Below are 50309 nucleotides of genomic sequence, written 5' to 3'. Positions count from 1 at the left end.
GGCCACCCTGCGGCGGAACCGAAGCCACGGTGCCTTCCATGATCTTCAGCAGCGCCTGCTGGACGCCCTCGCCCGACACGTCGCGCGTGATCGAGGGGTTTTCGGCCTTGCGGCTGATCTTGTCGATTTCGTCGATGTAAACGATGCCGCGCTGCGCCCGTTCGACATTGTAATCCGACGCCTGAAGCAGCTTCAGGATGATGTTCTCGACATCCTCGCCGACATAGCCGGCTTCGGTCAGCGTGGTCGCGTCCGCCATGGTGAACGGCACGTCGAGGATGCGGGCCAGCGTCTGCGCGAGCAGCGTCTTGCCGCAACCGGTCGGGCCGATCAGCAGGATGTTGGACTTCGCCAGTTCGACGTCGTTGCTCTTGGCTGCGTGGGCGAGCCGCTTGTAATGGTTGTGCACGGCGACGGAGAGCACCTTCTTGGCGAAGGACTGCCCGATCACGTAGTCGTCGAGAACCGCGATGATTTCCTGCGGGGTGGGGACACCCTCCCGCGACTTCACCATGGAGGATTTGTTTTCCTCCCTGATGATATCCATGCACAGCTCGACGCACTCGTCGCAGATAAAGACCGTCGGCCCGGCGATCAGCTTACGGACTTCGTGCTGGCTCTTCCCGCAGAAAGAGCAGTAGAGCGTGTTCTTGGAGTCGCCGCCGCTCGTTTTGCTCATGCGTCTTTCCTTCCGATCCGGTCCCCTCCAGGGATCCGTTTCTCGTTTGGTCTACCGAACCTAGTGCCCCCGGCCCCGTTCGGCAAAGCGACTCTCACCCGAAAGCCACGACCCGATACCATCGGCCACTCTTGCACATCGTCCAGCGTAGCGTCGATTGCTTGAGCGGCGCTTAACGCACGCGCCGCCATGATCGCGATGCAAGTGTGGCCGTGGCGTGACGACGCAGCCCTACTTGGTGCCTTCGGCCTCGAGGGCGTCGCGCGACGAATAGACCTTGTCGATCAGACCGAACTCGCGCGCCTCCTGGGCGGTCATGAAGTGGTCACGATCGAGCGTGCGTTCAACCGTCTCGTAGTCCTGGCCGGTGTGCTCGACATAGACCTCGTTCAGGCGGCGCTTCAGCTTGATGATGTCCTGGGCGTGACGCTCGATGTCGGACGCCTGACCCGAGAAGCCGCCGGACGGCTGATGCACCATGATGCGGGCGTTCGGCGTGGCGAAGCGCATGTCCTTGTGACCGGCGCACAGCAGCAGCGAGCCCATCGAGGCCGCCTGGCCGATGCACAGGGTCGAGACCGCCGGCTTGATGAACTGCATGGTGTCGTAGATCGCCATGCCGCTGGTCACCACGCCGCCGGGCGAGTTGATGTAGAGGGCGATCTCCTTCTTCGGATTCTCGGCCTCGAGGAACAGCAGCTGGGCGCAGACCAGCGTGGCCATCGAGTCTTCGATCGGGCCGGTGATGAAGATCACCCGCTCCTTCAGAAGCCGCGAGAAGATGTCGTAGGCGCGCTCGCCCCGGTTGGTCTGCTCGACCACCATGGGAACGAGGTTCATCGCGGTTTCCACGGGATGTGTCATCGGTCGTCGTCTCGCTGCTTGGTCTGATGAGCGGCACCACCGGGTGCCGCGGGAATAGCGAAGGGATTCGTCTGGTTCAGTAGATAGGACTTGGCCAAGCGCCTATGCAAGGCGTTCCCCCGCGCCGAATGCCATGAGGCCCAAGGGATTGGCCCCTGTGCCCCATATGGTCGTGCGCGGGCCGTTGCGCAATCAGCCCCTGCCCTCGCCGGCGCTGTCGATGTCGCCGCCGCCCGGCGGTATCGGCTTGCGGTCCGCGTCGTGGGTGCCGTAGTCGCCGCCCTCGGTCGACTGGCCGCTCGCCTCGATCGCCGGATGCGCCGTGTCGGCCTCGAGGTTCTGGCGCACCCGCACCGGGGGCGCCTTGCCGTTCCGGTCCTCGCCGAACCACAGCGTCATGTGCGGGAACGGGATCTCGATGCCGCGCTCGTCGGACATCCGCTTGATGATCTCGCGATAGGCCCGGCCGACGCCCCACTGGGTCGACGGCTTGGTCATCACCCGGCCGCGCACGACGACGGCCGAATCACCGAGTTCGTTGACCCCCCACATGTCGAGCTCGCTCAGGAGGTTCTCCCCGACGGCGGTGGCCTTCAGCTCGTCGAAGGCGTCGAACATCATCTGCTTCACGTCGTCGACGTTCTCGCGATAGGCGACGCCGATATCGGCGACGTAATAGGCGAAGTCCTTGGAGAAGTTCGCCACCTGGTCGACCGAGGAAAACGGGATCAGGTACCAGGTGCCTTCCAGCGTGCGCAGACCGACGGACCGCACGGTCAGTTCCTCGACCGTGCCGGAGATGCCGTTCAGCTCGACGATGTCGCCCTCGTTCATGGCGTTCTGGATCTGGATGAAGGCGCCGGTGATGATGTCCTGGACGAATTTCTGGGCGCCGAAACCGATGGCCAGGCCGACGACACCGGCACCGGCGAGGAGCGGCGCGATGTCGATGCCGATCTGCGACAGAACCAGCATCGCCACCAGCACGATCATTGTGATCGTGAAGGCATTGCGGAACAGCGACAGCAGCGTGCGCTCGCGCGCCGTCGGCACCGTGCCGTAATTCGGGTTGAGGCGGTACTCCACCCAGGACGACACGCCGATATAGATCGCCACGCCGACCGCCAGGATGATGCCCGCGCCGACGAGCCCGCCGGCGAAGCGCTGGCCCAGCGGGCTGGCCAGCCAGTCGCTGAACGACAACAGGTTCCAGGCCTCCAGGATCACCGCCAGGACGACGACGATGACGACGCCGCGCAGGACGGTGAGCGCGTTGGGGATGAAGGAGTTCACCCGGCGCTCCAGGAGCGGCAGCCGGTCCTTGAGGTTCTGCGGGATCGGGATGCCCCGGGCGATGACCCGCGACAGGATCGACACGATCAGCCCGCCGACGGCCATGGCCGCGATCGACTTCAGTGTCGCGGTGGTCATGAAGGCGAGGCCGGATTCGGGGCTGCGGACCCATACGATGAACAGCGCGAGCGCGAAGCCGATCGCCAGCACCCACCAGATCTGGCCGACAAAGGCATAGACCCAGGCGCTGACCGAACGGTCGCCTTGGTGCTTGGCCCGCTTCAGCCGCTCGCGCACGACGCCGCGATTCTTCAGGATCAGCCCGATGGTCAGGAGCAGGCAGAGGACCACGACGATAAAGCGCACCGCCTCGGCCGCCGCGATGCTCGACGATTGCTGCACGATCGGCGCGACGAACATGAAGGTGTAGCCGAGGATCGAGATCAGCCGCGAGATCCAGAAATACCAGTAGCTCGCCTGCCGGTTCGAGAACGGCGTCAGGCGCAATTGCGGGTAGGACGGCGACACGAAGCTGGCAAGGCCCACCTTGACCATCTCGATCAGCAGGAAGGCGTTCAGGAACAGGGCCTGGTTGATGCCCGGTTCGCCGCCGAAGAAGATCACCGCGGCGAGATAGCCGGCCGCCCAGCCGACCACCACCGACAAAGCGTCGACGATCGACGAGATGACCAGCAGCAGGAGCTTGTTGATCGGGCCGGTGCGCTCGGCGGCATCGGCCAGCCGCCGGAAGATCGGATATTTGATGACCCGGCTGGCGAACAGCACGCCGAAGGCGACGAGGGCCACCAGCCCCACCGGCAGGATCGCCGAGATCAGCATCGGCAGGTCGATGCGGCTGGCCCCCGACAGCATCTGCGACGCCGAGACGAGACTGGCCGCGACCTGATCCCAGGTGTCCAGCAGGCCCCCTGCCATGGAGCGGGTCCACTGCGCGATCTCGCCGGGCAGCGTGCGCGGCGCGGCCTCCGTACCGGCCTCGGCCGCGTCAGCGGCGTCCGGCGCCTTGTAGGCGGCGGCTTTCAGCGATTCGATCAGCTTGGCGCGGGTGTCGTCGTTCTCGAGAATACCGATCAGATCGTCCAGCGAGGGATCGGACGACGCGCTGGCCTCGGTCTCGCCCGACCCGCCGATCGACAATCCCGGCATCTGGGCGTGACTTGCGCCGGTGAGGACGAAGAGCACGATGAGGAAGGCGAGGATGGCGGTCGTCGGAAATCGCTGCATGCCGCGGGGAAGCCTGTTCTGTGATCGGTCCGGGTGGCGGGGGCGCAGAGCCGACGGATCGGCGCTGCCACTATCTGCCGACGCGGGGGGTCCGCGCGGCGCACGCCTCTATCGGCGATAGTGATGACCAGACTTGGGCGGGCGCGAGCCCCGCACTGCCGGCCAGATATGCGAAAGGGCCGACTCGCGCCGGCCCTCCCGAAATTCTCGACGATGGTCGCTTGCGCGACGCCCCGCCTTACGACGCGAGGGCGGTTTCCTTGTCGTCCTCGTCCTCGGCCATCAGCTCTTCCTTGCTGACGGTCTTGTCGGTGACGTCCACCTCGGCGAGCAGATGGTCGACGACCTTCTCCTCGTAGAGCGGCGCGCGCAGGCTGGCGACGGCGTCCGGGTTCTTCTGGAAGTACTCGTAGACTTCCTTCTCCTGGCCCGGATAGCGGCGCAGCTGCTCGAACATCGCGCGCTGCAGCTCCTCGTCGGTGATCTGCACGCCGGCCTTCTCGCCGATCTCGGACAGGACCAGACCCAGACGGACCCGACGCTCGGCGAGGCGGCGATATTCGGCGCGCGCCTTCTCCTCGGTGGTGTCCTCGTCCTCGAAGGTCTTGCCGCTGTTGGTCAGCTCGCCCTGCACCTGGTTCCAGATGTTGGTGAACTCGGCCTCGACCAGCTTCTCCGGCAGCTCGAAATCATACGCCGCGTCGAGGGCATCGAGCAGCTGGCGCTTGACCTTCTGGCGCGTCGCCTGGCCGTACTGGCTCTCGATCTGCTCGCGCACGACCGTCTTCAGGCGATCCAGCGATTCGACACCGAGCTTGGCGGCGAACTCGTCGTCGATCGTGGTCTCTTCGGGAGCGGCGACTTCCTTGACGGTGACGTCGAAGGTCGCGGGCTTGCCGGCCAGATGCGCGGCGCCGTAATCCTCGGGGAAGGTCAGCTCGACGGTCTTCTCGTCGCCGGCCTTCACGCCGATCAGCTGGTCCTCGAAGCCCGGGATGAACTGACCCGAGCCGATCACCAGGTTGCTGTCGGTGGCGGTGCCGCCATCGAAGGGCTCGCCGTCGATCTTGCCGACGAAGTCCATGGTGACGCGATCGCCCTTGTCCGCAGCGCCATCCTTGGCGGCGTAGGTCCGGGCGTTCTCGGCGATGCGCTCGACCTGCTCGTCGATCTCAGCGTCAGCAACCTCGACGACGGGACGCTCGATCTTGATGCCCTCGGTGCCCTTGAGCTCGAACGCCGGCAGCGTCTCGTAGGTCAGGGTGAACTTGAAGTCGGCGCCGCCGTTGAGAACCTTCTCGGCCTCGGCCTCGTCCTCAGACATGCCGATTTCCGGCTGCATGGCGGAGCGCTCGTTGCGCTCGGCAATGACGTTGCGCGGGGTCTCGGTCAGGATCTGGTTGACGATCTCCGCCATCAGCGACTTGCCGTACATCTTGCGCAGATGGCCAACCGGCACCTTGCCCGGCCGGAAACCCTTCAGCTGCACCCGGTCCTTGGCTTCATAGAGCCGGGTCTGGAGCCGCGCTTCAAGATCCGAGGCCGGCACGACGATCTCGATCTCGCGCTTCAGGCCCTCGGCCTTGGTTTCCGTTACCTGCATTCTGGATACCTTCTTGTGTGCTCGAGACGACCGATCATTCAGGCCGACCCGCAATGAATTCCGTGAAAGCGGCCGCTGGTGCGGGTGGAGGGACTTGAACCCCCATGCCTCTCGGCGCTTGGACCTAAACCAAGTGCGTCTGCCAATTCCGCCACACCCGCATAGTGCGCCGTACGGTGGGCGACGCGAGACGCGCGCTTCTATATCACCGGCCTCGCGGCCACGAAAGGCCCATATGGGGGCCAATCCGCATGATTCCATGGCTTTTTCACACGGGACCGGCGCTTTCGGCGTGATCCGGCGTCGAACCCGCGCGCGTCCCTTCAGAGAACGGCAAGCGGCTCGACCAGGCTCCTACCGTCAAGAGGGTAGAGTGAGATGCCCCGGAGATCGCGCCCACGACCCGTGCACCGATGTCAATTGTTGCGATGCACAAATCGCAAGGCTGCCATGCATCGAAGCCTCTAGCGGGTCCGACATGCACCGCCTACCTTCCAGTCAACGAAGCGACGCAGACGAAACAATCAGCCGCTTCAATCGATTTAAGACCGCAGGATAGACCAATGAACCTCGTTCGCTCCTACAACAACTGGCGCCGCTACCGCGAGACGGTCAACGAACTGAACCGTCTCTCCCAGCGCGAACTCGCCGATCTCGGCATCTCGCGCGGCGACATCAACTCGGTCGCCCGCCGCGCCATCGGCTGATTATCAGCCAAGACTTTCGCAAGGGTCCACTCCTCCTCCCAGGACCCAAGCGGATCGGAAACTGCCACTCCTCCTCCCAGGCAGTTTCCACCCAGACGCCCGCCGGGTCCTCCCCCCGGCGGGCGCCCAGAGATTACAGAGCTTCGCCGAGGGCTACTCCTCCTCCCAAGCCCAAGGCGGATAAAGTGCCTGCGCATCCTCCTCCCAGCGTAGGTACCTCTCAGTCGCCCGTCGGGTCCTCCCCCCGACGGGCGATCAGAGACCTTCTAGAGTTTCGCGTAGGGCCCACCTCCTCCCGGGCCTGAAGCGGATATGACCTGCGCATCCTCCTCCCAGCGCAGGTCCCAATGCGACACCCGTCGGGTCCTCCCCCCGGCGGGTGTTGTCGTTTGGAGGCCGCAAACTTGCCCGATCATGCGCGCGGATCGCCACGCGGCCTTTTGATCGCCACGCGCGACTGCTAAATTGCCCCCATGTCGAAACAACCCATTCACGTCGTCGGCGGCGGGCTCGCCGGATCCGAAGCTGCCTGGCAGATCGCCGAACGCGGTCTGCCCGTGGTGCTGCACGAGATGCGGCCCGTCCGCGGCACCGAAGCCCACAAGACCGACCGGCTGGCCGAGCTGGTCTGCTCCAACTCCTTCCGGTCGGACGACAGCCAGACCAATGCGGTCGGCGTCCTCCATGCCGAGATGCGGCTGGCCAATTCGCTGATCATGCGCTGCGCCGACGCGCACCAGGTGCCCGCCGGCAGCGCGCTCGCGGTCGATCGCGAGGGCTTTTCCGGCGCCGTCTCCGAGGCGATTGCCGCACACCCGCTGATCACCGTCGAGCGCGGCGAGGTCAAGGGCCTGCCGCCGGAGGAATGGGGCCCCAGCATCGTCGCCACCGGGCCGCTGACGGCACCGGCGTTGGCCGAGTCGATCAGCGCCGCCACCGGCACCGACGCCCTCGCCTTCTTCGACGCCATCGCGCCGATCGTGCATTTCGATTCCATCGACATGGACAAGGCCTGGTTCCAGTCGCGCTACGACAAGGTCGGCCCCGGCGGCACCGGCAAGGACTACATCAACTGTCCGCTCGACAAGGACACCTACGAGCGCTTCGTCGCCGCCCTCGTCGAGGGTGACCGCGCCGAGTTCAAGGAATGGGAAGGCACGCCCTATTTCGACGGCTGCCTGCCGATCGAGATCATGGCCGAGCGCGGTCCGGAGACCCTGCGCCACGGCCCGATGAAGCCGATGGGCCTGACCAACGCCCACCAGCCGGACATCAAGGCCTATGCGGTCGTGCAGCTGCGCCAGGACAATGCGCTGGGCACGCTCTACAACATCGTCGGCTTCCAGACGAAGCTGAAATACGGCGCGCAGGCAGCCGTGCTGCGGATGATTCCCGGCCTCGAAAACGCCGAGTTCGCACGGCTCGGCGGCCTGCACCGCAACACCTATCTGAACTCGCCAACCCTGCTCGACCCGACATTGCGGCTGAAGGTGCGGCCGCATATCCGCTTCGCCGGCCAGATCACCGGCTGCGAAGGTTATGTGGAATCGGCCGCCGTCGGGCTGATGACCGGCCGTTTCGCCGCCGCCGAGCGTCTGGGCGAAGCCGCGACCCCGCCGCCGCAGACGACCGCCATGGGCGCGCTCGCCGCGCATATTACCGGGGGCCACCTCGCCCATCAGGAAGAGAGCGGCAAGCGTTCCTTCCAGCCGATGAACATCAATTTCGGCCTGTTCCCGCCGCTGGAGCCGGGGGCCATCCAGAAGCCGGAGGGCGTCACGCGCTTCCGGGGCAAGGACAAGGCGATCGCCAAGAAGAAGGCCCTGTCGGCCCGCGCCCTCGCCGATTTCGCCGGCTGGCTCGGCCAGACACCGATTGCGGAAGCTGCCGAATAGTATCCGCGGCCTGATCGAAGACCCAGGGACCGGGCTCAGTCGCCCGGCCGCGCCTGCCATTCGCCGGACCGGTAGTAAACGGTGAGCAGCGCCGACAGGATCGCCCCGTCGTCACCGTCCCGCACGATCTGGCGCAGCGCCAGGCGGACATTGCGCCCGTTTGTGCCGGTCAGATCGACGACCGGCATCGGCAATCGGTCCGGCACCGTCGCGTAGACTGCGTCCGGCAAGGCGTCGATCGCGGGCCCGAGATCGAAGCGGTCTTCGGCCCCTCCGATCCGCAGCAGTAACTCCCCACCCGCAAGCTCCAGCACCGCTCCTTCGGATGACGGGGCGACGGTGCTGCTCGTCTCGCCGTCTGCCGGCTCCTGACGCAGGTCGCGCTCCGGGACGACGCGATCGAACCCGGCGATGTCGATCACCATCGGCGCATTGGCGGTGAAGCTGCGCAATTCGCGCACGCCGACCGGACCCGACAGATCGAGCGCCGCGAAGATGCGCTCGCGCCGGTCCGATCCCTCGCCCTCCATCACATCCGACGGCAGCAGCGGCGCCAACCGGTCGAGCTGGCTCACATCTTCGAGAACGTAGAGGCGCGAGCGCAGTTCGGCAGCCTCGCGATCCGGCCGCTCGGTCGCGGCCAGCCGGCGCCCGCCGGCGCCGTCATCCACCACGAAGCGCTCGACGATGCGGGCCGTCTGACTGCGACCGACCGTGTCATAGGCGCCCCATGGGCCGAAGGCTGACAGCGCCAGCAGCAACACCGGCACCGCCGCCATCCAGCGAATGTCGCCCCGCGTGCGTCCCGGAAGCTGCAGGGCGAGGACCAGCCCCGCCGCCAGCGCCCCGAGGGCGAGGTAGTAGCGCTCCAGCGTGAACCCCTGGGCGCCGATCCGCAGCCAGATCGCATAGGCGAGCAGCGACAGGGGCACCAGAAGCGCCAGGGCGAAATAGCGTGTGAAAAGCCGCGTGGCCGCCGCGGCGCCGGCACGGAACGGATCGACCGCGATGCGCAGCATGAGGACGAACAGCGCGAAGAAGGTGACGATCCAGCCGATCTCGCCCCTCGGCACGTCGCCCGTGACGAGGATCTTGGCGGCATAGAGATGCAGGACCAGCGCCGTTGCCAGCACCAGCGGCACGGCGACCCAGTCGAACAGGATGCGCAGGCCCGAGATCAGCCGCTCGTCCTGCCCCGCCGGCATGCGCTCGTCGAAATGATGCGGAATCCGGCCCAGCGCAAAGAGCGGTCCGACCAGCGCGAAGGCCGTGGCGAAGATATGCTCATAGGCGTCGCCCGGCAGCCCGACCTCGAACAGGTAGCGGATCATCTCCAGGATCGCCGACAGGCCGAGGACGAAGAGCAGCACCGACAGGAAGGCGAGGCTGACGCCGACCACGGTCCAGAAGGTGAAGACCCAGAACCTTTCCGCGTCGCGCAGGCCCAGATACCCCGCCAATGGGACGGCGAAGGTCGCGGCAACGATCAGCGGCGGCGGAAATACCGCCAGCGCCGGCCCGACCCAGATCGCCGAGCCGACGACAAGCGCGACGAGAGAAGACGCGCCCTGCCGCACCGCCGCCGACGCGCCCCGCGCCTCCATCGCCAGCACCATGCCGACCGAAATGGCCGCCGCGCCATAGAACGCCGCCAGCAGCCAGGCCAGATCGTCCTCGGCCACCGGATAGATATCCCGCAGGGCGAGGTTGGACAGGATCGCGATGGCGACGATCAGCAGGCTCGCCAGCGGAAAGCGGAAGGCCGCGACACCGGCTCCCGCCGCCAGCGAGCGCCAGAACTGCCCGACATGCCGGGGCGCGGACCTCATCGTGCGCAATGCCATGGTGGGGTCGGCTTTCGGATCGGTTGGAAATTCGGTGTGCTGGCCCGGATGCACGGGCAACTGCGGCGATGTAAGCGCGGATCGCTCCGGCGGTCGATCCCCGCCGTCAGCGCCGCATCGTGCGCCAGTTGATGTAGGCCTTGCGCAGCGGGCCGATCTCGACCGGCTGGTCGAGTGTCGCCGCCCCGTCCCGTTCGATGAGGTCGAGGTACCGCCCCGCCAGCGCCGCTGGCAGGAAGGCCGGTCGCAGCGGCTTGGGAATGTCGCCGAGTGTGGCCGTCCAGGCGCGCACGTGCTGGCGCCCGAAAGCGGTCATCGCCGCGATGGCGCGGCCTGCCGGTTCCCGCTCGCCGCGGATCAGCTCTTCGCTCGAACAGCCGGCAGCGGCGAGGATGTCGGCCGGCACGAAGACCTGCCGCCGGGCCCGATGCTGCGGCAACAGGCGCAGGACGCCAGCGACCGTCTGGGCGACGCCGGCATGTCCCGCCGCATCGGCCTGCGTCTCCGCCGCATCGCGCGCCAGCACCATCGCCGCCAGCATGATCAGCGTCGAGGCGGTCTCGCCGGCATAGGCCTCCAGTTCCTCGCTCGACGGCATCGGATCGTCATAGAGGTCGAAGATGCGCGCTTCGAGGAAGCGGTCGAACGCGGCACGCGGCAGGTCGTGGCGGGCAATCGTATCGGCGACCGCGGCCGCGACCGGATGCCCGGCCGCGCCCTGGTCGGGCGCCGCCAGCGCGTCGCGCCACCATTGCAGCCGGATCTCCCCCGGCATCGGCTCGCTCACCGAATCGCGCACCCGCGCGGTCTCGATGTTGAAGGCGTAGAGGGCGGCGACGTCGTTGCGCTTGTCCGCCGGAACGAAGGCTAGCGAGATGGCCCGGTCGCGATCGGCCGTCTCCACCAGACGCAGGCACTCGGCGTAATTCTCGCTCAGATCCGTCATGGCCGTGTCTCAGCGCCTCGGCTTGGTTCGGGCTTCGGGCCCGCGGATGAAAGATGGTGTAGCGCGGCGCATGGGGCCAGTCGTCTGCCGGCGTCAGACCGCCGCGGAGGTCACCCGGGCTGGCTCAGTCGACCGCGACGAGCGCCGCCGCCACGGGCCGGCCTTCCGAGAGCATGATGTTGAAGGTGCGGACCGCCGCGCCCGTCGACATCGGATCGCAGGAGATGCCGACCTGGCGCATGCGGTCGGCCAGCGCCGGCGGCAGCCGGCGAATGTCCTTGCCGGTACCGAACAACAGGAAGCCGATCTCCTCGGCTTCCTCGAACACCTTGCCGAGACGTTCGCCTGTGAACGGCGCCTCGGCGGTGCCGTCCCAGCCGTAGATGCCGGAGGGCAGGCACAGGATCGAGCCGCGATGCGACATGGAGGCGAAACGGAAGCCGCCATTGCCATAGGCCTCGATCGGGGCCCGGCCCGGGAAGTGGGCCTCGCGGATCTCGATACCTTTCGCCATGTCAGGCCTCGCGCGCCGTCGAGCCGCCCTCGCGCGCCGCCTCTTCCTCTTCCTTCTTGGCTGCGAAGTCCGAAGCCCGCAGCTTGAAGAAGATCAGCGCCGGCGCGGCGACGAAGATCGACGAGAAGGTGCCGATCGCCACACCGAACAGCATCGAGGCCACGAAGGAACGGATCACCTCGCCGCCGAAGACGAACAGGGCCGCCAGCGCCAGAAGCGTCGTGGCCGAGGTCATGGTGGTGCGCGCCAGCATCTCGTTGTCGGAGAGGTCGAGAAGCTGGCCGATCGGCATCTTCTTGAAGCGCCGCAGATTCTCGCGGACCTTGTCGTAGATGACCACCGTGTCGTTCAGCGAGTAGCCGACGATGGTCAGGATCGCCGCGACACTGGCGAGGCTGAATTCGAGCTGCGTCACGACCAGGAAGCCGAGCGTCAGGAAGACGTCGTTGACCGTCGCGATGATCGCGCCCAGCGCGAACTGCCACTCGAAGCGGATCCAGACATAGATCAGGATCGCAAAGAGCGCCGCCAGAACGCCGACGATCGCCGCGAAGGCCAGTTCGCCCGACACGGTCGGGCCGACCACTTCGGTGCGGCGGAAGTCGTAGTCGGCCGCCAGGGCCTCCTGCGCCGATTCCACGATCGCCACCTGCGAGGCGTCGCCGCCCTGCGAGCCGATGCGGATCAGCGCCTCGGTCGGGGTGCCGAACTCCTGCACCTGCGCGTCCGGCACGCCGATCGCGCCGAGACGCTCGCGGATGTCGCCGATATCGGCCTCGCCATTCTTGGCCTGCACCTCGATGAGCGTGCCGCCGGTGAAGTCGATGCCGAGATTGAGCCCCACCGCGAACAGGCCGCCGACCGACGCAACGCACAGAAGCATCGACAGGGCAAAGGCTTGCAGGCGGACCTTCATGAACGGAATGCGCGTGACTTCCGGCACCAGCCGGATGAAGCCGCGCGGCAGTTCCTTCGGCCGGCTGCGGCGCACCCAGGCGGCGACGAGCCAGCGGGTGAGCGTGAAGGCGGTGAAGACGGTGGTGATGATGCCGATGGCCAGCGTCACGGCGAAGCCGCGTACCGGTCCCGATCCCAGGAAGAACAGCACGACCGCCGCGATCAGCGTGGTGATGTTGGCGTCGAGAATCGTCGCCAGCGCCTTCTGGAAGCCGATGTCGATCGCCTGCACCACCGAGCGCCCCTGTCGGCGCTCGTCGCGGATGCGCTCGTAGATCAGGACGTTGGAATCCACCGCCATGCCGAGCGTCAGGACGATGCCGGCGATGCCCGGAAGGGTCAGCGTCGCGCCGATGACGGTCAGCACCGAGAACAGCAGCACCAGGTTCACGATCAGCGCGATATTGGCGATGATGCCGAGGAAGCCGTAGGCGGCGAGCATGAAGACGACGACAAGGAGAGCGCCGATCACGCCGGCGGTCTCGCCGGCGGCGATCGAATCGGCGCCGAGGCCCGGTCCGACCGTGCGCTCCTCGATGATGTTCAGGGTCGCCGGCAGCGCGCCGGCGCGCAGCAGCACGGCGAGATCGTTGGCGCTCTGGACGGTGAAGCTGCCGCTGATCTGCGCCTGGCCGCCGAGGATCGCCTCGCGGATGTTCGGTGCCGACAGAACCTTCTCGTCGAGGACGATGGCGAAGGGACGCCCGACATTCTGCTGGGTGACCGAGCCGAAGCGCTGGGCGCCCTGGGTGTCGAAGCGGATGTTGACGACCGGCTCGTTGCTCTGGCTGTCGAAACCGGCCTGGGCGTCGGTCAGGTTTTCACCCGACACCATGATCTGGCGCTGCACGAGAACCGGCGCCGGGGTCGGGTCGTTGGTGTAGAGAAGCTCGGAGCCCGCCGGCGGGCGGCTGCCGCGGGCGACGTCCTCGGCTGAAGCGGTCACGTCGACGAGGCGGAAGGTCAGCTTGGCGGTCTGGTTGAGCAGCGCCTTCAGCCGCTGCGGGTCGCCGAGACCGGGCACCTGCACCATGATGCGGTCGTCGCCCTGGCGCTGGATCACCGGCTCGGTGGTGCCGAGCTCGTCGACGCGGCGGCGCACCACCTCGATCGACTGGGTCACCGCCGCCGACGTGCGATAGGCAACGCCCTCGTCGGTGAGCGACAGGGTCAGGACGCCGGGCTGCGGCTCGGCGATCGCCACTTCCGTCACCGCACCGCCGCCCAGCACGCTGCCGCTGGAGATCGGGTCGGTCATCGGCGACAGCGCCTCGCGGGCGGCCGCTACCTGTTCTGGGTCGCGCAGACGGATCGTCACGGTGCGATCGTTGTCCGACAGGCCGGCATAGCCGATGCGCTCGGTGCGCAGCGCCTGCCGCGCGTCGTCGCGCAGGGTCTGCACCCGGTCGGCGACCAGCGACTGCGAATCCACCTCGAGAAGAATGTAGGAGCCGCCCTGCAGATCGAGGCCGAGCGTCACGGACTGCTGCGGGAACCAGGACGGCAGCTTGTCCAGCGCCTGCTGCGGCAGGACGTTGGGCGACGCATAGAGGACGCCGATGGCGACCGTCAGCCAGATCAGAAACGTCTTCCAGCGCGAGAAATAGAGCATGGGTGTCCCGACAGGGTCGACGGCCGCGCCGGTATTGCGCGCCGTTGGCAAGCGTTAAAACCGCCGCCACCGACCCTTGTGGCAGGGCCGGCAGCGACGCGATCTCAGTCCAGTGGCGCTGTGTGCCGCGCCAACACGGCTATTTGGTGTTGGCGGCGGTCGGCTCGCCCTTCACCCGGACGTCGGCGATGGTGCCCTGCATGACGCGCACGCGGGTCTGCTCGGAGATCTGCACTTCCAGCTCGCCGCTCTCGTGCACCTTGGTGACCTTGCCGACGATGCCGCCACCGGTGACCACGGTGTCGCCGCGGCGGATGTTCTTCAGCATCTCCTCGCGCTTCTTCATGGCGGTGCGCTGCGGCCGGATGATGAGGAAATACATGATCGCGAACACGGCCACGAACGGCAGAACGCTGATCAACAGATCGCTCCCCCCCGCTGCGGAACCCGTCTGGGCGAAAGCCTCGGTCACGAACATGGAAAAAACCTCTCAGAAAATCGGCACAGGGTCATGCCTTGCGCGACGCAGCGCCGACAGCAGGGCCTTTACGATGTGCGCGGAATATACGATCGGTCGCCCCGAATGCAACAAGCGTCCGCCGGGCCGACGATCCGGCAAAGCTTCGAGACGAAAGAGCCGCCATGGATGCCGCAGAACTCGCCAGCCTGAAGCACACGATGGACCGGATCGCGGGGGCGCTGGAACGGCTTGCGCCGCCCCCTGCCCCGGCGCCTGACTTTACGGCGGCGGACTGTTTCGTCTTCGACCCGCCGGCTGGGCTCGTGCCGGTCCCCTCGGTCAACCGCGTGCCGATCGCGCTGCTGAAGGGCATCGAGCGTTCGCGCGACATCCTGCTGGAGAACACCGACCGCTTCGCCCGGGGCCTGCCGGCCAACAACGCGCTTCTGTGGGGCGCCCGCGGCATGGGCAAGTCGTCACTGGTGAAGGCCGCGCATGGCGCGGTCAATGCCGGGCTCGACGCGGGCGCGGCGCCGGTGAAGCTGATCGAGATCCACCGCGAGGACATCGACCATCTGCCGCGGCTGATGGGGATCGTGCGGGCCGCGCCCTACCCGTTCCTTCTGTTCTGCGACGACCTGTCCTTCGACATGGGCGATTCGGCCTACAAGTCGCTGAAGGCGGCGCTGGAGGGTGGCGTCGAGGGACGGCCGGAGAACGTGCTGTTCTACGCGACCTCGAACCGGCGCCATCTCCTGCCGCGCGACATGATCGAGAACGAGCGCTCGACGGCGATCAATCCCGGCGAAGCGGTGGAGGAGAAGGTGTCGCTGTCCGACAGGTTCGGCCTGTGGCTCGGCTTCCACCGCTGCAGCCAGGACGATTATCTGGCGATGATCGACGGCTATCTGGCGGCCTACGACCTCGACGTCGATCCCGATCGCGTCCGCCACGAGGCGCTGGAATGGGCGACGACCCGGGGCAGCCGCTCGGGCCGCGTGGCCTTCCAGTTCGTCCAGGATCTGGCGGGCCGCCTCGGCCGGACGCTGTCGCCGGTCGCCGGCAGCTGATTCCCGCGTCCCGAACGCAAATGGCCCGACCCCGCTGCTGTCCGCGGGGCCGGGCCTGTCACGCCTGGAGGTCGGCGTCTACTGGAGGTACTTGGTCGGATCGACCGGGGCCGAATCCTTGCGCACCTCGAAGTGCAGAAGCGGAATGTCGGTGTCTCCCGACATGCCGGACTTGGCGATCTGCTGACCGCGCTTGACCTTGGCGCCCCGCTCCACGTCGATCTGGTCGGCGTGGCCGTAGACGGTGACGAGGCCGTTGTCGTGCTTGACGAGAACGGTGTTGCCGAACTCCTTCAGGCCGTCGCCGGCATAGATCACGACGCCGTTCTCGGCGGCCTTGATGGGCGTGCCGCGCGGCACCGACAGGTTCAGGCCGTCATTGCGGCGCGAGCCGACCTTCTCGCCGAAGCGATTGACGACGCGGCCCTGCACCGGCCAGCGCAGCTGGCTGATGCCCGTGGAGTTCGGCGCGACGGCCGCCACCTCGGTCTCGACTTCCTTGCTGACGGTCGTCGAAGGGCTGGCCGCCTTCGGCGTCTCGCTGGCCGACGGACGGCCGGACTTCTCGGCGGTCTTGGGCGGCGAGTAGGATTTCGGCGCCGCGCTGTCGGCCTCGACCTTCTGCGGTTCCGCCGGACGCTGTGGCTCCGGCGCGGCCTTCGGCTCGGCAGCCGCGACACGGGTCGGTGCCGATGCGCCAGCCGGCAGGGTCAGCGTCTGGCCGATGCGGATCGTGTCGTCGCTCATGCCGTTGGCGCGCTTGATGTCGGCAACGGAGACGCCGGTGCGGCGCGCGATGCCCAGCAGCGAATCGCCGCTCTCGACCTTCACGCTGCCGCTGGCGGCTGCCGATCGCGTTGGCTGCGAGGCCGACGACTGCATCGGCCGGCTCTGCGGCGAGACGACACGGGCCGCCTGCTCACCGAGCGTCGAGGGCGGTGCGCCGCGGGTGGCGGGCACCGAGGACGAGGTCGGCGCGGCGGAAGCCTGCGGCTGCGGCGCGGTGGCGTAGCTCGGCGGCGGCGGCGGCGGCAGCTGGCTGGTCTGCACGTCGCCCGAAGTGGCGACGCCGCCCTGCGGATAGCTGTTCGCGGCCGTCTGGTAGGAGCCCTGGTTCTGCGCCGGGTAGCCCGATGCCGCCTGGGCGCCGTTGCCATAGGCCGGCATGCCGCGGGAGACGCTGCCGGTGTTCATGGCATCGACATCGCCCGGATAGGGCTGGCTGGCCGCCATCTGGTTGCTGGCCGGCGCCTGCGGCACGGCTCCGGTGTAGAAGCCATCGTCGAAACGCACGACGTCGGAGCTGCAACCCGCCGCGAGGCCGGCCAATCCCACCATCGCGACGGAGCGCACCATTCTGAGCCGCACGGATTTCAGCACATTGATACGCATCGCCGTCCCTTGAGCACGCTAGTTTACTCTTGGACCTATTGAAGCGCGTTAATCTTACTGCCCGGTTAAGTCGCGGGGCAAAAACGACATTTCTTGGACGTCGACGCCATGTTTGACGGCCAGTCGACGCCCTGTCATGCCCCGATCAGAGGACGTCGGCCGTGCCGAAGGCCAGCGGCTGATAGCGCACCGTGCCCAACGGCTCGCGCTCGAAGCGGCTGCCCACCTTGCGCAGGCGCAGGAGTTCCTGCGGCCCGTCGCCCGGCCCAAGTGCGCAGATCATCGCGGCGTTGGAGCCGAGCTGGTCGAGGAACTGCCGCGGGACGGCGGGGAACGCCGCATGGACGATCACCCGGTCGAACGGCGCCCCGCCGGCAAAGCCGTCGCGCCCGTCTTCCAGGAACAGCGAGATGTTGGTGATGCCGATGTCGCGCAGCCGCCGACCCGCCGGCTCCACCAGCCCGCGATAGCGGTCGAAGGAGCTGACATGGGTGCCGAGCCGGGCCAGAAGCGCGGTGATGTAGCCGCTGCCGGTTCCGATCTCCAGAATCCGGTGCGCCGGCTGCACGTCCAGCGCCGCCACCAGCCGCACCGCGGCCAGCGCCCCGTGCATGGTCTCGCCGCAGGCGATGGGAGCCGAGCGGTTCTCATAGGCATTGGCGATGCCCTCGGGCAGGAACAGCCGCCGCGGCACCGATTCGACCGCTTCCAGAAGCCGTGCATCGGTGATGCGCTCCGACCGGAGCGACAGCAGGAAAGCCGCCAGATCCTCGCGGTCGCGCCCCATACCTTCGCCGGTCGGCGCCATCAACCGAGCAGCGTGCGCAGCTCGTCGCGCAGCGCATGGGCGGTCAGGTCGAGATGCAGCGGCGTGACCGAGATCCGCCCGGCCGTCAGGGCGGCAACGTCCGACTGTTCCACTTCGGCGCCGGCCTGCCGCCCGAACTTCAGCCAGAAATACGGGAAGCCGCGGCCGTCGCGGCGCTCTTCCATTCCCAGCGAATAGTCGAGCTTGCCCTGGCGCGTGACCTCGATGCCCTCGACCGCGTCGGCTTCGACCGCCGGGAAATTGACGTTGATGAGATGCCCGGGCGGCGTGTCGAAATTCATCAGGCGCTCGATCAGCGCCGGCGCATGGGTCTCGGCCGTCTTCCACAGCGCTTCGCGGTGGCTGCCGGGCTTGAACGCTTGGCTGAGCGCGATCGAACGCAGGCCCAGCATGGTGCCTTCCATGGCGCCGGCGACCGTGCCCGAATAGGTGACGTCGTCGCAGATATTCTGCCCGGCATTGACGCCCGACAGCACGAGATCCGGCGGCGAATCCATCAGTTGCTTGACCGCCATGATGACGCAGTCGGTCGGCGTGCCGGACAAGGCGAAGCGGCGCTCGTCGATCTTGCGCAGGCGCAGCGGTGAGGACAGCGTCAGCGAATGCGACAGCCCGCTCTGGTCGGTCTCTGGCGCCACCACCCAGACGTCATCTGTCAGCTCGCGCGCGATCCGCTCCAGCACGGCGAGGCCTTCGGCGTGGATACCGTCGTCATTGGTCAGCAGCAAGCGCATCAGGCCGTCCTCTCGATCCGTTCGAGCCCGCCCATATAGGGCCGCAGGGCCTCCGGAACGGTGATCGAGCCGTCTTCGTTCTGGTAATTCTCCATGACCGCGATCAGCGCCCGTCCGACGGCGACGCCGGAGCCGTTCAGCGTGTGAACGTAGCGCGCGGCCTTCTCGCCCTCGACGCGGTAGCGCGTGCCCATGCGGCGCGCCTGGAAGTCGCCGCAGACCGAACAGCTGGAGATTTCGCGGAACGCGTCCTGCCCCGGCAGCCAGACCTCGATGTCGTAGGTCTTGCGCGCACCGAAGCCCATGTCGCCGGCGCAAAGGGTTACGACCCGGTAGGACAGGCCGAGGCGCTTCAGCACCTCTTCGGCCGCCGCGGTCATGCGCTCGTGCTCGGCAATCGAGGATTCCTCGTCGGTCACCGACACCAGCTCGACCTTGTAGAACTGGTGCTGGCGCAGCATGCCGCGGGTGTCGCGTCCGGCCGAGCCGGCCTCCGAGCGGAAGCACGGGGTCAGCGCGGTGAAGCGCAGCGGCAGGTCGCCCGCCCCCAGCACCTGCTCGCGCACCATGTTGGTCAGCGGCACCTCGGCGGTCGGGATCAGCCAGCGGCCTTCGCTCGTGTGGAACAGGTCCTCGCTGAACTTCGGCAACTGGCCGGTGCCGAACAACGCCTCGTCGCGCACCAAGAGCGGCGCCGCGGTTTCCTGATAGCCGTGTTCGCCGGTGTGCAGGTCGAGCATGAACTGGCCGAGCGCGCGCTCCAGCCGGGCGAGCTGGCCCTTCAGGATGGTGAAGCGCGAGCCGGAAATCTTCGCCGCCTGCTCGAAATCCATCAGGCCAAGGCCTTCGCCGAGCTCGTAATGCTCCTTCGGCGCGAAACCGAAGTTCGGTGCCTCGCCGTGACGGCGGATCTCGACATTGTCGGCTTCGTCCGCGCCCTCGGGCACGTCGTCGAGCGGGATGTTCGGGATACGGGCGAGCGCGTCCTCGAGCGACTTGTCGATGCGCCGCTCGGTCTCCTCGCCGTCCTGGATGGCTTCCTTGATCTCGCCGATCTCGCGGATCAGCTCCTCGGCGCCGGCTTCGTCACCGGTGCCCTTGGCCTTGCCGATCGCCTTGGACGCCTCGTTGCGCCGACCCTGCAATGTCTGCAGGCGGGTCAGATGCGCCCGGCGCTCTTCGTCGAGTTTGAGAAGCTGATCGGCCAGGGGCGCGGCGCCGCGTCGTGCGAGGGCCGCATCCAGCTTGTCCGGATTGTCACGTATCCACTTGATGTCGAGCATTGATTCCCGTTTCCCGACCGACGAGCGGCGGGATCCGGGTCATGCCGTCAGCTATCGGCTTGCGCCTCGCTTTCGCGCTGCCGCTGGGCCCGCTTGCGTTCGATCATCCGTGCCGCAAAGATCGACACCTCGTAGAGAAGGATCGTCGGCAGGGCAAGACCGATCTGCGACATCGGGTCGGGCGGCGTCAGGATCGCCGCGGCAACGAAGGCCAGCACGATGGCGTATTTGCGCTTGTCGGCCAGCCCCTGCGAGGAGGTGATGCCGGCCCGCACCAGAAGCGTCGCCACCACCGGAAGCTGGAACACCAGGCCGAAGGCGAAGATCAGCGTCATGATCAGCGACAGATATTCGGAGACCCGCGGCAGCAGCTGAATCGCGGCCTGTCCGCCGGTCCCCGTCTGCTCCATCGACAGGAAGAACCACATCACCATCGGCGTGAAGAAGTAATAGACCAGCGCCGCGCCGAGCAGGAATAAAAGCGGCGTGGCGACGAGGAACGGCAGGAACGCACCGCGCTCCTCGCGGTAGAGGCCGGGGGCCACGAATTTGTAGATCTGCGAGGCGATCAGCGGAAAGGCGAGGAAGAAGCCGCCGAAGGCCGCGATCTTCACCTGGGTGAAGAAGAATTCCTGCGGCGCCGTGTAGATCAGCTCGACCTGTTTGTTGTGCACGCCGGCCCATTCCGTCGCCGTCTGATACGGAACGACGAGGAAATTAAAGATCGGCTTGGCGAAGAAGAAGCAGAGGATGAAGGCCACGAGAAAGCCGCCGAGGCTCCACATCAGCCGCGTGCGCAGCTCGATGAGGTGCTCGATGAGCGGCGCCGAGGAGGCCTCGATATCGGTATCGTTCCGACTCACGCCGCGTCCTCGCTCTTCTTCTGGGGCGCGGCATCCGCGCTCTCGGCAGGCTTGTCCGCCGGCTGCGGGCTGTTGGTCGCCCCCGCCTTGTCGGGTTCGGCCGCCACCGCCGCGCCGGAGGCGCCGGGCACCTTCGGTTCGGGCGCCTTGGTCGCGGCCTTCAGCGACGAGCGAATCTCGTCGCCCACCGCCTTCATCGGGTTCATCGCCGCACGCACGTCCTTGGTCGGATCGAGATCGCGCACCTTGCTGACGGTGTCCCTGACATCGTCGAGCTCAGCCTCGCGCAACGCATCGTCGAACTGGCGGCGGAAATCGCCGGCCATGGACCGCAACTGCTTGCTGGTGCGCCCGAACGTGCGCAGCATGCGCGGCAAATCCTTTGGCCCCACGACGACCACCAGGATCACCGCAACGACCATGAGTTCGGACCAGCCGATATCGAACATTTCAGCGTCTCGGAAACAGCGAACTGACCTGATGACGACGGCGCACCGTCGTCATCGATGACCTCATGTGCAGGCGATCAGTTGACCGTCTTCTCCCGCTTGACGTCGCGGGCCACCACGTCGGCCTCGTTGTGGTCGAGCGACCGGCGCTCCTGAGCAGCCGCCTCGGTCTCGTCCTCCGACATGCCCTTCTTGAAGCTCTTGATGCCCTTGGCAACGTCACCCATCAGTTCCGGGATCTTGCCGCGACCGAAGAGCAGCAGCACGACCGCAAGGACGATGAGCCAATGCCAGATGCTGAAGCTACCCATTATAAAATCTCCCTGGAACGCGTAAGGCGTTCGATCTTCCCAAGCTAGCGATCGTCCGCGGACTTTTCAAACACGATAACGTCTTGCGGATCAACGGAAACAACGACGTCGCGCCGCCCCTGCTCGACAATTCCCGCCCGCATGCGCGAGCGCAGCGGATAATCGAGCCCCTCGATGGCTACGGTCATCAGATCGACGCTGCCCAGAAACCGCCGTGCGACGATCCGTCCGAAGACGCCGTCCTCCCGCTCCTGCAGGCGCAGGCCCGTCAAACGCAGGGCCACGGTCATCGCCGTGCCGTCAGGCAGGGCCGTGTCGGCGACCGGTCCGAGCGCCGTCACCACGCGCCCGCCCCGCACCTCGCCGTCGATGACGTTGAGCTCGGAAAAGAAACCTGCGGCAAAGAGACTGGCCGGGCGGCTGTAGAGTTCGGCCGCCGTGCCGAGCTGCACGAGGCGCCCGTCGCGCAGAAGCGCGATTCGGTCGCCCATGCGCATCGCCTCCTCGGCGTCGTGGGTGACGATGATCGCGGTTGCCCGGCTTTCGCGCAGGATCTGCAGCGTGTCGGTGCGCACCACGTCCTTCAGCCGGCTGTCCAGGCCGGAGAACGGCTCGTCCATCAACAGCACCGAGGGGCGCGGCGACATCGCCCGCGCCAGCGCCACGCGCTGCTGCTCGCCGCCCGACAGGGTATGCGGATAAAGCCCGGCGGAGCCGCTCAGCCCGACCCGCTCCAGCGCGGCCATCGCCTCCTTGCGGGCCGCGTCGCCGGACATGGCGGTCAGGCCGAAGCGGACATTCTCGGCGATGGTCATGTGCGGAAACAGCGCGAAGTCCTGGAACATCAGGCCGATGCCGCGCTTTTCCGGCGGCACGAACGCCGTCTCGCCAGCGATCTCGCGACCATTCAGAACCAGCCGCCCGGCGGTCTGCCGCTCGATCCCGGCGGCGATCCGCAGGAGCGTCGTCTTGCCCGATCCGGACGGACCGAGCAGGCACAGGATCTCGCCGGGCTCGGCCGCCAGGTTGATGTCGTTGAGGATCTGGGTGTGGCCGACCGCGTGCGAGACGTTCTCAAAGGCGAGACGGGCGGCAAAGCTGACGCCGGCGCTCGTCCTGCTCGCGGATTTCTGGGATGGCGCGACGGCGTCGCGGGTCCGGTCATGCACGTTGGACAGCCCGTCACTCTGGTCGGCCGGCGCGCGCGCCCAGCCTTCTGCGCTCTGGCTAACCCTTCGCCGCGGCGACGGCAACCGGTTCAGGCGACGCGGGCGACGAGTTCGCGATATTCCGCGCGCAGCGCGGCCTCGTCGGCCGGCACGATCGGCGCGATGCAGGCCTCGGCGGCGGCGGCCCGGCGCTCGCCCTCTCCTGCCAGCGGCTGCGCGGCGTCAGCGACCTTGCGCATCTCCGCCATGTCGCCATTGCAGTGGAGGACGACGTCGCAGCCGGCATCGAGGCATTCGCGGCTGAGGTCGCCGAGATCGCCCTGCAGCGCCTTCATCGATATGTCGTCGCTCATCAGGAGACCGTCGAAACCGATCTCGCCGCGAATGACCTCCTCGATCACCACGGGCGACAGCGTCGCCGGGCGCCGGGCATCGATATCGGTATAGAGAATATGCGCGGTCATCGCCGCGGGCACCGTGTTCAGGGCCCTGAACGGGGCGAAATCGGTCCGGGACAGCTCGGCGCGGGGCGTTGCGACCACCGGCAGGCGGTAATGGCTGTCGGCATTGCCGCGACCATGGCCGGGAATGTGCTTCATCACCGGCAGGCCGCCGCCTGCCACAAACCCGTCCGCCACGGCCTGGCCAAGGGCGGCGACTGTGTCGGGGTCAAGGCCGTAGGCACGATCCCCGATGACCGAATCCGCCCCCTGCACCGGCACGTCGAGGCACGGTACGCAGTCGGCATTGATGCCATAGACCATGATGTCGGCGGCCAGGAGCCGGCCCTGCAGCCAGGCGGCGCGCACGCCCGCCTCGGCATCGGCGGCATGCAGGCGACCGAGATCGGCCGGCGTCGGATAGGCCGGCGCCATCGGCGGCTTGAGACGATTGATCCGCCCGCCTTCCTGGTCGATGAAGATCGGGGTCGCGGCGCGTCCGCCGATCTCGCGCAATTCGGCCGTCAGATCGGCCAGTTGCGAGGCGTCGGAGATGTTGCGGCCGAAGACGATGAAGCCCCAGGGCCGCTCGTCGGCGAAGAAGGCGCGTTCGTCCGCCGTCAGGCGAAGCCCGGCCGGCGCGGCAATCCACGCCTTCGATCCGCTCATTCCCGTCTCCTGTGCGTGCACGGATGGTCCCGCGTCAGCGCCGGGACGTGTGTCTGTGTGAGGAATGGAGGGAGCCGTCCCGCGCGAGGAACGGCCCGTCAGTGCGACGCCGGCGAGGCCGGCGACGCTCAGCGCGCCACGAAGCAGCTGCCGCCGGCTGATTTGAGCTGGGAACACAGGCTCGTCGCCTCGTCCTTGGAGCCGGTCGCCACGCGCACCCTGTAATAGGTGCCCTTGCCCGGAATGTCGGCCGACTGGATGACGAGATTGCGCCCGCCGATCACGCCGGCATAGCGCTGGCCGAGCGCCTGGGACGATTCCCGCGCCGCCGTCTCGCTCGGTTGCGAGGAGATCTGGACGTAATAACCGTCACCGGCAGGGGCCGTCACGGCGGCCGGCGCCGCTGCGGGCTGCGCCGCGATGCTGGCGGTTTCCGTGGCCGAATCGACGGCCGGCTCCGGCGCGACCGGGGTCGGCGCGGGGGAGACGGCGGCCGGCGACACCTGCGGCTCGGGCTCTGCCGTGGCGAGCGCCGCCACGCGGGTCGCGGCCGAGGCCGGTCGCGTCGGCTTCATCGCCGGGACGGGCATGCCCGGAGCGGGCTGTCCGGCCGATGCGGTGTCGTCCACCGTCTCGGTCGTCGCGACATCGGCCGCATCCGTTGCCAGTTCCACCGGACGCGAGGCGGCCGGGATCATAGCAGGGTTCTCGCCGCGCAGATCGGCCATCGACGTCTCGGGCACGGTGTCCTCGGTTACCAGCGTGCCATCCGGCCGCACGGTCAGCGTGCGCACGCGCCGCGGCGTCAGCACCGCGATCGGTTCGGCCGAGGCGGATGCGTCGGCGACCCGCACGGAGCCGTCGCCGATCCCGTTCGACGCAGCACGCGCCGTGCCGATCGGGCTGAGATCGACGCCCGGCAGATCATTGGCGACCTGCGAGGGCAGTTCCAGCGGCTCTTCGGCTGCCGACAGGAGGGTGGTCTGCGACGGCTTGATGTCGGCGTCGGCGCTCTGGACGCGCTCGTAAACCGCCTTGTTCTGATTCGGCACGGCGCGGCCGCCCGGGTCCTTCGGCGCGACCTTCACCGGCTCGGGATCGGCGCGCACGATGAGCACTTCGTCAGAGCCCGCAACGCCGCCGCTTCCGGATGCGTAATAGGCGCCGACGCCGCCGAGCAGCGCGATGACCAGCACACTGGCGCCGAAGCCAAGGGAACGGGGCGAGAAACGTCCCTGCCCGGCCGCCAGCATGGCGCCTGCGGCGCGATGGGACGCACCGCGAACACCGCGGCCATCATCGAACCGATCGTCGAGCGATTCGACACCGAAGGCATTGCTGTCGTCCTGGGCGAGACCGGCATGGCCGTGCTGCGGCGCGGACGGTCCGGTCGCCGCCATGCGCGTATCGGCGCCGTCCCATGCCTCGTTGACGCGCTGTACCTGCGGCGTCGTGGTCATCGCCGCGAGTTCGCTGGCGATCAGTTCGTCGAAATCGTCGAGCGGCTTGGTGCTGGCCTGCGGCATCGGCGCGGGCTCGACCCTTGCCGGCGCAAAGGCCTCGCTGTGATGCAGCGGCGTGCCGCGCGGATTGGCCGGAGCCGACAGGCCACGCAGCGCGACCTCCAGCTCGTCGTCGATCGCGGCGTCGAGCTGGGCCTCGGGAGCGGCCGGCGGCGTCGCGGAGCGCGACTGGCTGGCAAAACCCGTCGACGCAGCAGAGGCGCCGCGCGGCGACACCCAGTTCGCATAGGAATTGGTGATGGTCTCGTCGTCGCGGGACGGCGCGTCAGCAGCCATCGCGGGCGCTGCGAAATCGTCCATCGATTCGAAGCTGCGGTTGAATTCTTCGTCAAGGACGCCGGCCAGGGCCTCCTCGTCGAAACCGGTCGCATCGCCGGTCGGCGCGGCAGCGGTGTCGCGCTCGGCGCGCATCGCAGGCTCCGCGCCCCAGGGCTGATCGATCAGTTTCGCCAGATCCGCGAACGGATCTTCGTCAGGCGTCGCCGTCAGCCGGTCCGTCTTCGAACCCGCGCCGTTCATGTCCCCCGTCGACATTCACACCCCCGCCTATCTTCGTGCTCCGGAGGCGTCCGGCCCCTTCTCGTGGGCTAGGGGACGAACTTGACCAAAGCGTGATCGGTCAGCGCATTTCTTCCGGAGCGTCGACCCCGATCAGGCCGAGTCCCGTAGCCAGAACCAGCGCCACGGCCTTCACCAGAGCCAGTCGGGCCAAGGTGATCTTGACCTCATCAGCGTTAACAAACCGTAATTCCGGCAGGTCCTTGCCGCGATTGTACTGCGCGTGGAAGGACGATGCGAGGTCGTAGAGATAGAAGGCCAGCCGGTGCGGCTCCTTTGCATCGGCCGCCGATTTGATCAGCCGCGGGAACTCCGCGAGCTTGCGGATCAGGCCGATCTCACCCTCGTCGTTCAGGAGATCCAGCGTCTCGCGGTCGAGCGACGCGAAGTCGGGCAGCGTCAGCCCGGCCTCGACGGCCTGGCGGAAGATCGCGGCCGAACGGGCATGGGCGTACTGCACGTAGAAGACCGGATTGTCCTTCGACTGCTCGGTGACCTTCTGGAAGTCGAAGTCGAGCGGCGCGTCGCTCTTGCGAAACAGCATCATGAAGCGGACGGGATCGCGGCCGACCTCCTCCACCACGTCCGCCAGAGTGACGAAATTGCCGGAGCGCTTCGACATCGTCACCGGCTCGCCGTTCCGGTAGAGCTTCACGAGCTGGCACAACAGCACGTCCGCCGTCGCGGTGCCGCCGGACACCGCCCGCGCCACGGCTTCCAGCCGCTTCACATAGCCGCCGTGATCGGCGCCGAGGACGTAGACCATCTCCTGGAAACCGCGCTCGAACTTGTCGCGGAAATAGGCGACGTCGGCGGCGAAATAGGTGTAGCGGCCGTCGGACTTCACCAGCGGCCGGTCCTGGTCGTCGCCGACCTCGGTCGAGCGCAAGAGGGTCTGCTCGCGATCTTCCCAATCCTCGGGCAACTGGCCCTTGGGCGGCGGCAGCGAGCCCTGATAGACGAAGCCCCGCTCCCGCAGATCGGCGATAGCGGCGGCGATCTTGCCGCCATTGTCGTCATGCAGGGTGCGCTCGGAGAAGAACACGTCCTGCTCGATGCCCAGCAGCTTCAGATCGGCGCGGATCATCGCCATCATCGCGTCGATGGCCCGCTCGCGCACCAGCGGCAGCCATTCCGCCTCGTCCATCGCCAGGAGCCGGTCGCCGAACTCGCTCGCCAGCTTTTCGCCCACGGGCTTGAGGTACTCGCCGGGATAGAGACCGGCCGGGATCTCGTCGATCGTCTCGCCCAGCGCCTCGCGGTAGCGCAGCAGGGCCGAGCGCGCGAGAACGTTCACCTGCTCGCCGGCATCGTTGATGTAGTATTCGGTGGTGACCTCGTCGCCGCCGAAGGCCATCAGGCTCGCCACGGCATCGCCCACGACAGCGCCGCGGCAATGGCCGACATGCATCGGCCCTGTCGGGTTGGCCGAGACATATTCGACATTCACCCGGCGGCCGGTGGCCGGCGCCCGGCCGAAATTGCCGCCGGCGGCGAGAATGCCCGCCAGATGCGCGATCCAGAAGGGCTGGCGGAGTTTCAGATTGATGAAGCCGGGCCCGGCGATCTCGGCCGTCTCGACATCGGGATCGCGGGCAAGATGCGCGGCGATGCGGGTGGCCAGATCGCGCGGCTTCAGGCCGAGCGGCTTGGCCAGCACCATCGCGGCGTTGGTCGCAAGATCGCCATGGGCGGCATCGCGCGGCGGCTCGACCGTGACGCGTGCCAGGTCCGGCACGCCATTTTCACTATCGGAAAGAACGGCTTCGACCGCAGCCTTCACGCGCGATTCGAAATCGGCGAAGATGTTCATCCTGGACCTCGACTGGTTCCGGCGGCCGCCGTCGCGGCGCGGCCCGGACGTTCTGGCGACCGGGCGTCACGCATCTGCGTGCCTTAAAGAAGGAAAGGCCGGCTAGCGCAATTGCGGAGTAACGTCAAACAGCCGGCGATGCTCGGCCATGGCGAAGGTATCGGTCATGCCCGAGAGGTAATCGGAGACGCGCCGCGCCAGCTTGTCCGCCGGCAGCCTGTCCGCATCGCGGCTCCAGTCGCCCGGCATCAGGTCGGGCCGCGCCATCAGCCGCTCGAACAGCGCATCCACGATGCCTTCGGCGGTGCGCATCACCTGCATGATGCTCTCGTTGCGATAGACCCGTTCGAACAGGAAACGCCGCGTCTCGTCCACCGCCTCGCGCATGGCCGGCGAGAACACCACGATTGCGCGGTCGGCGGAGCGGATGTCCCCTGCACTCTTCGGCTCGATCGCGGCGATGCCGGAGAGCGCCGTACCGATCACGTCCTCCACCATGCGGGTGATGTGGCGCCGCAGGATCTCGTGGCCGGTGCGGGTGCGGTCGAGACCGGGATAAGCCTCCTCGACCTCCTTCAGGATCGCGCCGGCCAGCCGCAGCTCGCGCAGATCCTCGACGTCGATCAGGCCGGCCCTGAGCCCGTCGTCGAGATCGTGGGTGTTGTAGGCGATGTCGTCCGAGATCGCCGCGGCCTGCGCTTCGAGGCTGGCGAAGCCATCGAGATCCAGCGGGAACAGTGCGTCGAAATCCGCCACGGGCCTCGGCAACAGCGTGCCCGGCTCGGCCCGCGGCCCGACCAGCGGACCATTGTGCTTGACCAGCCCCTCCAGCGTTTCCCAGGCAAGGTTCAGCCCGTCGAACTCGGCGTAGCGATGCTCCAGCGCCGTGACGATCCGCAGCGACTGGGCGTTGTGATCGAAGCCGCCATAGGCCGCCATCTGCCTATCGAGGGCCCGCTCGCCGGCGTGGCCGAAGGGCGTGTGGCCGAAATCATGGACCAGTGCGATGGCCTCGGTGAGGTCCTCGTCGAGCCGCAAAGCCCGGGCGAAGGCGCGGGCAATCTGGGATACCTCGATCGTGTGGGTCAGGCGGGTGCGAAAGTGATCGCCCTCGTCGGCAACGAAGACCTGGGTCTTGTGCTTCAGCCGGCGAAAGGCGGTGGAATGGACGATCCGGTCGCGATCGCGCTGGAACGGCGTGCGGGTGCGGCTGGCAGGTTCGGGATAGAGGCGGCCGCGGGATTCCTCGGGCTGCACGGCGTAAGGGGCGCGGGCGATGCCGCCCATCCCGATCCGCGCGAATGCCGCGTCGCGTGTTCCCTGGGATTCATCCATCGCGAAACGATCCGTCCCGATTGACCGGCCAACCCGGCGTCCATACTTAAGTGTCAGCCCTCGAACAAGGAGCGGCGCGCCCGCCAACGACGCGCCGAACGGCAAGATGAGCGACACCACCGATCACACCGTCACCGTTTCCGAAGCCGCAGCCCGGCGGATCGCGGCGATCCTGTCGAAAAGCGACGACGCCGATTCGCTGCGCATTTCCGTCGAAGGCGGCGGATGCTCGGGCTTTTCCTACAAATACGACCTGACCAGCGGCCGCGAGGAGGACGACATCATCCTCGAGCGCGACGGCGCGCGGGTCGTCATCGACCCCGTCTCCATCGTCTACATGGAAGGCTCGGTGGTCGATTTCGTCGACGACCTGATGGGTCAGTCCTTCCAGATCCGCAATCCCAACGCCGTCGCCTCCTGCGGCTGCGGCACGTCCTTCTCGGTCTGACGCCCCCGTGCTGATCGCGACCTGGAACATCAACGGCGTCAAGGCCCGCCTCGACGCCCTCCTCGCCTGGCTGCAGGAACGCTCGCCCGACATCGCCTGCCTGCAGGAGATCAAGAATGTCGACGAGACCTTCCCGCGCGAGGCGATCGAGGCGCTCGGCTACCATGTCGAGACGCACGGCCAGAAGGGCTTCAACGGCGTTGCGCTCCTGTCGAAGGAGAAGCCGGTCTCGATCGAGCCGCGGCTGCCGGGCGACAGCAGCGACGAGCATGCCCGCTTCATCGAGGGCGTCTGGGATTTCCACGGCCGCCCCTTGCGGGTCGCCTCGCTTTACCTGCCCAACGGCAATCCGCTGGGCACCGAGAAATTCACCTACAAGCTCGCCTGGATGCAGCGTCTCCACGCCCATGCCCGCGACAGCATGGCCCGCGAGGAACTGCTGGTGCTGGCCGGCGACTACAACATCATCCCCGAGCGCGGCGACGCGGCGCGGCCCGACAACTGGACGGGCGACGCCCTCTTCCAGCCGGAGAGCCGCGCGGCCTATCGCCGGCTGATCAATCTGGGGCTGAGCGACGCGATCCGCGCCACGACAGATGCCGACGGCACCTACAGTTTCTGGGATTATCAGGCCGGGGCCTGGCAGAAGAACAACGGCATCCGCATCGACCATCTGCTGCTGTCGCCGGAAGCGCAGGACCGGATGGCATCGGCGGGGATCGACCGGCATGTGCGCGGCTGGGAAAAGCCGTCGGACCACGTCCCGGTGCTGGTCGAACTGGCAGCCTGAGCCGCTCGACCGCGTTCCGTCGGAGCGCAGACGCGACCGTCGCAAACTATCCGCAAATGATCAGTTCTTGGTGCTGACCATGCCGGTCGCGGACGCGATCTGCTGCTCGGCATAGGCGAGCGCGGTGCGCCGTTCGTTTTCCGAGGCGATCGCGAAGATCTCTTCCTGCAGCGGACGGATCCACTTTTCGTCGCGCGGCGAGGCCTGCTTCAGCGCCATGGTCAGCATGCCGAGCCCGCGCACCGGCTGGGCCGGCAGCGAGATGCGGTCACCGTCGAACAGCAGATAGCCGAGCAGCGCCGCGGCGCCGACATTGCCCTTCTCGGCGGCGAGATTCAGCCAGCGCGCCGCCTGCCGGGGATTGGCCTTGCCGCCTTCCCCGTTCAGCGTCATGCGGCCCAGTTCGAACTGCGCCTTGGCGTCGCCGAAATAGGACGCGGCGTGGAAGTAGAACTGCCGCGCACGCTGCAGGTCCACCGCCACCGGGCTGCCGGAAATCCCAACGCGCAGATAGTCGGCCAGTGCGACGACCGCGCTGGAGACATAGGCGGCGTTGGTGAAGTTGCCTTCCTCCTCGCCCTGATCGCGTACGATCTGTTCGAAGATCTTGAAGGCCTCGTAGTCGTTCTCCGGCACGCCGTCGCCCTCGGCATACATCCGGCCGAGCTTCCAGCGCGCGCCCGGATGTCCCTTGTCGGCGGCGTAGCGCAGCGCCTCGAAGGCTTCCACCTTCTCGCCGCGCTGATAGGCCTTGAAGCCGAAGGAGAAGAGTTCCAGCGGTCCTGCGTCGGGATTGACCCTGGCCGCCGGGTCGAGCGCAAGCGCCGACCCGCCGACGCTGCCAAGCAGCGTCAACGCCAGGATCGAGACCGACAGGAACGAACTAGAGGTCCGCATAACAGTGCTTTTCCGCCGCTCCGCCCGGATGTGTCACTGCGCCGAGGCGCGCCGTGCCGACCTGCTGGGCGTATTTCCAGATGGCACCGGACTGGTAGTCGGTTTCGCGGGGCTTCCAGTCTTCGGCCCGCTTCTTCATGTCGTCATCCGACACGTCCACGTCCAGTGTCCCGGCGACGGCATCGATGGTGATGATGTCGCCATCGCGCAGCAGGCCGATCGGACCGCCGAGCGCCGCTTCCGGGCCGACATGGCCGATGCAGAAGCCGCGGGTCGCGCCGGAGAACCGGCCGTCGGTGATCAGCGCGACCTTGTCGCCCATGCCCTGGCCGTACAGCGCCGCCGTGGTCGACAGCATCTCGCGCATGCCGGGTCCGCCGCGCGGGCCCTCGTAGCGGATGACGAGAACCTCGCCTTCCTTGTACTGGCGCTTGGAGACAGCCTCGTAGCATTCCTCTTCCGAATCGAAGCAGCGCGCCGGGCCGGAGAACCGCAGGTTCTTCATGCCCGCCACCTTCACGATGGCGCCGTCCTGGGCGAGGTTGCCCTTCAGGCCGACGACGCCGCCGGTCTCGGTGATCGGCGTGTTGGCCGGATGGATCACGTCCTGGTTCGGGTTCCAGGTCACCTTCGCCATGTTCTCGGCAATGGTGCGGCCGGTGACGGTCATGCAATCGCCGTGCAGATAGCCATGGTCCAGCATGGTCTTCATAAGCATCGGGATGCCGCCGGCCTCGAACATGTCCTTGGCGACGTATTTGCCGCCCGGCTTCAGGTTGGCGATGTAGGGCGTCTTGCGGAAGATCTCCGCAACGTCGAACAGGTCGAACTCGATGCCGCATTCATGTGCGATCGCCGGCAGATGCAGGGCACCGTTGGTCGAACCGCCGGTTGCCGCGACGACGGCGGCGGCGTTCTCCAGCGCCTTGCGGGTGACGATGTCGCGCGGCCGGATGTTGCGGGCCAGGAGTTCCATGACGATCTCGCCCGACGCGTAGCAGAACTTGTCGCGGATCTCGTAGGGCGCCGGCGCACCGCAGGAATAGGGCAGCGCCAGGCCGATGGCCTCGGCCACGGTCGCCATGGTGTTGGCGGTGAACTGCGCGCCGCAGGAACCGGCCGACGGACAGGCAACCTGCTCGATCTCGTCGAGATCGGCGTCGTTCATCTCGCCGACCGAATGCTTGCCGACGGCCTCGAAGATGTCCTGGACGGTGACCTGCTGGCCGCGGAAATTGCCCGGCAGGATCGACCCGCCATAGATGAAGACCGACGGCACGTTCAGGCGAACCATCGCCATCATCATGCCCGGAAGCGACTTGTCGCAGCCGGCCAGACCCACCAGCGCGTCATAGGCATGGCCGCGCATGGTCAGCTCAACCGAATCGGCGATGAGGTCGCGCGAGACGAGCGAAGCCTTCATGCCCTGGTGGCCCATGGCGATGCCGTCGGTGACGGTGATGGTGCAGAATTCGCGCGGCGTACCGCGGGCTGCGGCGACGCCCTTCTTGACGACCTGTGCCTGGCGCATCAGCGAGATGTTGCACGGCGCGGCCTCGTTCCAGCAGGAGGCGACGCCGACCAGCGGCTGATGGATCTCTTCCTTGGTGAGACCCATGGCGTAGAGATACGAGCGGTGCGGCGCGCGCGACGGCCCCTCGGTCACATGCCGGCTGGGCAGGTTCTTCTTGTCGATCGAATGCGCGTCCATCGGTCCCCCTCGTACACAACGCTGTTCATGGCCCGCCTCGACGCCGCGCCCGATCAGCACCTCTGGGGTGAGCGGGTTTTGTGGCGGCAACGGGGCATGGCTCCCCGCGGCGGACTATAGGCGATGCTCCGCTGCAATAGTGTTGCAGCGATCCCACAAGCAGCGAATTCGCCTCGATGCCCGCGAGAGGGTCCCGGCCAGCAAAAAGGCGCGCCCTGCGGACGCGCCTTCCTTGTGCTTCAAAGAGTTGGTCGTGAGACCGGACTCAGAAAGTGAACTTCATCGAGGCATTGACCGCATAGACGAAGTCGTCGCCGACCGTGGCATTGAAGTACGCACCGTCGCTGGTCGACTGCTCGCCATCGGTCCAGTAGCCGACGAGACCGCCGAAGCGCAGCTCGCTCCACTCATTGGCCTTGAACGAGACGCCGCCGGCCAGGGTGTAGAGATCGGTGTAGGTCGTCTCCGAACCGGTCGACACGCCGCGATCGTAGCCGACCGAGACGGCCGCCGAGATCTCGTCGGTGAACGCCCGGCCGAGGCCGATCGACGCCGTGTAGCCGTCACGCCAGTTGTAGGGCGACAGGCTCGAGCTCGTGCCACGTGCGGTCGTGATCGAACTGACGGCGGTGCCGTTAGTGCTCCAGTCCGTCCAGCGGAAGGAGGCCAGCAGCAGCGTGCCCGGCGCAATGCCGGTCTGGGCGTTGATGTACAGGCTCTGCGGGCTGACGACTTCCGAAAAGTCGGAAGTTCCGGGTGCAACGACCGATCCCAACGCGGGCCCAGGCAGTACTACCTGCGCGCCACTGGGTCCGATAGCGTAAGCATTGCCATTCGCTACGACTTGACCTGTGCCAGTGAAATTGTCGTGCGTGGCTTCCGAACGATACATGATCTGGGCACGCAGAGCGATTTCCGGCTTTTCGAATGCCGCGCCGACGCGATAACCGATGGCGTAGTCGCTTTTGGTTTCCACCGTCGTCCGTACCGGCAAGAACACTGGGACAGTGCCGAACGGCAACGTCGCCGTGGTTATTGGCGTGTTCGAAACGCTGGTTCCGTCGAAGGTGAAGTCTTCGGCGAAGACGCCGCCGAGAACGCTGAAGCGGCCGATGTCATTGGTGTAGGACAGGCGGCAGGTCAGGCCGAACTCGTTCGACTCGAACTCGCTCGTCTCGGTCCGCGAACCAGCCGTCGGACCAGCCGGAAGCGCCCCGCCCGGCGCGCCGGTGTAGTCGGATTCCGCCGCGAAGGAGATCACGTAGGTGCCTGCGCAGCCGGCCATCTCGCTGTTGATGCCGAAGGCCAGCGACGGGATGAGGTAATTCTGCGTGTAGGTGCCGAAATTGCCGCTCTGGCCGTTGATCGACTCGAAGCCGCGCTGCGGATTGACGTAGGTGACGCCGGTCCGCATCACGGCGGTGCCCTGCTCGAACAGAATGTCCGTGTCAGCCGTGCCGCGCTGGAAGCCACCGGCGAGGGCCGACGTGCTGAGCGCCGCCGAAGCCAGGGACGCGCCGAGAATCGTTGTCAGAAAAGTTCGCAATGGAATCCCCCCACTCTTGTTGAACTTCCGCGGGAACCCAGCCGCTGAAAGTTGACGCAAACGTAAACGATAAATTCGCGGTCCGGAACTCCCCGGTTGCAACACCGGGGCAATTGCGACGCTTCCGCCACAGCGGCGATCATAGCCGGCGAAGCCTGCGCAAGCCTTTGCAGATTCTGATTTTTCGCGTGGGGGAACGGGGGGTTACGTAGGGAGAGATCGGCGCGCGCACGGCACGAGGAGACAAAATCGTGTCCCGAGCGTGTCATAAATACGACAGATCGGCGGCTCGGCGCCAAGGGCCGGATGATACCGGGCATTGCAGGAGCACGGCGTTTCCTTGCAAGGAAACGCCGTGCTCCCGGTTGTAAGGCTACTGCAGCCGTTCGAGCGCCGCCGACAGCTTGTCGGCCTCGATCCGGTAGCCTTCGCGCTTCTCGCGCTCCTGCTCGACGATCTCGTCAGGCGCGTTGGCGACGAACTTCTGGTTGGAGAGCTTGCGGTCGATCCGCTCGATCTCGCCGAGAGCCTTGTCGCGGGCCTTGCCAAGGCGGCTGCGCTCGGCGGCGACGTCGATGAGCCCGGCCAGCGGCAGGGCGAAGCTGCCCCCCGCCGCCAGGATCTGCGCCGACTGTTCCGGCGCGGTCTCCGCGGTGACGATGGTCGCCAGCCGCGCCAACCGTTTCACCGCGGCGCCGTGCCGCTCCAGCCGCGCCGCGGTCGCCGCATCAGGCGCCACCGCCACGAGATCGGCCTCGGTCGCCGCCGGCACGTTCATCTCGGACCGCACCGAGCGGATCTCCGATACCACCTCGATCAGCCAGTTGATGTCGTCGGCGGCGTCGCGGTCGGCGAAGTCGAGCACCGGCCAGGCCGCATGGCACAGCAGCGAGGCGCGTTCGCCGGCGGCGGTCACCTGCCACAGCTCCTCGGTGATGAACGGCATGAACGGATGCAGCAGCGCGTAGATCCGGTCGAGGACCGACCCCATGACGTGCCGCACCTCGTTGGCCGCGGCCTCGTCGCTGCCCATCAAGGCCGGCTTGGCCAGCTCGACATACCAGTCGCAGAACAGGTTCCAGACGAAGCGGTAGAGCGTCGCCGCCGCCTCGTTGAAGCGGTAGGCCGCGATGGCGGTCTCGGTCTCGGCGATGGTGCGGCCGAGTTCGGTCACGACCCAGCGGTTCAGCGGCAGCGAGAGCTGCGACGGATCGAGAGTGCCGCCATGGACGGCGCCGTTCATCTCGGCGAAGCGGGTCGCGTTCCACAGCTTGGTGCCGAAATTGCGATAGCCGGCGATGCGCTGCGGATCGAGCTTCACGTCGCGGCCCTGCGCCGCCATGATCGCCAGGGTGAAGCGCAGGGCATCGGCGCCGAACTCGTCGATGAGATCGAGCGGATCGACCACATTGCCCTTCGACTTCGACATCTTGGCGCCGGTCTTGTCGCGCACCAGAGCGTGGACATAGACCGTGTGGAATGGCTCCTCGTCCATGAATTCGAGGCCCATCATCATCATCCGGGCGACCCAGAAGAAGATGATGTCGAAGCCGGTGACGAGGACGCTGGTCGGATAATAGGTCGCCAGCTCCGGCGTCTGGTCCGGCCAGCCGAGCGTCGAGAACGGCCAGAGGGCCGACGAGAACCAGGTGTCGAGAACGTCCTCGTCGCGATGCAGGAAGCCGTCGCGGCGCGCCGGATCGGCGGCCATGGCGCGGGCTTCCTCGTCGTCGATCGTGCCGTTGGTGACATAATGCGACAGCGCCGCGGCGACGGCCTCTTCCTCGGTCTTGGCGACGAAGATCTCACCGTCCGGCCCGTACCAGGCCGGGATCTGGTGGCCCCACCAGAGCTGGCGCGAGATGCACCAGGGCTGAATGTTCTCCATCCAGTCGAAATAGGTCTTTTCCCAGTTCTTCGGCACGAACTTGGTGCGGCCCTCGCGCACCGAGGCGATGGCCGGCTCGGCCAGCGTCTTGGCGTCGACATACCACTGGTCGGTGAGGAACGGCTCGATCGGCACGCCGCCGCGGTCGCCATGCGGCACCGTGTGCGGATGGTCCTCGACGGCGGCGAGGAGACCGCCCTCCTCCATCATCGCGACGATGGCCTCGCGCGCGGCAAAGCGGTCCTCGCCGTCGAGCGCCGCAATGGTGCGCTCGAGTTCGGCGGTCTCCTCCAGACCGTCGAGGAAGGCCTCGTTCTCGGCCAGCGTGATCTTCGCGGCGACCGTCAGGATGTTGATCTGCTTGAGATCGTGGCGCTTGCCGACCTCGAAATCGTTGAAGTCGTGCGCCGGCGTCATCTTCACCGCGCCGGTGCCGGCCTCGGGATCGGGATATTCGTCGGCGACGATCGGAATCCGGCGGCCAACCAGCGGCAGGATGACGGACTTGCCGACGAGGTCGCGGTAACGCGGATCCTCGGGGCTGACCGCCACGCCGCTGTCGCCCAGCATGGTCTCGGGCCGGGTCGTCGCGACGACCAGATGGTCGCGGGTCTCGTAGCCGGCGGGCTCGCCATCCGACGGCTTCCACGCGGTGCGGTTGCCCTCGGTATCGAGATTGTAGGGATGCTCGTAGGTCACGCCATCGGCCAGCGGATAGCGGAAATGCCAGAGGTGGCCCTTCACCTCCTTCTGCTCGACCTCCAGGTCCGAAATCGCCGTCAGCAGCTTCGGGTCCCAGTTGACGAGACGCTTGTCCTTGTAGATCAGGCCCTTGCGATAGAGCTCGACGAAGACGTGCAGCACGGCCTTCGACAGGCCCTCGTCCATGGTGAAGCGCTCGCGCGACCAGTCGCAGGACGCGCCGAGACGGCGCAGCTGCCCGAGGATCGCCCCGCCCGATTCGCCCTTCCACTGCCAGACCCGCTCGATGAAGGCGTCGCGGCCCATGTCGCGCCGGCCCGGCTCCTTGCGCTCGGCCAGCTGCCGCTCGACGACCATCTGAGTGGCGATGCCGGCGTGATCGAGGCCGGGCTGCCACAGCACCTTCTTGCCGCGCATGCGCTCGAAGCGCACCAGCACGTCCTGCAGCGTGTCGTTCAGCGCGTGCCCCATGTGGAGCGAGCCGGTGACATTGGGGGGCGGAATGACGATCGAGAAGGCTTCGGCGTCCTCGGCGGCGCCGGCTCCGGCGCGGAAGGCCTCTGCCTCTTCCCAACGCTCGGCAATACGCGGCTCGATCGCCGCGGCGTCATAGGTCTTTTCGATCATGGCTTGTCCGGTGCGCGCGCCAGCCGGATTCCCCGGGGCGGTGATGTTCCAGAACCGGTTACAGCCTTGCTTTCGACACTGTCAACGAAGAGCCGTGTCGGCCCGCGATGCGATCTGCACGCCGCAGGCCGGGTTCGTCAGCGGCGACCGCCGCGGGCGACGCGCTCGATCTCCTCGCGAACCAGCCGCTCGACGAGGCGCGGCAGGTTGTCGTCGAGCCATTCCTGCAGCATCGGCCGCAGCATCTGGCGGACGGTCTCGTCCATGGTGCGCATCTGCTCGTCGCGGATGACGCGGGCGAGATCGTCGAACGACCCGGCGATGCGTTCGCCGGCCTCATGCGAGACAAGGGCGTGGATGTCGGCGGCGGTCGTCGCTGCCACCGGTGCGGACGGCGCCGCCGGCGCATCGACGGCTTCCGCGGCCTGGGCCTCGACCTCAGCCGGCTCGTACGCCTGCGGCGACGGGCGCGCGGTCATGGTGGGAGCCGCCGCGTCATCGTCCTCGTCCTCAGCGGCGTTGCTGGCGACGGAATCGGTTGCCACGTCGGCGTCGGCCCGGCCCGCCTCGAACAGGCCGGCCCGGTCGAGAAGCTCGCTGGCGAACTCGTCCTCGTCGAACTCGCCGAGATAATCGGCCGGCTCGTCGGCGTCGGCCGAAACATCGGCGTCGGACGTAGACCCGGTCGGCATCGGCGCGGCCTGCGCGGAGGCCATCGCCTCCGCCGGCTCCAGCCGCGCTTCAGCAGGCACTTCGTCTTCGTCGTCAGTGGCAGCCATGGCCGAGACATCGGCGACGGAATCGCGCGCCGCGTCCGTCCGGCGCTCGGACGCCGCGGCGAGCGAGGCAGCCTGCAGCCGTGCCGACGACAGCGCCGTCACGTCTTCCAAGATGTCCGCGTCGGTCGCATCCGCCGCATTGCTCAGACGTCCGTCATGGGCCGCAACTGCCTGCCGGACGGCCGTTTCGACCTCGTCCTCGACCATATCCAGCGACAGGCCCGGGCCGGACGACATCGCGGCGTCGTCCTCTGAATCCTCATCGGCCGCGACCGGCGCCACGGGCGGTACGATCCCGAGCTTGGGCCGGGGGGCCTGACGTACCGTATCGTTGGCAGGGCGTCCGAGCCCGTCAAATCCGGAGACCTCGTCGCGCTCGGCCTGAACCGGCGCCTGCCTGTCAAGGCGCGGCTCGGTCAGCGCCGGCCTCGTGCCCTGCTGCGCGCGCGTTGCCGGCTCGGCAGCCTGAGGTTCATCGCGCTCGGCCGAGACGGCCGGCTTGGCCGCAGCCCGGCGCGAGGGAGACTTCTCCTCGCCGCTTTCGATGATACGCCGGATCGAGGCCAGGATCTCGTCCATGGACGGTTCCCGTGCCGGTAGAGCATTGCTCATGACGAGCTCCCGCAAAATTGGGCGACAGGCGCAGACCCTATCGCTCGAATCATGCGTGAAGCCTAAGCGCAAAGGGCCTCGACGGGAATCCCGCAAGGCCCTTCAGCATCTCTATCACCAGCTTCTTGCAGCGTGCTGTTGCCGGCCGGACTCGCTTCGCGGGGTCCGGCTCGCCCGATCAAGGCTCAGCGGCCGTCGGGGGTGCGCAGGCCGAACCACTTGTCCTCGACCGCCTCGTAATGCTCGGTCGGTCGATAGACGCTCGCCACGAGGTTGAGACGCTCGGCGGACAGGCGGCCGATGGCCGACAGAACGGCATAGCCGGCGACGACCTCGTCGCGGGTCGAACCGGCCAGCAGGATCTGCGCCGAGATCACGTCGGCCTGGGAGTTCAAGACGTCCAGCGTGGTGCGCTGGCCGACATTGCGCTCTTCGATGACGCCGTTGAGGGCCAGCCGCGCCGCGTCGACCTGGGCCCGGTAGCCGGTGATGTTGGCCCGCGCCGCCTGCAGCTGCGCCCATGCCGTCGCCACAGCGGCCCGCACCTGGTCGCGGGCGCCATCGACCTCGATGCGCCGCTGACCGAGGACTTCCTTGGCCTGCCGCACGACGGAACTGGCGCGACCGCCCTGATAGATCGGGATCGTCAGCTGGGCCCCGACCGAGGCGGAGACCTCGTTCTGGGTGTTCACGCGAACGCCGGGCAGGCTGGACGGGTCGCGCTCGTTGAGCGCGTAGGTGTCATCGACACGGCCGGTCAGGCTGAGCTCGGGCAGGAACGCCCCTTCCGCCGACTTCACCTGGAAGGCCGCCGCGTCGACCGCTGCCAGCGTCGCCTGGATCGCCGGATGCTCCGCCTGTGAAATGCGGAAGGCCTCGTCGACCGAGCGCGGCAGCACGCCGGACGGCAGCGTGCCGGCAACCAGATTATCGGGCGAATCGCCAATGATGTCGAAATAGGTCGCCTCGCTGGACGCCACCTGCGCCAGCGCGCTGTTCAGAAGCGCCGTTGCGAGCGCTTGCTGCGATTCGGCCTGGGCGACGTCGGTCCGCGTGCCTTCGCCAACTTCGAACCGTGCGCCGGCGGCCCGCACCTGCTCTTCGAGGAAGCCGAGATTTTCGCGGCGCAGCGCGGCGATGCGCCGGTCGCGCAGGACATTCATGTAGGCGCTGGCGGCATCGAACAGGACGTTCTGCTCGGTGTTCGACAGATTGCCGCGCGCCGCCCGGATCTGGGCCTGCGCCGCGGCGACGTTGTTCTGGGTCTGGAAGCCGTCGAAGATCGTCTGGTTCAGCTGCACGCCGAAACCGATCGAGTCGGTCCGGTCGCGAATCCGCGGCAGGTCGTCGCCACGGGTCGTGCGGCTGCGGCTGGCATTCGCCGAACCGACGCCGCTGATGAAAGGCCTGAGCGCCGAGCGGGCCTGCGGCACGTTCTCGTCAGTCGCGCGGAGCTGGGCGCGGGCGGCATTGAGATCCTGATTGAACTTGTAGGCCTTTGCGAGCGCCCCGGTGAGCGTTTCCGCCAGCGCCCCACTGGGAGAGGACAACAGCGTGCCCGCGGCCAGAAGCGCGGCAATCACAGTCTTGCCGATCAATGTTCATACTCCATGACGCGGCCCACTTAGGTAACGGTCACCGCCCCCGCCCCGACGTCTCCCGGAAACGTCAGACCCGGGAATGCCATTTGAGGTTTGGGGCATACTAATCAGGCGCACGGCCGATCGATCAAGCGACGCGGCCCCCTGCCCGGCATTTGTTTCGCGAATCGGCAAATCTGCAACGATGCTGATCGCTCAGAAGGCGAACTCGGCCTTCCTCTGAAAGCCCGGCAGCGGCCGGATGCTGCAGTTGAATCCGAACCGGCTGCCGACGACACCGTTGTCGTCCTTGAAGTAGAGCTTGGCTTCCGCCGCATTGCCCTGCCCCTCGACGACGACCAGACGGCCACCATCCCGAAGCTGTTCGAGCAGGGTTTCAGGCAGAATGTCGACAGAACCTTGCACGAAAATGACGTCGAACGGCGCTTCCGACGGATAGCCTTCGTTCAGCGGCCCTTCGACGACGGCGCAGGTGACATAGTCGAGCCGGGCGAGGTTCTCGGTCGCCGCTTCCGCCAGCTCCGGATCCTGCTCCAGCGAAACCACCGAGCCGGCCAGATGCGACAGCACCGCCGACGAATAGCCGGTGCCGCAGCCCACATCGAGAACGACGTCGTCGGGACGGATCGCGGCCAGCTGGATCAGCTTGGCGAAGGGGGAGGCTTCCATGATGAAGCGGCCGTTGCCGAGCGGCACGTCCTCGTCGATATAGGCCAGCGGCTTGCGCGCGGCCGGCACGAACTCTTCGCGCGGCACCTCGAGGAAGGCCCGCAGGATCTCGTGGCGGGTCACGTCGGTGGTGCGAATCTGGTTGTCCACCATCCGCGTACGGGCGGCATCAAAGTCCATGGTCGACATTCCGATCTCTCGTCGCCGTTTCGCCTTGTTCTCTGTCGTTTCCTTAGTCGCGCCCTAGAAGCGAGGCAAGGCGAAGATCGCCGCAACGCACCGTTCGGCGTTGCGGCGTGACGGAAAACCGGGGCTGCCGGCGTGCCGGCATGACGATGTTCGCAGATCGGATCGGAGGGGCTTGCGAGAGCCCAATCAAATCAGTAGGTACAGCGCCGGTGAGGCCTCGTGGCGGAGTGGTTACGCAGAGGACTGCAAATCCTTGCACGGGGGTTCGATTCCCTCCGAGGCCTCCAGCTTTTCCCCTACATTGCATTCAAGACAGTTCAACGACCGGCGAGGCAGCCGCCGCCTAATGGCGTATGCGGCTTACTGGGCCGGGAAGAAGCGCGGGCCGATCAGGCGATAGCCTTCGGCGGTGCGCTCGACGGGCTCCTGCGGCGCGATGTTGCGGATGGTTTCCGGCCGCGGCGTCGGGATCGGCACGCCGTTGGACGCGCTCTTGATGCTGCGGCTCTCGCGCGGCTCGACCGACAGCGACGCCATCTCGATCATCCCCTGCGACAGGGAATCGCCGGAGGTCGACTGGGCGCTGGCCGGCGCCGCGAAGAGCGCTGCTGCCAGGATCGGGGCTGCCGCAAGCTGCTTGAACATTGTATCCGCCTCTCATTCGTTTGTTGGAAAGCGAAAGGGGTCGAAGCGGAATTCGGTTCCAGATGAGCGACTTGGCGATCAGGCGACGGTTTGCGATTCGTATACGGCCGCGCGTTTGCGCCGCATCACCTCCGGCAGCGTGTCGATCAGGTGATCCACCAGCAGCCGCACGGCCGGCAGCATGCCGCGCCGCGACGTGAACAGGAGATGCACCATGCTCTCGCCGGCATGATAATCCGGCAGCACCCGGACCAGCGCGCCTGAGGCGAGCGCGTCGTAACAGACTGCCTGGGGCAGCATCGCGACGCCCAGCGCTTCAATGGCGGCCTCGCGGGAGACGGCGAAGTCGTTGACCAGCAGCCGGGGTTCGTGGCGGATCCGCACCGGGCGGTCGGCGCCGTCATAGAGCTCCCAGATGCTCTGGTCCTGCGTCTTCTGATGGGCGATCGTCGGCAGGCCGGCCAGATCCTCCGGCCGCGCGATGGGTGGATGCGCCGCCAGGAAGGCCGGGCTCGCCACCAGGACGATGCCGATCGGTCCCAGCTTGCGCGCCACCAGATCGGAGTTCTCCTCGAAGGCGAGATTGGCACGGATCACCACGTCGACCCGCTCGGCAATGAGATCGATGGTCTCCAGCGACACCAGCAATTGCAGCCGCACCTTGGGATAGGCCGCGAAGAACGCTGGCAGCACGCCGGCCAACGCATGTTCTCCAAAGCCCGGCGGGCAGCCGAGCCGGACCAGCCCGCGCGGTTCGGCGGTCAGGGTCTGCGCCGCCTCCTCGGCCGCCTCGGCTTCGGCGAGCGCTGCACGGCAATGGCCGTAGAACACGTCGCCGACCGCCGTCAGCGACAGCCGACGGGCCGAGCGCTCCAGAAGCTGAACATCGAGCCGCTGCTCCAGAGCGGCGACGCGGCGGCTCAGCTTAGACTTCGGAATACCCAGTGCCCGGCCCGCCGCGGCAAAGCCGCCATGGCGCACCACGGCCTCGAAATAGAAGAGGTCATCGAGATTGGGCATGCGTTCCACCAGTAGGACGACGAGTTGCAATTCCGCCATCTACCACCGGGAGCGTTCCAACAATAGGTCTGATGCATCGCATCATTAGCGGGTTCCGACACTGCAAATTGCAGTCCGCCGGAGCCCGCAAACCAAGGGACCATTGCCATGAAGACGCTTCCGCTCCTCGCCGCAGGCCTCGCGGCATCCCTCGCCTTCGCCGCTCCGGCCTCGGCCCAGCTCGCCTCCACCGGCGACGTCGGCTACGGCCATTTCTACGGCGAGTTCCAGTCCGGCCAGCGCGCCGCTGCCGACCGCAGCGATGCGGTTCGCAGCGACGCTCGCCGCGTGACCCGCACCGAACGCCGGGCCGCGCCGCAGACCGCCCGTGATGCGGCGCGATTCGCGCCCGCCACCCGCACGACCGTCACGCCGCTGGCCTATCAGCCGGTCGCCAACGGCCTCTAATCGGCGCCGGAGCGTCCTCCCAGCTCCCGTCGCCCGCAGGGCGCTGCCGGACTTGCGGCAGCGCCCTTTTTTCCGTTGACGATGTTCATGCTTCGTTCCATCTAGCGGGCATGAGCGATACCAGCAGACCACGATCGGGGACCCTCGGCGAAGCCGCACGACGCGGCATGCTGGTCACCGCCACATGCCGCAAATGCGGCCACGCCGCCTCGTTCCTGGCGGTGGACCTGGCCATGGCCGCCGATCCGGCCGGCCCGCTGGAGAAGCTGGCGTTCCGCTGCCGCGAATGCCGCGAACGCGACTGCGAGGTCGAGGCCAGGGAGCTCGATCGGGACCGCCGCCCGAATATCGTTGTGTGGCGGCCGACGCGGCTGCGCTGACGGGCAGACGGGCCAATAGGCCGAGCGCTCAGTTGCGGCGGGTTGCGCGCCAGCGGCCCCAGCGCACCGCCGTGCGGCGGCGCCACCGCCGCACCGGGCCGAGATCGACCGACAGCACCAGAAGGCCGAGGGGAATCATCCAGAAGCCGACGACCGGCAGGAAGCCGACAGTGCCGCCCAGGACCAGCGCGGCACCCGTGGCGATCCGCAGGCCGCGCGAGGCGGGCAGCGGCATGTCGCGCCCCATCACCGCAATACGGTGCGCCTTGCGGACCGACGGTTCGTCGTGGCCGCCGGCATCGGGCGCATCCTGCTGTTCGTCCATGACCTGCGGCATTCCTTGTGGCCCGTCACCTGCGCTGCGAAATGGGCGCGGCGCCCCGTCCGCACAAGCCTTTGCCGCCCTGTCGGTTTTTCCGCCATGCTGCGATGCGTTTTTTTGCCCGGACGGGTTGGCAAATGCGCAATCGCTTTGCTATAGGCACGCCAACGCGTTGGACGCGTCATTCCACGATAGCTCAGTTGGTAGAGCGTTCGACTGTTAATCGAATTGTCGCAGGTTCGAGCCCTGCTCGGGGAGCCAGTTTCTTGAAAGCCGTCGGTCTCGCGACCGGCGGCTTTCTTCGTTTCAGCGCCCTGCTTCCCCTCTGCCGGACGCAACACGCGCTGCCGCGATTCGGCCCGTTTGGTCGCACCGCCCTCGCCGCCCCGCGCTTTCGCGACACATGGTGCCCATACCGGGCCGGCCGGATCACGTCGGGACAAGCGTAGGCAGCATTCATGACGCAGACATCACAGAGCGAACCGATCATCGTCTGGCTTCGGGACGATCTCAGGCTGGACGACAACCCGGCCCTCGCCGAAGCCGCCGACAGCGGACGTCCGGTCGTGCCGCTGGTGGTTCTCGACGAGGAGAGCGACGGCGTGCGGACCCTCGGCGGGGCGCACAAATGGTGGCTGCATCATTCGCTGGAGCGCTTCGGCAAGGATCTCGCCGACAAGGGGGCGCCGCTGATCCTGCGCCGCGGCAAGGCGCGCGAGCATGTCGTCGACATCGTCGAATCGACTGGCGCCACGACGCTCCTGATGAACCGGCGCTACGACCAGGCCTCGCGCGCCGTCGACGACGCGGTCGAGGCGGCGCTGGGCGGCGATGTCGAGGTGCAGCGCTTCACCGCCAACATCCTGCACGACCCCGACAAGGTGCGCACCAAGACCGGCGGCTGGTACAAGGTCTATACGCCGTTCTGGAAGAACCTCGCCGAGCGCGAACCCCGCGATCCGATCGACCCGCCGGACAAGCTCGCAGCGCTCGACGATCAGCCCCGCTCGGACAGGCTGGAGGACTGGGGCCTGCTACCGACGCGCCCTGACTGGTCCGGCGGCATCGCCGCGTTCTGGGAGGTCGGCGAAGCCGCCGCGCATGAGCGCTTTGAGGAATTCTGCGACGAATGGCTGGACGATTATCCTAACGGGCGGGACCGTCCGGGGGACGACGCCACCTCGCGCATGTCGCCGCATCTGCGCTGGGGCGAAATCTCGCCCTACCGCCTCTGGCACACGGCGGAAGCCTATGCGAACCGGCGCACGACCATCCCGGGCGACGCGCTGAAGACCTTCAAGAAGGAGCTTGTCTGGCGCGACTTCAATTATCACCTGCTCCACAATTTCGGGCCGCTCGCAACGCAGAACTACAATGACCGTTTCGACGCCTTCCCCTGGCGCAGCGCCGAGACCGAGCTGCGGGCCTGGCAGAAGGGCCTCACCGGCTACCCCATCGTCGATGCCGGCATGCGTCAGCTCTGGGAATGCGGCTGGATGCACAACCGCGTGCGGATGATCGTCGGCTCCTTCCTCACCAAGGATCTGCTGATCGACTGGCGCGAGGGCGAGCGCTGGTTCTGGGACACGCTGGTCGATGGCGACATCGCCTCCAACACGGCCCAGTGGCAGTGGATCGGCGGCAGCGGCGCCGACGCCCAGCCCTATTTCCGTGTCTTCAATCCCGTCACCCAGAGCCAGCGCTTCGATGGTGACGGCGACTATATTAGCCGCTTCGTGCCCGAACTCGCCGATCTGCCGGACAAGGCCCTGCATGCGCCCTGGGAAGCCGACGCAGAGACCCTCAAGAAGGCCGGCGTCGAACTGGGCAAGACCTATCCCAAGCCGATCGTCGATCATGGCGAGGCCCGCAAGCGGGCGCTCGATGCCTATGGTGAAGTGAAGGGCTGAGCCGACCGGACGCCGCCGTTGCTGCCGTCGCGGATTCGCTCACCGCGTCGCTGGCGGCTGGGCGATTCCCGGTGTTTGGCGGCAGACAAGTTTCCCGTCACGGCAATCATTGCCTTGCCACCCCCACCCGCCGGTCATAGTTTCGCGGCAGCATTCCGCATCCCGCCAATCAGGTCCCAGATGTCCCGATACAATTCCGTCCTCGACGCCATCGGCAACACGCCGCTCATCCGACTGCACAAGGCATCGGAAGCGACGGGCTGCGAGATCTACGGCAAGGCCGAATTCCTGAACCCCGGCCAGTCGGTCAAGGACCGCGCCGGGCTGTTCATCATCCGCGACGCCGAGGAGAAGGGTCTCCTGGAGCCTGGCGGCATCATCGTCGAAGGCACCGCCGGCAATACCGGCATCGGCCTGTCGCTGGTCGCCGACGCCCTCGGCTATCGCACCGTGATCGTCATCCCGGAGACCCAGAGCGAGGAAAAGAAGGACGCGCTGCGCCTGATGGGCGCCGAGCTCATCGAAGTGCCGGCGGTCCCCTACAAGAACCCGAACAATTACGTGAAGGTCTCCGGCCGCCTCGCCGAACAGCTCGCCAGGACCCATCCGCAGGGCGCGATCTGGGCAAACCAGTTCGACAATCTCGCCAATCGCGACGGCCATGTGGTCACCACCGCCGAGGAAATCTGGCACGGCACCGGCGGCGAGATCGACGGCTTCATCTGCGCCGTCGGCACCGGCGGCACCCTCGCCGGCACCGCCATGGGCCTGAAGCGCCGCTCCGGGCAGATCAAGTTCGGCATCGCCGATCCGATGGGCGCCGCGCTCTACAGCTACTACACGACCGGCGAGTTCAAGTCGGAAGGCTCGTCCATCACCGAGGGCATCGGCCAGGGCCGCATCACCGCCAATCTCGAAGGCTTCGAGCCGGATTTCGCCTACCAGATCCCCGATGACGAGGCCCTGCGCATCGTCTTCGACCTGATCACCGAGGAAGGGCTCTGCCTTGGCGGCTCGTCGGGCATCAACATCGCCGGTGCCATCCGCATGGCGAAGGAGATGGGCCCCGGCCACACCATCGTGACCATCCTGTGCGACTACGGCAATCGCTACCAGTCGAAGATGTTCAACCCGGCCTTCCTGCGCGACAAGGGTCTGCCGGTCCCCGAGTGGATCGAGCGCACGCCGCAATTCGACGTGCCCTTCGAGCCGGTGGACTGACCATGTCCGAGGCCGGAACCGAGCGCGTCTATCAGGACGATTCCTATCTATCGACGATGGAAGCCGAACTGCTGCGCGTCGAGACCACCTCCGACGGGCGCTCCGGCCTCGTCTTCGCGCGCACCAATTTCTTCGCGGCCGGCGGCGGCCAGCCGGGCGATACCGGTTTCGTCGAAACGGCCGACGGCAGCCAGGTGAAGATCGTCGACACGGTCTACGCCGCCGACAAGTCCACCATCCTGATGCTGGTCGAGGACGAGGCCGCCCTGCCGCAGCCCGGCGAGACCCTGGTGCTGCATGTCGACTGGAAGCGCCGCTACAAGCTGATGCGCATGCACACGGCCTGCCATCTCCTGACGGTCGCCTGTCCGTTTCCGATCACCGGCGCGGCGGTCGGCGAAGACGAGAGCCGGGTCGACTTCGACATTCCCGAAGGCGCGCCGGACAAGGCCGAGGTCACCGCCGGCCTGATGGAACTGGTGGAGGCCAACCATCCGGTCTTTACCCGCTGGATCAGCGATGCCGAACTCGACGCCAATCCGGGGCTGGTGAAATCGGCCAACGTCAAGCCGCCTCGCGGCACCGGGCGCATCCGCCTGGTCTGCGTCGGCGACGAAGGGTCTGTGGATACCCAGCCCTGCGGCGGCACCCACGTCCTGGAAACCGGCGAAGTCGGCGAGATCCACATCGGCAAGATCGAGAAGAAGGGCAAGGTCAACCGGCGCTTCCGCATCCGCTTCGGTTCCCTGCCCGCCTGAAACCCGTAACTGCCCTTGCCGCGACGGGAACGGGTGCGATCTACTGCGCCATCCGTTGGTCGCGGCGCTCCGTGGCACCAGTGCATGATCGAGGCGGCGCATGAGCCAGAACCCCTTCCTGATCTCTCCCGACGAACTCGCCGGCCATGTCGGCAAGCCGGGCCTCTCGGTCGTCGACGCCTCCTGGTATCTGCCGGCGCAGAAACGTCTGGCCGAACCCGAATTCGAGACGGCCCATATCCCCGGCGCGGTGTTCTTCGATCAGGACGCGATCGTCGATCCGGCCTCGTCGCTGCCGCACACCTTGCCCGGGGCCGCCGATTTCGGCGCCGCCGTCGGCAGGCTCGGCATCCGCGAGACCGACACCATCGTCGTCTATGACGGGATGGGCCTGTTTTCCGCGCCGCGCGTCTGGTGGATGTTCCGGACCTATGGCGCGAAGGACGTGCGCATTCTGGATGGCGGCTTCCCCGCCTGGCAGGCCGGCAATCATCCGGTTGAAACCGGCAAGGTCTCGCCCGAGCCCGTCACCTTCGAGGCCAGCTTCGACGCCGATGCCGTCGCGACGCTCGACGAGATGCGCCAGGTCGTCGACGATGGCGCGCTGCAGGTGGTGGATGCGCGCCCGGCCGACCGCTTTGCCGGCGACGCCGCCGAGCCACGCCCGGGCGTTCGCGCCGGCCACATGCCCGGTGCCCGCAACCTGCCCTTCCTGCAGCTTGCCGAGAACGGCCGGCTGAAATCGCCCGAGGATCTGCGCGCCGCCTTTGCCGCGGCGGGCATCGATCCCGATGCTCCGGTGGTGACGAGCTGCGGCTCGGGCGTCACCGCCGCCGTGCTCAACCTGGCGCTGGAAACCCTCGGCAGCCGGCAGCACCGGCTCTATGACGGCTCCTGGACGGAATGGGGCGGCGCGACCGACACACCGGTCGTGACCGGACCGTGATCCCCATGCGCCTGTTGACGACCACGGTCACCAGCCTGGAACTCCGTCAGCCGCCCGAGCGGGTGGCCTCGCCGCCGGCTTCCGAAGCGGAGCTGAGCTTTCGCGAAATCCGCGACATCGCGCTCGATGCGTATCGCACGCTCTATCGCAGCGTCGGCGACCCGCATCACTGGACCTCGCGGATCCTGCCGGACGACCGGCTCGACCGGGAAATCCACGACGAGGCGACCCGCATCTTCGTGCTCCTGGCCGACGACATCGTCGCCGGCTGGTTCGAACTGGAAATGCGCCGGTCGCTGAAATCGGCCCGCATCGTCCATCTCGGCATCATGCCGGCCTTTCGCGGTCGAGGCCTTGCCGATCATCTGGTGTCGAAGGCGATCGTCACCGGCTTTTCGGAAGGCGCCGAGCGCCTGACCATCGAGACCAACACGCTCGACCATCCCGCCGCCCTGCCGCTGTACCGCAAGCACGGCTTTACGCCCTATGCGACGCGGATGGTCCAGACGCCGGCGATCGAATCGGTCGAGGCGCTGGCAAGGGAGCACCACACACCGGCCCCCACCAGCATGGTCGCCGGGGACGCGCCGCGATGAGGATCATCGGCAGCGCAGAGGCGGATCATCTCCTGACCTGGACGGCTGTGACCGAGGCGATCCGCGAGGCGCATCGCCTGCCGCAGGCCGAAATCGGCGACATGCTGCTGTCGCGCGATGGCCGCAGCCTGCTCAATCGCGGCGCCTGGATCGAAGGCCTCGGCATCGCGCTGAAATCGGTGACCGTCTATCCGGACAATCCGCGCCGTGACCCGCCGCTGCCGTCCGTGCAGGGCGGCATGCTGCTCTTCGACGAGGACAGCGGCGCGCCCACGGCCCTCGTCGACGGCATCCTCGTCACCAAATGGAAGACCGCCGGCGATTCCGTCCTCGGCGCCAGGCTGCTGGCCCGCCCCGATTCGCGGCGCCTGCTGATCTGCGGCGCCGGCACCGTCGCCCGCACGCTCATCCCCGCCTATGGCGAGCTCTTCCCCGACCTCGAGCAGATCATCCTGTGGAACCGCAGCACCGACAAGGCCGAGGCGCTTGCGGCGGAATACGCCGATAACGCCATTCCGGTGACGGTCGCGACCGAGCTGGCCGAGGCG

General features: G+C 67.3%; 44 protein-coding genes and 3 tRNA genes (1 of these 47 running past the window's edge). 15 read left to right on the top strand and 32 right to left on the bottom strand.

Features of this window, described 5'->3' with window-relative positions:
- The 5 genes from clpX to ACEQX1_RS02240 all read right to left on the bottom strand — a co-directional run.
- The coding region (gene clpX, locus ACEQX1_RS02260) for an ATP-dependent Clp protease ATP-binding subunit ClpX (protein WP_370196465.1) at positions 1 to 679 on the bottom strand (679 nt) is incomplete at its 3' end.
- Positions 680 to 910: 231 nt separating this feature from the next.
- The gene (locus tag ACEQX1_RS02255; protein WP_009209287.1) at positions 911 to 1543 is read right to left on the bottom strand and encodes an ATP-dependent Clp protease proteolytic subunit; all 633 of its coding nucleotides are present in this window, start codon (positions 1541 to 1543) and stop codon (positions 911 to 913) included.
- A gap of 192 nt (positions 1544 to 1735) precedes the next feature.
- A complete protein-coding gene (locus ACEQX1_RS02250) occupies positions 1736 to 4081 on the bottom strand; it encodes a mechanosensitive ion channel domain-containing protein (RefSeq protein WP_370195521.1) in 2346 nt (781 codons plus the stop codon).
- 238 nt (positions 4082 to 4319) lie between these two features.
- Positions 4320 to 5684, bottom strand: a complete 1365-nt coding sequence (tig, locus tag ACEQX1_RS02245) for a trigger factor (RefSeq protein ID WP_024351436.1) — start codon at positions 5682 to 5684, stop codon at positions 4320 to 4322.
- A 76-nt stretch (positions 5685 to 5760) separates the two neighbouring features.
- Positions 5761 to 5845: transfer RNA gene (locus ACEQX1_RS02240), tRNA-Leu, on the bottom strand.
- A gap of 402 nt (positions 5846 to 6247) precedes the next feature.
- Here ACEQX1_RS02240 and ACEQX1_RS02235 point away from each other — a divergent pair.
- Both ACEQX1_RS02235 and trmFO read left to right on the top strand, forming a co-directional pair.
- Positions 6248 to 6391, top strand: coding sequence for a DUF1127 domain-containing protein (locus tag ACEQX1_RS02235; protein WP_081651954.1), 144 nt, complete (start codon positions 6248 to 6250; stop codon positions 6389 to 6391).
- A 473-nt stretch (positions 6392 to 6864) separates the two neighbouring features.
- Complete coding sequence (gene trmFO, locus ACEQX1_RS02230) at positions 6865 to 8286, top strand: methylenetetrahydrofolate--tRNA-(uracil(54)-C(5))-methyltransferase (FADH(2)-oxidizing) TrmFO (protein ID WP_370196464.1); 1422 nt, start codon at positions 6865 to 6867, stop codon at positions 8284 to 8286.
- A 35-nt stretch (positions 8287 to 8321) separates the two neighbouring features.
- On the opposite strand, the gene ACEQX1_RS02225 is transcribed toward trmFO, so the two are convergent.
- The 5 genes from ACEQX1_RS02225 to yajC all read right to left on the bottom strand — a co-directional run bounded on the left by ACEQX1_RS02225 (position 8322) and on the right by yajC (position 14637).
- Complete coding sequence (locus ACEQX1_RS02225; RefSeq protein ID WP_370196463.1) at positions 8322 to 10115, bottom strand: DUF4153 domain-containing protein; 1794 nt, start codon at positions 10113 to 10115, stop codon at positions 8322 to 8324.
- A gap of 121 nt (positions 10116 to 10236) precedes the next feature.
- Positions 10237 to 11067, bottom strand: coding sequence for a phytoene/squalene synthase family protein (locus ACEQX1_RS02220; RefSeq protein ID WP_370195531.1), 831 nt, complete (start codon positions 11065 to 11067; stop codon positions 10237 to 10239).
- 133 nt (positions 11068 to 11200) lie between these two features.
- Complete coding sequence (locus tag ACEQX1_RS02215) at positions 11201 to 11590, bottom strand: Mth938-like domain-containing protein (RefSeq protein ID WP_024351440.1); 390 nt, start codon at positions 11588 to 11590, stop codon at positions 11201 to 11203.
- A gap of 1 nt (position 11591) precedes the next feature.
- Complete coding sequence (gene secDF / locus ACEQX1_RS02210; protein ID WP_024351441.1) at positions 11592 to 14159, bottom strand: protein translocase subunit SecDF; 2568 nt, start codon at positions 14157 to 14159, stop codon at positions 11592 to 11594.
- Between the two features lie 139 nt (positions 14160 to 14298).
- Entirely contained in the window at positions 14299 to 14637 is a 339-nt protein-coding gene (gene yajC, locus ACEQX1_RS02205) for a preprotein translocase subunit YajC (protein WP_024351442.1), read from the bottom strand.
- A 164-nt stretch (positions 14638 to 14801) separates the two neighbouring features.
- On the opposite strand from yajC, the gene ACEQX1_RS02200 reads away from it, so the two are divergent.
- Positions 14802 to 15689: an ATP-binding protein gene (locus ACEQX1_RS02200; protein ID WP_370195517.1), complete on the top strand. Its 888-nt coding sequence runs from the start codon at positions 14802 to 14804 to the stop codon at positions 15687 to 15689.
- 78 nt (positions 15690 to 15767) lie between these two features.
- Here ACEQX1_RS02200 and ACEQX1_RS02195 read toward each other — a convergent pair whose 3' ends face one another.
- From ACEQX1_RS02195 to ACEQX1_RS02140, 12 genes are all read right to left on the bottom strand, one after another.
- Positions 15768 to 17081, bottom strand: coding sequence for a peptidoglycan DD-metalloendopeptidase family protein (locus ACEQX1_RS02195; protein ID WP_370195516.1), 1314 nt, complete (start codon positions 17079 to 17081; stop codon positions 15768 to 15770).
- A gap of 145 nt (positions 17082 to 17226) precedes the next feature.
- On the bottom strand, positions 17227 to 17889 hold the full coding sequence (locus ACEQX1_RS02190; protein WP_210315307.1) for a protein-L-isoaspartate(D-aspartate) O-methyltransferase: 663 nt from the start codon (positions 17887 to 17889) through the stop codon (positions 17227 to 17229).
- On the bottom strand, positions 17889 to 18644 hold the full coding sequence (gene surE, locus ACEQX1_RS02185; protein ID WP_370196462.1) for a 5'/3'-nucleotidase SurE: 756 nt from the start codon (positions 18642 to 18644) through the stop codon (positions 17889 to 17891). Before surE ends, ACEQX1_RS02190 begins: the two co-directional genes overlap by 1 nt.
- Entirely contained in the window at positions 18644 to 19927 is a 1284-nt protein-coding gene (serS, locus tag ACEQX1_RS02180; RefSeq protein WP_370195515.1) for a serine--tRNA ligase, read from the bottom strand. Before serS ends, surE begins: the two co-directional genes overlap by 1 nt.
- 47 nt (positions 19928 to 19974) lie before the next feature.
- On the bottom strand, positions 19975 to 20790 hold the full coding sequence (tatC, locus tag ACEQX1_RS02175) for a twin-arginine translocase subunit TatC (RefSeq protein ID WP_024351448.1): 816 nt from the start codon (positions 20788 to 20790) through the stop codon (positions 19975 to 19977).
- Positions 20787 to 21239: a Sec-independent protein translocase protein TatB gene (tatB, locus tag ACEQX1_RS02170; RefSeq protein WP_009209272.1), complete on the bottom strand. Its 453-nt coding sequence runs from the start codon at positions 21237 to 21239 to the stop codon at positions 20787 to 20789. Before tatB ends, tatC begins: the two co-directional genes overlap by 4 nt.
- A gap of 77 nt (positions 21240 to 21316) precedes the next feature.
- Positions 21317 to 21550: a twin-arginine translocase TatA/TatE family subunit gene (locus ACEQX1_RS02165; RefSeq protein ID WP_024351449.1), complete on the bottom strand. Its 234-nt coding sequence runs from the start codon at positions 21548 to 21550 to the stop codon at positions 21317 to 21319.
- Positions 21551 to 21594: 44 nt separating this feature from the next.
- Positions 21595 to 22719 carry an ABC transporter ATP-binding protein gene (locus tag ACEQX1_RS02160; protein ID WP_370195514.1) on the bottom strand — a complete coding sequence of 375 codons (1125 nt, stop codon included), beginning with the start codon at positions 22717 to 22719 and terminating at the stop codon, positions 21595 to 21597.
- Positions 22720 to 22808: 89 nt separating this feature from the next.
- Positions 22809 to 23828, bottom strand: coding sequence for a beta-N-acetylhexosaminidase (nagZ, locus tag ACEQX1_RS02155; RefSeq protein WP_370195513.1), 1020 nt, complete (start codon positions 23826 to 23828; stop codon positions 22809 to 22811).
- Between the two features lie 128 nt (positions 23829 to 23956).
- Entirely contained in the window at positions 23957 to 25885 is a 1929-nt protein-coding gene (locus ACEQX1_RS02150; RefSeq protein WP_370195512.1) for an SPOR domain-containing protein, read from the bottom strand.
- 85 nt (positions 25886 to 25970) lie between these two features.
- Positions 25971 to 27722: an arginine--tRNA ligase gene (argS, locus tag ACEQX1_RS02145; protein ID WP_370195511.1), complete on the bottom strand. Its 1752-nt coding sequence runs from the start codon at positions 27720 to 27722 to the stop codon at positions 25971 to 25973.
- A 102-nt stretch (positions 27723 to 27824) separates the two neighbouring features.
- On the bottom strand, positions 27825 to 29057 hold the full coding sequence (locus ACEQX1_RS02140; RefSeq protein WP_370195510.1) for a deoxyguanosinetriphosphate triphosphohydrolase: 1233 nt from the start codon (positions 29055 to 29057) through the stop codon (positions 27825 to 27827).
- A 106-nt stretch (positions 29058 to 29163) separates the two neighbouring features.
- Between ACEQX1_RS02140 and erpA the strand changes: the two genes are divergently transcribed.
- Together erpA and xth are read left to right on the top strand one after the other, a co-directional pair.
- The gene (gene erpA, locus ACEQX1_RS02135; protein ID WP_024351455.1) at positions 29164 to 29505 is read left to right on the top strand and encodes an iron-sulfur cluster insertion protein ErpA; all 342 of its coding nucleotides are present in this window, start codon (positions 29164 to 29166) and stop codon (positions 29503 to 29505) included.
- 7 nt (positions 29506 to 29512) lie between these two features.
- On the top strand, positions 29513 to 30295 hold the full coding sequence (gene xth / locus ACEQX1_RS02130; RefSeq protein WP_187390998.1) for an exodeoxyribonuclease III: 783 nt from the start codon (positions 29513 to 29515) through the stop codon (positions 30293 to 30295).
- 60 nt (positions 30296 to 30355) lie between these two features.
- Here xth and ACEQX1_RS02125 read toward each other — a convergent pair whose 3' ends face one another.
- From ACEQX1_RS02125 to ACEQX1_RS02095, 7 genes are all read right to left on the bottom strand, one after another.
- Positions 30356 to 31192 (bottom strand): tetratricopeptide repeat protein, encoded by an 837-nt coding sequence (locus tag ACEQX1_RS02125; protein ID WP_024351457.1) that lies wholly within the window; start codon positions 31190 to 31192, stop codon positions 30356 to 30358.
- Positions 31179 to 32903, bottom strand: coding sequence for a dihydroxy-acid dehydratase (ilvD, locus tag ACEQX1_RS02120; protein WP_187390997.1), 1725 nt, complete (start codon positions 32901 to 32903; stop codon positions 31179 to 31181). The genes ACEQX1_RS02125 and ilvD overlap by 14 nt, the downstream gene beginning before the upstream one ends.
- 265 nt (positions 32904 to 33168) lie before the next feature.
- Complete coding sequence (locus ACEQX1_RS02115; protein ID WP_370194737.1) at positions 33169 to 34509, bottom strand: long-chain fatty acid transporter; 1341 nt, start codon at positions 34507 to 34509, stop codon at positions 33169 to 33171.
- Positions 34510 to 34822: 313 nt separating this feature from the next.
- Positions 34823 to 37666 carry a valine--tRNA ligase gene (locus tag ACEQX1_RS02110; RefSeq protein WP_370196461.1) on the bottom strand — a complete coding sequence of 948 codons (2844 nt, stop codon included), beginning with the start codon at positions 37664 to 37666 and terminating at the stop codon, positions 34823 to 34825.
- 137 nt (positions 37667 to 37803) lie between these two features.
- Positions 37804 to 39057, bottom strand: coding sequence for a PopZ family protein (locus ACEQX1_RS02105; protein WP_370196460.1), 1254 nt, complete (start codon positions 39055 to 39057; stop codon positions 37804 to 37806).
- A gap of 185 nt (positions 39058 to 39242) precedes the next feature.
- A complete protein-coding gene (locus ACEQX1_RS02100; protein WP_188077445.1) occupies positions 39243 to 40655 on the bottom strand; it encodes a TolC family outer membrane protein in 1413 nt (470 codons plus the stop codon).
- Between the two features lie 198 nt (positions 40656 to 40853).
- Positions 40854 to 41507: a protein-L-isoaspartate O-methyltransferase gene (locus tag ACEQX1_RS02095; RefSeq protein ID WP_024351463.1), complete on the bottom strand. Its 654-nt coding sequence runs from the start codon at positions 41505 to 41507 to the stop codon at positions 40854 to 40856.
- A gap of 222 nt (positions 41508 to 41729) precedes the next feature.
- Between ACEQX1_RS02095 and ACEQX1_RS02090 the strand changes: the two genes are divergently transcribed.
- Positions 41730 to 41803: transfer RNA gene (locus tag ACEQX1_RS02090), tRNA-Cys, on the top strand.
- Positions 41804 to 41876: 73 nt separating this feature from the next.
- Here ACEQX1_RS02090 and ACEQX1_RS02085 read toward each other — a convergent pair.
- Positions 41877 to 42161: a hypothetical protein gene (locus tag ACEQX1_RS02085; protein ID WP_370196459.1), complete on the bottom strand. Its 285-nt coding sequence runs from the start codon at positions 42159 to 42161 to the stop codon at positions 41877 to 41879.
- Between the two features lie 78 nt (positions 42162 to 42239).
- The gene (locus ACEQX1_RS02080; protein ID WP_370194713.1) at positions 42240 to 43181 is read right to left on the bottom strand and encodes a LysR family transcriptional regulator; all 942 of its coding nucleotides are present in this window, start codon (positions 43179 to 43181) and stop codon (positions 42240 to 42242) included.
- A 147-nt stretch (positions 43182 to 43328) separates the two neighbouring features.
- Between ACEQX1_RS02080 and ACEQX1_RS02075 the strand changes: the two genes are divergently transcribed.
- Positions 43329 to 43628 carry a hypothetical protein gene (locus tag ACEQX1_RS02075; RefSeq protein ID WP_370196458.1) on the top strand — a complete coding sequence of 100 codons (300 nt, stop codon included), beginning with the start codon at positions 43329 to 43331 and terminating at the stop codon, positions 43626 to 43628.
- Positions 43629 to 43738: 110 nt separating this feature from the next.
- Positions 43739 to 44008: a hypothetical protein gene (locus ACEQX1_RS02070; protein WP_148233775.1), complete on the top strand. Its 270-nt coding sequence runs from the start codon at positions 43739 to 43741 to the stop codon at positions 44006 to 44008.
- A gap of 28 nt (positions 44009 to 44036) precedes the next feature.
- Here ACEQX1_RS02070 and ACEQX1_RS02065 read toward each other — a convergent pair whose 3' ends face one another.
- A complete protein-coding gene (locus ACEQX1_RS02065; RefSeq protein WP_370194715.1) occupies positions 44037 to 44333 on the bottom strand; it encodes a hypothetical protein in 297 nt (98 codons plus the stop codon).
- 182 nt (positions 44334 to 44515) lie between these two features.
- On the opposite strand from ACEQX1_RS02065, the gene ACEQX1_RS02060 reads away from it, so the two are divergent.
- The 7 genes from ACEQX1_RS02060 to ACEQX1_RS02030 all read left to right on the top strand — a co-directional run.
- Positions 44516 to 44591: transfer RNA gene (locus ACEQX1_RS02060), tRNA-Asn, on the top strand.
- A gap of 197 nt (positions 44592 to 44788) precedes the next feature.
- Positions 44789 to 46240: a deoxyribodipyrimidine photo-lyase gene (locus ACEQX1_RS02055; RefSeq protein ID WP_370196457.1), complete on the top strand. Its 1452-nt coding sequence runs from the start codon at positions 44789 to 44791 to the stop codon at positions 46238 to 46240.
- A 180-nt stretch (positions 46241 to 46420) separates the two neighbouring features.
- Entirely contained in the window at positions 46421 to 47461 is a 1041-nt protein-coding gene (locus ACEQX1_RS02050) for a cysteine synthase A (RefSeq protein ID WP_188077440.1), read from the top strand.
- Positions 47462 to 47463: 2 nt separating this feature from the next.
- Complete coding sequence (locus ACEQX1_RS02045) at positions 47464 to 48219, top strand: alanyl-tRNA editing protein (protein ID WP_370196456.1); 756 nt, start codon at positions 47464 to 47466, stop codon at positions 48217 to 48219.
- Positions 48220 to 48319: 100 nt separating this feature from the next.
- Positions 48320 to 49165: a 3-mercaptopyruvate sulfurtransferase gene (gene sseA, locus ACEQX1_RS02040; RefSeq protein WP_370194718.1), complete on the top strand. Its 846-nt coding sequence runs from the start codon at positions 48320 to 48322 to the stop codon at positions 49163 to 49165.
- Positions 49166 to 49170: 5 nt separating this feature from the next.
- Positions 49171 to 49761 carry a GNAT family N-acetyltransferase gene (locus ACEQX1_RS02035; RefSeq protein ID WP_370194719.1) on the top strand — a complete coding sequence of 197 codons (591 nt, stop codon included), beginning with the start codon at positions 49171 to 49173 and terminating at the stop codon, positions 49759 to 49761.
- A protein-coding gene (locus ACEQX1_RS02030) for an ornithine cyclodeaminase family protein (protein WP_370194721.1) crosses the window boundary here: on the top strand, positions 49758 to 50309 show its 5' portion. Its footprint extends 396 nt past the window's final position; only the first 552 of its 948 coding nucleotides appear in the window; its start codon is at positions 49758 to 49760; its stop codon lies off the right edge, out of view. The genes ACEQX1_RS02035 and ACEQX1_RS02030 overlap by 4 nt, the downstream gene beginning before the upstream one ends.

The sequence above is a fragment of the Aurantimonas sp. genome (assembly GCF_964217435.1).
Lineage (GTDB): Bacteria > Pseudomonadota > Alphaproteobacteria > Rhizobiales > Rhizobiaceae > Aurantimonas > Aurantimonas coralicida.
The sequence above is the reverse complement of the archived record's forward strand: the minus strand, read 5'-3'. Positions and strand labels throughout refer to the sequence as shown.

What these genes read in the sequence shown, in the direction of transcription:
- ACEQX1_RS02255 (WP_009209287.1), bottom strand. Translation starts at nt 1,543, where the DNA reads ATGACACATCCCGTGGAAACCGCGATGAACCTCGTTCCCATGGTGGTC.
- ACEQX1_RS02250 (WP_370195521.1), bottom strand. Translation starts at nt 4,081, where the DNA reads ATGCAGCGATTTCCGACGACCGCCATCCTCGCCTTCCTCATCGTGCTC.
- tig (WP_024351436.1), bottom strand. Translation starts at nt 5,684, where the DNA reads ATGCAGGTAACGGAAACCAAGGCCGAGGGCCTGAAGCGCGAGATCGAG.
- ACEQX1_RS02235 (WP_081651954.1), top strand. Translation starts at nt 6,248, where the DNA reads ATGAACCTCGTTCGCTCCTACAACAACTGGCGCCGCTACCGCGAGACG.
- trmFO (WP_370196464.1), top strand. Translation starts at nt 6,865, where the DNA reads ATGTCGAAACAACCCATTCACGTCGTCGGCGGCGGGCTCGCCGGATCC.
- ACEQX1_RS02225 (WP_370196463.1), bottom strand. Translation starts at nt 10,115, where the DNA reads ATGAGGTCCGCGCCCCGGCATGTCGGGCAGTTCTGGCGCTCGCTGGCG.
- ACEQX1_RS02215 (WP_024351440.1), bottom strand. Translation starts at nt 11,590, where the DNA reads ATGGCGAAAGGTATCGAGATCCGCGAGGCCCACTTCCCGGGCCGGGCC.
- secDF (WP_024351441.1), bottom strand. Translation starts at nt 14,159, where the DNA reads ATGCTCTATTTCTCGCGCTGGAAGACGTTTCTGATCTGGCTGACGGTC.
- yajC (WP_024351442.1), bottom strand. Translation starts at nt 14,637, where the DNA reads ATGTTCGTGACCGAGGCTTTCGCCCAGACGGGTTCCGCAGCGGGGGGG.
- ACEQX1_RS02200 (WP_370195517.1), top strand. Translation starts at nt 14,802, where the DNA reads ATGGATGCCGCAGAACTCGCCAGCCTGAAGCACACGATGGACCGGATC.
- ACEQX1_RS02195 (WP_370195516.1), bottom strand. Translation starts at nt 17,081, where the DNA reads ATGCGTATCAATGTGCTGAAATCCGTGCGGCTCAGAATGGTGCGCTCC.
- ACEQX1_RS02190 (WP_210315307.1), bottom strand. Translation starts at nt 17,889, where the DNA reads ATGGCGCCGACCGGCGAAGGTATGGGGCGCGACCGCGAGGATCTGGCG.
- surE (WP_370196462.1), bottom strand. Translation starts at nt 18,644, where the DNA reads ATGCGCTTGCTGCTGACCAATGACGACGGTATCCACGCCGAAGGCCTC.
- serS (WP_370195515.1), bottom strand. Translation starts at nt 19,927, where the DNA reads ATGCTCGACATCAAGTGGATACGTGACAATCCGGACAAGCTGGATGCG.
- tatB (WP_009209272.1), bottom strand. Translation starts at nt 21,239, where the DNA reads ATGTTCGATATCGGCTGGTCCGAACTCATGGTCGTTGCGGTGATCCTG.
- ACEQX1_RS02165 (WP_024351449.1), bottom strand. Translation starts at nt 21,550, where the DNA reads ATGGGTAGCTTCAGCATCTGGCATTGGCTCATCGTCCTTGCGGTCGTG.
- nagZ (WP_370195513.1), bottom strand. Translation starts at nt 23,828, where the DNA reads ATGAGCGGATCGAAGGCGTGGATTGCCGCGCCGGCCGGGCTTCGCCTG.
- ACEQX1_RS02150 (WP_370195512.1), bottom strand. Translation starts at nt 25,885, where the DNA reads ATGTCGACGGGGGACATGAACGGCGCGGGTTCGAAGACGGACCGGCTG.
- argS (WP_370195511.1), bottom strand. Translation starts at nt 27,722, where the DNA reads ATGAACATCTTCGCCGATTTCGAATCGCGCGTGAAGGCTGCGGTCGAA.
- ACEQX1_RS02140 (WP_370195510.1), bottom strand. Translation starts at nt 29,057, where the DNA reads ATGGATGAATCCCAGGGAACACGCGACGCGGCATTCGCGCGGATCGGG.
- erpA (WP_024351455.1), top strand. Translation starts at nt 29,164, where the DNA reads ATGAGCGACACCACCGATCACACCGTCACCGTTTCCGAAGCCGCAGCC.
- ACEQX1_RS02125 (WP_024351457.1), bottom strand. Translation starts at nt 31,192, where the DNA reads ATGCGGACCTCTAGTTCGTTCCTGTCGGTCTCGATCCTGGCGTTGACG.
- ilvD (WP_187390997.1), bottom strand. Translation starts at nt 32,903, where the DNA reads ATGGACGCGCATTCGATCGACAAGAAGAACCTGCCCAGCCGGCATGTG.
- ACEQX1_RS02110 (WP_370196461.1), bottom strand. Translation starts at nt 37,666, where the DNA reads ATGATCGAAAAGACCTATGACGCCGCGGCGATCGAGCCGCGTATTGCC.
- ACEQX1_RS02105 (WP_370196460.1), bottom strand. Translation starts at nt 39,057, where the DNA reads ATGAGCAATGCTCTACCGGCACGGGAACCGTCCATGGACGAGATCCTG.
- ACEQX1_RS02095 (WP_024351463.1), bottom strand. Translation starts at nt 41,507, where the DNA reads ATGGACTTTGATGCCGCCCGTACGCGGATGGTGGACAACCAGATTCGC.
- ACEQX1_RS02085 (WP_370196459.1), bottom strand. Translation starts at nt 42,161, where the DNA reads ATGTTCAAGCAGCTTGCGGCAGCCCCGATCCTGGCAGCAGCGCTCTTC.
- ACEQX1_RS02080 (WP_370194713.1), bottom strand. Translation starts at nt 43,181, where the DNA reads ATGCCCAATCTCGATGACCTCTTCTATTTCGAGGCCGTGGTGCGCCAT.
- ACEQX1_RS02075 (WP_370196458.1), top strand. Translation starts at nt 43,329, where the DNA reads ATGAAGACGCTTCCGCTCCTCGCCGCAGGCCTCGCGGCATCCCTCGCC.
- ACEQX1_RS02070 (WP_148233775.1), top strand. Translation starts at nt 43,739, where the DNA reads ATGAGCGATACCAGCAGACCACGATCGGGGACCCTCGGCGAAGCCGCA.
- ACEQX1_RS02065 (WP_370194715.1), bottom strand. Translation starts at nt 44,333, where the DNA reads ATGGACGAACAGCAGGATGCGCCCGATGCCGGCGGCCACGACGAACCG.
- ACEQX1_RS02055 (WP_370196457.1), top strand. Translation starts at nt 44,789, where the DNA reads ATGACGCAGACATCACAGAGCGAACCGATCATCGTCTGGCTTCGGGAC.
- ACEQX1_RS02050 (WP_188077440.1), top strand. Translation starts at nt 46,421, where the DNA reads ATGTCCCGATACAATTCCGTCCTCGACGCCATCGGCAACACGCCGCTC.
- ACEQX1_RS02045 (WP_370196456.1), top strand. Translation starts at nt 47,464, where the DNA reads ATGTCCGAGGCCGGAACCGAGCGCGTCTATCAGGACGATTCCTATCTA.
- sseA (WP_370194718.1), top strand. Translation starts at nt 48,320, where the DNA reads ATGAGCCAGAACCCCTTCCTGATCTCTCCCGACGAACTCGCCGGCCAT.
- ACEQX1_RS02035 (WP_370194719.1), top strand. Translation starts at nt 49,171, where the DNA reads ATGCGCCTGTTGACGACCACGGTCACCAGCCTGGAACTCCGTCAGCCG.